Source organism: Mycobacterium gordonae, from assembly GCF_002101675.1.
Lineage (GTDB): Bacteria > Actinomycetota > Actinomycetes > Mycobacteriales > Mycobacteriaceae > Mycobacterium > Mycobacterium gordonae.
Window position 1 is genome coordinate 1 of record NZ_LQOY01000236.1, and the last position, 56,216, is coordinate 56,216.

56 protein-coding genes (1 of these 56 running past the window's edge) are annotated in these 56,216 nt (G+C 67.8%); 35 read left to right on the plus strand and 21 right to left on the minus strand.

Annotated elements, in window-relative coordinates; translation table 11 throughout:
* Both AWC08_RS29860 and AWC08_RS29865 read right to left on the minus strand, forming a co-directional pair.
* Nucleotides 1–756 (minus strand): PE family protein (locus tag AWC08_RS29860; RefSeq protein ID WP_142283899.1); only part of this gene is annotated, 756 nt, incomplete at its 3' end.
* Between the two features lie 119 nt (nt 757–875).
* A complete protein-coding gene (locus AWC08_RS29865) occupies nt 876–1,655 on the minus strand; it encodes a DUF3109 family protein (protein ID WP_069435647.1) in 780 nt (259 codons plus the stop codon).
* A 129-nt stretch (nt 1,656–1,784) separates the two neighbouring features.
* Between AWC08_RS29865 and AWC08_RS29870 the strand changes: the two genes are divergently transcribed.
* The 9 genes from AWC08_RS29870 to AWC08_RS29910 all read left to right on the plus strand — a co-directional run bounded on the left by AWC08_RS29870 (nt 1,785) and on the right by AWC08_RS29910 (nt 9,370).
* Nucleotides 1,785–2,804 (plus strand): Ppx/GppA family phosphatase, encoded by a 1,020-nt coding sequence (locus AWC08_RS29870; RefSeq protein ID WP_065132272.1) that lies wholly within the window; start codon nt 1,785–1,787, stop codon nt 2,802–2,804.
* Nucleotides 2,801–3,790 carry a hypothetical protein gene (locus AWC08_RS29875; protein WP_065132271.1) on the plus strand — a complete coding sequence of 330 codons (990 nt, stop codon included), beginning with the start codon at nt 2,801–2,803 and terminating at the stop codon, nt 3,788–3,790. The genes AWC08_RS29870 and AWC08_RS29875 overlap by 4 nt, the downstream gene beginning before the upstream one ends.
* 16 nt (nt 3,791–3,806) lie before the next feature.
* On the plus strand, nt 3,807–4,649 hold the full coding sequence (locus AWC08_RS29880; RefSeq protein ID WP_065132270.1) for a sugar phosphate isomerase/epimerase family protein: 843 nt from the start codon (nt 3,807–3,809) through the stop codon (nt 4,647–4,649).
* Between the two features lies 1 nt (nt 4,650).
* Nucleotides 4,651–5,484 carry a thioesterase family protein gene (locus AWC08_RS29885; protein ID WP_069434956.1) on the plus strand — a complete coding sequence of 278 codons (834 nt, stop codon included), beginning with the start codon at nt 4,651–4,653 and terminating at the stop codon, nt 5,482–5,484.
* Nucleotides 5,485–5,515: 31 nt separating this feature from the next.
* Entirely contained in the window at nt 5,516–6,394 is an 879-nt protein-coding gene (proC, locus tag AWC08_RS29890; protein WP_172835201.1) for a pyrroline-5-carboxylate reductase, read from the plus strand.
* Nucleotides 6,395–6,534: 140 nt separating this feature from the next.
* Nucleotides 6,535–6,786 (plus strand): cell division/environmental response transcriptional regulator, encoded by a 252-nt coding sequence (locus AWC08_RS29895; RefSeq protein WP_065044559.1) that lies wholly within the window; start codon nt 6,535–6,537, stop codon nt 6,784–6,786.
* A gap of 206 nt (nt 6,787–6,992) precedes the next feature.
* Nucleotides 6,993–7,094 (plus strand): 30S ribosomal protein bS22, encoded by a 102-nt coding sequence (locus AWC08_RS29900; RefSeq protein ID WP_003402602.1) that lies wholly within the window; start codon nt 6,993–6,995, stop codon nt 7,092–7,094.
* 67 nt (nt 7,095–7,161) lie between these two features.
* Nucleotides 7,162–8,283, plus strand: a complete 1,122-nt coding sequence (locus tag AWC08_RS29905) for an SDR family oxidoreductase (RefSeq protein WP_065135430.1) — start codon at nt 7,162–7,164, stop codon at nt 8,281–8,283.
* Between the two features lie 4 nt (nt 8,284–8,287).
* Nucleotides 8,288–9,370: a lysophospholipid acyltransferase family protein gene (locus AWC08_RS29910; protein WP_142283900.1), complete on the plus strand. Its 1,083-nt coding sequence runs from the start codon at nt 8,288–8,290 to the stop codon at nt 9,368–9,370.
* Nucleotides 9,371–9,482: 112 nt separating this feature from the next.
* On the opposite strand, the gene AWC08_RS29915 is transcribed toward AWC08_RS29910, so the two are convergent.
* Genes AWC08_RS29915 through AWC08_RS29925 form a run of 3 tightly spaced genes read right to left on the minus strand, consistent with a single transcriptional unit; the run spans nt 9,483 to nt 11,871 of the window.
* Nucleotides 9,483–10,409: a cyclopropane mycolic acid synthase family methyltransferase gene (locus AWC08_RS29915; protein ID WP_065135432.1), complete on the minus strand. Its 927-nt coding sequence runs from the start codon at nt 10,407–10,409 to the stop codon at nt 9,483–9,485.
* A 20-nt stretch (nt 10,410–10,429) separates the two neighbouring features.
* Nucleotides 10,430–10,933 (minus strand): FAS1-like dehydratase domain-containing protein, encoded by a 504-nt coding sequence (locus AWC08_RS29920; protein ID WP_065135433.1) that lies wholly within the window; start codon nt 10,931–10,933, stop codon nt 10,430–10,432.
* 44 nt (nt 10,934–10,977) lie between these two features.
* Nucleotides 10,978–11,871, minus strand: a complete 894-nt coding sequence (locus tag AWC08_RS29925; RefSeq protein WP_065135434.1) for an HAD family hydrolase — start codon at nt 11,869–11,871, stop codon at nt 10,978–10,980.
* Nucleotides 11,872–11,966: 95 nt separating this feature from the next.
* Here AWC08_RS29925 and AWC08_RS29930 point away from each other — a divergent pair, with 95 nt between their 5' ends.
* The 7 genes from AWC08_RS29930 to AWC08_RS29960 all read left to right on the plus strand — a co-directional run bounded on the left by AWC08_RS29930 (nt 11,967) and on the right by AWC08_RS29960 (nt 18,208).
* Nucleotides 11,967–12,245, plus strand: coding sequence for a glutaredoxin family protein (locus AWC08_RS29930; RefSeq protein ID WP_065135444.1), 279 nt, complete (start codon nt 11,967–11,969; stop codon nt 12,243–12,245).
* Nucleotides 12,246–12,339: 94 nt separating this feature from the next.
* Entirely contained in the window at nt 12,340–13,701 is a 1,362-nt protein-coding gene (locus AWC08_RS29935) for a glutamyl-tRNA reductase (protein ID WP_069434955.1), read from the plus strand.
* A gap of 13 nt (nt 13,702–13,714) precedes the next feature.
* A complete protein-coding gene (gene hemC, locus AWC08_RS29940) occupies nt 13,715–14,662 on the plus strand; it encodes a hydroxymethylbilane synthase (protein ID WP_065135436.1) in 948 nt (315 codons plus the stop codon).
* A gap of 22 nt (nt 14,663–14,684) precedes the next feature.
* Entirely contained in the window at nt 14,685–16,349 is a 1,665-nt protein-coding gene (locus tag AWC08_RS29945; RefSeq protein WP_065135437.1) for a bifunctional uroporphyrinogen-III C-methyltransferase/uroporphyrinogen-III synthase, read from the plus strand.
* Between the two features lie 79 nt (nt 16,350–16,428).
* Nucleotides 16,429–17,400: a porphobilinogen synthase gene (gene hemB, locus AWC08_RS29950; RefSeq protein WP_082986514.1), complete on the plus strand. Its 972-nt coding sequence runs from the start codon at nt 16,429–16,431 to the stop codon at nt 17,398–17,400.
* Between the two features lie 11 nt (nt 17,401–17,411).
* A complete protein-coding gene (locus tag AWC08_RS29955) occupies nt 17,412–17,969 on the plus strand; it encodes a DUF3093 domain-containing protein (protein ID WP_065135446.1) in 558 nt (185 codons plus the stop codon).
* On the plus strand, nt 17,966–18,208 hold the full coding sequence (locus AWC08_RS29960) for a hypothetical protein (protein ID WP_065135438.1): 243 nt from the start codon (nt 17,966–17,968) through the stop codon (nt 18,206–18,208). Before AWC08_RS29955 ends, AWC08_RS29960 begins: the two co-directional genes overlap by 4 nt.
* Here AWC08_RS29960 and AWC08_RS29965 read toward each other — a convergent pair.
* Nucleotides 18,192–18,623: an STAS domain-containing protein gene (locus AWC08_RS29965; protein ID WP_065135439.1), complete on the minus strand. Its 432-nt coding sequence runs from the start codon at nt 18,621–18,623 to the stop codon at nt 18,192–18,194. The two genes, AWC08_RS29960 and AWC08_RS29965, sit on opposite strands and share 17 nt — an antisense overlap.
* 229 nt (nt 18,624–18,852) lie before the next feature.
* On the opposite strand from AWC08_RS29965, the gene AWC08_RS29970 reads away from it, so the two are divergent.
* Complete coding sequence (locus tag AWC08_RS29970; protein ID WP_069433493.1) at nt 18,853–20,082, plus strand: acyltransferase family protein; 1,230 nt, start codon at nt 18,853–18,855, stop codon at nt 20,080–20,082.
* A gap of 38 nt (nt 20,083–20,120) precedes the next feature.
* Here AWC08_RS29970 and AWC08_RS29975 read toward each other — a convergent pair whose 3' ends face one another.
* Both AWC08_RS29975 and AWC08_RS29980 read right to left on the minus strand, forming a co-directional pair.
* Nucleotides 20,121–23,222: an ATP-binding protein gene (locus AWC08_RS29975; protein ID WP_069433476.1), complete on the minus strand. Its 3,102-nt coding sequence runs from the start codon at nt 23,220–23,222 to the stop codon at nt 20,121–20,123.
* Nucleotides 23,223–23,399: 177 nt separating this feature from the next.
* A complete protein-coding gene (locus tag AWC08_RS29980; RefSeq protein ID WP_069433477.1) occupies nt 23,400–24,713 on the minus strand; it encodes a DUF2252 domain-containing protein in 1,314 nt (437 codons plus the stop codon).
* Nucleotides 24,714–24,879: 166 nt separating this feature from the next.
* Between AWC08_RS29980 and AWC08_RS29985 the strand changes: the two genes are divergently transcribed.
* On the plus strand, nt 24,880–25,575 hold the full coding sequence (locus AWC08_RS29985) for an Rv0518 family GDSL lipase (protein WP_065135442.1): 696 nt from the start codon (nt 24,880–24,882) through the stop codon (nt 25,573–25,575).
* A gap of 256 nt (nt 25,576–25,831) precedes the next feature.
* On the opposite strand, the gene AWC08_RS29990 is transcribed toward AWC08_RS29985, so the two are convergent.
* Both AWC08_RS29990 and AWC08_RS35975 read right to left on the minus strand, forming a co-directional pair.
* Complete coding sequence (locus AWC08_RS29990; RefSeq protein ID WP_069433478.1) at nt 25,832–27,946, minus strand: acyltransferase family protein; 2,115 nt, start codon at nt 27,944–27,946, stop codon at nt 25,832–25,834.
* 3 nt (nt 27,947–27,949) lie between these two features.
* Nucleotides 27,950–28,819 carry an alpha/beta hydrolase gene (locus AWC08_RS35975; RefSeq protein WP_069433479.1) on the minus strand — a complete coding sequence of 290 codons (870 nt, stop codon included), beginning with the start codon at nt 28,817–28,819 and terminating at the stop codon, nt 27,950–27,952.
* A 103-nt stretch (nt 28,820–28,922) separates the two neighbouring features.
* Here AWC08_RS35975 and AWC08_RS30000 point away from each other — a divergent pair, with 103 nt between their 5' ends.
* The gene (locus AWC08_RS30000) at nt 28,923–30,308 is read left to right on the plus strand and encodes an amino acid permease (RefSeq protein ID WP_083271113.1); all 1,386 of its coding nucleotides are present in this window, start codon (nt 28,923–28,925) and stop codon (nt 30,306–30,308) included.
* Between the two features lie 80 nt (nt 30,309–30,388).
* On the plus strand, nt 30,389–31,282 hold the full coding sequence (locus AWC08_RS30005; protein ID WP_065134877.1) for a manganese catalase family protein: 894 nt from the start codon (nt 30,389–30,391) through the stop codon (nt 31,280–31,282).
* Between the two features lie 74 nt (nt 31,283–31,356).
* Here AWC08_RS30005 and AWC08_RS30010 read toward each other — a convergent pair whose 3' ends face one another.
* The gene (locus AWC08_RS30010; protein WP_065134878.1) at nt 31,357–31,941 is read right to left on the minus strand and encodes a hemerythrin domain-containing protein; all 585 of its coding nucleotides are present in this window, start codon (nt 31,939–31,941) and stop codon (nt 31,357–31,359) included.
* Nucleotides 31,942–32,102: 161 nt separating this feature from the next.
* Nucleotides 32,103–32,372, minus strand: coding sequence for a WGxxGxxG family protein (locus tag AWC08_RS30015; protein WP_065134879.1), 270 nt, complete (start codon nt 32,370–32,372; stop codon nt 32,103–32,105).
* Between the two features lie 287 nt (nt 32,373–32,659).
* Here AWC08_RS30015 and AWC08_RS30020 point away from each other — a divergent pair, with 287 nt between their 5' ends.
* Nucleotides 32,660–34,198: an FAD-dependent oxidoreductase gene (locus AWC08_RS30020; protein WP_069433480.1), complete on the plus strand. Its 1,539-nt coding sequence runs from the start codon at nt 32,660–32,662 to the stop codon at nt 34,196–34,198.
* A gap of 14 nt (nt 34,199–34,212) precedes the next feature.
* A complete protein-coding gene (locus AWC08_RS30025) occupies nt 34,213–35,052 on the plus strand; it encodes a glucose 1-dehydrogenase (RefSeq protein WP_065134881.1) in 840 nt (279 codons plus the stop codon).
* Here the strand turns inward: AWC08_RS30025 and AWC08_RS30030 are convergent, their stop codons facing one another.
* The 3 genes from AWC08_RS30030 to AWC08_RS30040 are packed head-to-tail and all read right to left on the minus strand — an operon-like array spanning nt 35,053 to nt 37,540.
* Nucleotides 35,053–35,976, minus strand: a complete 924-nt coding sequence (locus tag AWC08_RS30030) for a ketopantoate reductase family protein (protein ID WP_069433481.1) — start codon at nt 35,974–35,976, stop codon at nt 35,053–35,055. It lies immediately after the preceding gene.
* Between the two features lie 17 nt (nt 35,977–35,993).
* Nucleotides 35,994–37,151 carry an enolase C-terminal domain-like protein gene (locus AWC08_RS30035; RefSeq protein WP_069433482.1) on the minus strand — a complete coding sequence of 386 codons (1,158 nt, stop codon included), beginning with the start codon at nt 37,149–37,151 and terminating at the stop codon, nt 35,994–35,996.
* Nucleotides 37,148–37,540 (minus strand): nitroreductase family deazaflavin-dependent oxidoreductase, encoded by a 393-nt coding sequence (locus tag AWC08_RS30040; RefSeq protein WP_069433483.1) that lies wholly within the window; start codon nt 37,538–37,540, stop codon nt 37,148–37,150. Before AWC08_RS30040 ends, AWC08_RS30035 begins: the two co-directional genes overlap by 4 nt.
* Nucleotides 37,541–37,599: 59 nt before the next feature.
* Here AWC08_RS30040 and hemL point away from each other — a divergent pair, with 59 nt between their 5' ends.
* The 7 genes from hemL to AWC08_RS30075 all read left to right on the plus strand — a co-directional run bounded on the left by hemL (nt 37,600) and on the right by AWC08_RS30075 (nt 44,915).
* The gene (hemL, locus tag AWC08_RS30045; RefSeq protein WP_069433484.1) at nt 37,600–38,931 is read left to right on the plus strand and encodes a glutamate-1-semialdehyde 2,1-aminomutase; all 1,332 of its coding nucleotides are present in this window, start codon (nt 37,600–37,602) and stop codon (nt 38,929–38,931) included.
* Nucleotides 38,931–39,539: a histidine phosphatase family protein gene (locus AWC08_RS30050; RefSeq protein ID WP_065134886.1), complete on the plus strand. Its 609-nt coding sequence runs from the start codon at nt 38,931–38,933 to the stop codon at nt 39,537–39,539. Before hemL ends, AWC08_RS30050 begins: the two co-directional genes overlap by 1 nt.
* Nucleotides 39,536–40,147 carry a TlpA disulfide reductase family protein gene (locus AWC08_RS30055; protein WP_069433485.1) on the plus strand — a complete coding sequence of 204 codons (612 nt, stop codon included), beginning with the start codon at nt 39,536–39,538 and terminating at the stop codon, nt 40,145–40,147. The genes AWC08_RS30050 and AWC08_RS30055 overlap by 4 nt, the downstream gene beginning before the upstream one ends.
* Nucleotides 40,144–40,923, plus strand: a complete 780-nt coding sequence (locus AWC08_RS30060) for a cytochrome c biogenesis CcdA family protein (RefSeq protein WP_065134888.1) — start codon at nt 40,144–40,146, stop codon at nt 40,921–40,923. Before AWC08_RS30055 ends, AWC08_RS30060 begins: the two co-directional genes overlap by 4 nt.
* Nucleotides 40,924–41,024: 101 nt before the next feature.
* Nucleotides 41,025–42,581 (plus strand): cytochrome c biogenesis protein ResB, encoded by a 1,557-nt coding sequence (locus AWC08_RS30065; protein ID WP_065134889.1) that lies wholly within the window; start codon nt 41,025–41,027, stop codon nt 42,579–42,581.
* Nucleotides 42,578–43,552 (plus strand): c-type cytochrome biogenesis protein CcsB, encoded by a 975-nt coding sequence (gene ccsB, locus AWC08_RS30070; protein WP_065134890.1) that lies wholly within the window; start codon nt 42,578–42,580, stop codon nt 43,550–43,552. Before AWC08_RS30065 ends, ccsB begins: the two co-directional genes overlap by 4 nt.
* A gap of 43 nt (nt 43,553–43,595) precedes the next feature.
* Entirely contained in the window at nt 43,596–44,915 is a 1,320-nt protein-coding gene (locus AWC08_RS30075; protein WP_069433486.1) for a MinD/ParA family ATP-binding protein, read from the plus strand.
* On the opposite strand, the gene AWC08_RS35980 is transcribed toward AWC08_RS30075, so the two are convergent.
* Entirely contained in the window at nt 44,912–45,067 is a 156-nt protein-coding gene (locus AWC08_RS35980; protein ID WP_120791670.1) for a hypothetical protein, read from the minus strand. The two genes, AWC08_RS30075 and AWC08_RS35980, sit on opposite strands and share 4 nt — an antisense overlap.
* A gap of 46 nt (nt 45,068–45,113) precedes the next feature.
* On the opposite strand from AWC08_RS35980, the gene AWC08_RS30080 reads away from it, so the two are divergent.
* On the plus strand, nt 45,114–45,449 hold the full coding sequence (locus AWC08_RS30080; RefSeq protein ID WP_069433487.1) for a DUF4229 domain-containing protein: 336 nt from the start codon (nt 45,114–45,116) through the stop codon (nt 45,447–45,449).
* Between the two features lie 4 nt (nt 45,450–45,453).
* Here the strand turns inward: AWC08_RS30080 and fabH are convergent, their stop codons facing one another.
* Nucleotides 45,454–46,467 carry a beta-ketoacyl-ACP synthase III gene (gene fabH / locus AWC08_RS30085; protein WP_065134893.1) on the minus strand — a complete coding sequence of 338 codons (1,014 nt, stop codon included), beginning with the start codon at nt 46,465–46,467 and terminating at the stop codon, nt 45,454–45,456.
* A gap of 57 nt (nt 46,468–46,524) precedes the next feature.
* Nucleotides 46,525–47,403: a 1,4-dihydroxy-2-naphthoate polyprenyltransferase gene (locus AWC08_RS30090; protein WP_065134899.1), complete on the minus strand. Its 879-nt coding sequence runs from the start codon at nt 47,401–47,403 to the stop codon at nt 46,525–46,527.
* 16 nt (nt 47,404–47,419) lie between these two features.
* Here AWC08_RS30090 and AWC08_RS30095 point away from each other — a divergent pair, with 16 nt between their 5' ends.
* Both AWC08_RS30095 and AWC08_RS30100 read left to right on the plus strand, forming a co-directional pair.
* A complete protein-coding gene (locus AWC08_RS30095; protein ID WP_069433488.1) occupies nt 47,420–48,214 on the plus strand; it encodes an S-methyl-5'-thioadenosine phosphorylase in 795 nt (264 codons plus the stop codon).
* A complete protein-coding gene (locus AWC08_RS30100; protein WP_065134895.1) occupies nt 48,211–49,242 on the plus strand; it encodes an NAD-dependent epimerase/dehydratase family protein in 1,032 nt (343 codons plus the stop codon). Before AWC08_RS30095 ends, AWC08_RS30100 begins: the two co-directional genes overlap by 4 nt.
* 5 nt (nt 49,243–49,247) lie before the next feature.
* Here the strand turns inward: AWC08_RS30100 and AWC08_RS30105 are convergent, their stop codons facing one another.
* On the minus strand, nt 49,248–50,774 hold the full coding sequence (locus AWC08_RS30105) for a DUF7937 domain-containing protein (protein WP_232007840.1): 1,527 nt from the start codon (nt 50,772–50,774) through the stop codon (nt 49,248–49,250).
* 442 nt (nt 50,775–51,216) lie between these two features.
* Here AWC08_RS30105 and AWC08_RS38790 point away from each other — a divergent pair, with 442 nt between their 5' ends.
* From AWC08_RS38790 to AWC08_RS30120, 3 genes are read left to right on the plus strand one after another with little or no spacing between them, the layout of a single operon-like run.
* Nucleotides 51,217–53,313 carry a DUF7159 family protein gene (locus tag AWC08_RS38790; RefSeq protein ID WP_069433490.1) on the plus strand — a complete coding sequence of 699 codons (2,097 nt, stop codon included), beginning with the start codon at nt 51,217–51,219 and terminating at the stop codon, nt 53,311–53,313.
* A gap of 28 nt (nt 53,314–53,341) precedes the next feature.
* Complete coding sequence (locus AWC08_RS30115; RefSeq protein ID WP_069433491.1) at nt 53,342–53,992, plus strand: glycosyltransferase family 2 protein; 651 nt, start codon at nt 53,342–53,344, stop codon at nt 53,990–53,992.
* On the plus strand, nt 53,989–54,648 hold the full coding sequence (locus tag AWC08_RS30120) for a TIGR04282 family arsenosugar biosynthesis glycosyltransferase (protein ID WP_372513550.1): 660 nt from the start codon (nt 53,989–53,991) through the stop codon (nt 54,646–54,648). Before AWC08_RS30115 ends, AWC08_RS30120 begins: the two co-directional genes overlap by 4 nt.
* Before the next feature lie 4 nt (nt 54,649–54,652).
* Here the strand turns inward: AWC08_RS30120 and AWC08_RS30125 are convergent, their stop codons facing one another.
* On the minus strand, nt 54,653–56,005 hold the full coding sequence (locus tag AWC08_RS30125; RefSeq protein WP_065136496.1) for a hypothetical protein: 1,353 nt from the start codon (nt 56,003–56,005) through the stop codon (nt 54,653–54,655).
* 10 nt (nt 56,006–56,015) lie between these two features.
* Nucleotides 56,016–56,216, minus strand: the 3' portion of a protein-coding gene (menE, locus tag AWC08_RS30130; RefSeq protein WP_232008094.1) for an o-succinylbenzoate--CoA ligase. Its footprint extends 870 nt past the window's final position; 201 of the gene's 1,071 nt are visible here — the last part of the coding sequence; its start codon lies off the right edge, out of view; it ends in the stop codon at nt 56,016–56,018.

Consider the following 56,216-nt stretch of genomic DNA (forward strand, 5'->3'; position numbering starts at 1 on the left):
GCCGGATTTTTCGGCAACGGCGGCACCGGCACTGCCCCCGCCGCCTCCGCTGCCGCCGGTGCCGCCGTTGCCGAAAAATCCGGCGGCACCGCCCGCACCGCCGACGCCTCCGATGTCACCGGGGCCACCCCTGCCGCCCGCGCCACCATTACCGCCGCTGCCGAACAGTCCGCCGGCCGCGCCGTTGCCGCCGGCACCGCCGGGGGCCTGGTTCCCGCTGTTCGCGCCCGCCCCGCCGTTACCGCCTCGGCCCCACAGCAGCCCGGCGGCCCCACCGTTGCCGCCGGGGCCGGCGGCACCCTGGTTGAGGGTCCCGGAGCCGCCATTTCCGCCGTTGCCGATCAATATCCCGGCGTCTCCGCCGTTTTGCCCGCTGCCTGCCGGCGCTGCCGCGCCGTTACCGATCAGCGGGCGACCCAGCAGGGTCTGGGTAGGGGCGTTGATGGCGTCCAACAGAAGCTGCAGGGGTCCGGCGTTGGCCGTCTCGGCGGTGGCATATGACGCCGCGCTGCTCGTGATGGCCGCGACAAACTGCTCATGGAAAGCGGCAGCTCTCAGGCTCAGCGCCTGATAGCTCTGTGCCTGTTGACCGAATAGCGCCGCCACCGCCGTCGACACCTCGTCGGCCGCCGCCGGCAGCAACCGCGTTGTGGTTGCCGCCGCGGCGCTGTTGGCCGTCCGGATGGTTGAACCAAGTCGAGCCAGATCGCTCGCTGCCGACGCCACCACATCGGGGCTGGACACCACAAAAGACACGGTCGACTCCCTGTCCTGTCCAGGCGCAACCCGAATCGGCCCGGAACCAGTCGTGCGATATTAGCGCCGCCAGATCGGCCGGTGATTGGTTTCAGCAAGCCTGCTCGCGTTGCGGGGCGCTACTGCGCGGCGCGGGTGGCCGGATGCACCGCGACAAGCCCTAATTGACTGCGGCGCTTGCACATTGCGGCCAGCTCCGCGTACGCCTTTTTGCCCAGCAACTCGGTGAGTTCGTCGGCCAGGCTTTGCCACACCTGCTTGGGGCCGACGTGTGCGGCCGGATCGCCGGTGCAGTACCAGTGCAGATCTGCCCCGCCGGACCCCCAGCCGCGGCGGTCGTACTCGGTGACGGTGGTCTTGAGGATCTCCGTCCCGTCGGGTCGGGTCACCCAGTCCTGACTGCGCCGGATCGGCAACTGCCAGCACACGTCCGGCTTCATCGTCAGCGGCGGGACTTGCAGCTTGAGGGCCTTGCTGTGCAGCGCACACCCGACTCCGCCGGGAAACCCGGGGCGATTCAGGAAGATACAGGCGTTCTTGTGTTTGCGGGTGCGGTACTGCGGCTCGCCGTCGTTCTCGTCGAGCTCCAGGTAACCCTTGCGGCCCAGACCCTTGTCGCGGAACTGCCATTCGTCCTCGGTCAGCTTCTGCACGGCGTCGTCCAGCCGGGCACGGTCGTCGTCGTCTGAGAGGAACGCCCCGTGCGAGCAGCAACCGTCGTCCGGGCGCCCGGCGACAGTGCCCTGACAGGCCGGAGTGCCGAACACACACGTCCACCGGGACAGCAGCCAGGTCATGTCGGCCGCGATGAGGTGTTCGGGATTGTCGGGGTCGTAGAACTCCACCCATTCGCGGGTGAAATCCAGATCGACCTCTTGGCCGGGCCGCCAGTTCGCCACGGGTGCAACGTTAGTCCACGATCCCGGTGACCACCGGGCACGTCGGGCCACTCGCTTTGAAGCCGTCGGCAAGGCGCTGCGCAGCGGGTCGCGAGACGGGCGCGTCGTCACCCCGACTAGTTTGAATGCGTGCGATTGGGTGTGTTGGACGTGGGCAGTAACACCGTCCACTTGCTGGTGGTGGATGCGCACCGCGGCGGGCATCCGACGCCCATGAGTTCGACGAAAGCCACCCTGCGCCTGGCCGAGGCCACCGACAGCTCGGGCAAAATCACCAAGCGCGGTGCCGACAAGCTGGTGTCCACCATCGACGAGTTCGCCAAGATCGGGGTCAGCTCCGGCTGTGCCGAGTTGATGGCCTTCGCGACCTCCGCAGTTCGGGATGCGGAGAACTCCGACGACGTGCTGGCCCGGGTCCGCAAGGAAACCGGCGTCGAGCTGCAGGTGCTGCGCGGAGTCGACGAGTCGCGGCTGACCTTTCTGGCGGTGCGGCGCTGGTTCGGATGGAGTGCCGGACGCATCGTCAATCTCGACATCGGTGGCGGCTCGCTCGAGGTGTCCAGCGGGGTTGACGAGGAGCCCGAGGTCGCGATGTCGCTGCCGTTGGGCGCGGGCCGGTTGACCCGCGAATGGCTGCCCGACGACCCGCCGGGCCGGCGCCGGGTCGCGATGCTGCGTGACTGGCTGGACGCCGAGCTGTCCGAAGCCGGCGCGACCGTCCTTGACGCCGGCGTCCCCGACCTCGCCGTGGCGACATCTAAGACCTTCCGGTCGCTGGCGCGCCTCACCGGTGCCGCCCCGTCGGCTGCCGGCCCGCGGGTGAAGCGCACCCTCACAGCAAACGGCCTCAGACAACTCATATCTTTCATCTCTAGGATGACGACCGCTGACCGGGCAGAACTGGAAGGAGTCAGCGCCGAGCGGGCACCGCAGATCGTCGCCGGTGCTCTGGTGGCGGAGGCGAGTATGCGAGCGCTGTCGATCGAACAGGTTGATATCTGCCCGTGGGCGCTACGGGAGGGTCTCATCTTGCGCAAACTCGATGCCGAAGCCGACGGGACGGCACTGGTGGAGACGTCGGTGCGGGATGCTGGACGTCAGTTAGTTGATCGGAACTCGTCTAACCGATCGAGAGGCAACAAACCATGACCGAACCAGACTCCGAGGACACCAAGCAGATCTCGGTGGCCGAACTGCTGGCCAGGAATGGAACCATCGGCGCTCCGGCGGTGACGCGCCGGCGCCGGCGTCGCCGCGGTGACGACTCGGTTACCGTCGCCGAACTGACCGGCGAGATCCCCATCATCCGTGACGACCGTCCGGCGCCGACACCGCCGCCGGCTCCGGTTGCCGCGGCGGCAAGGCCCCCGGTTGCCCCGCCGGCCGAACCCGTCGTCGAGCAGGTGCCCGAACCGGCCGTCACCACCACCGCCGACGCCGAACCCGAGCCCACGACCGCGTACTGGGCCGAACCCGAGCCACGCTGGCCCAAGTCGGAACCGCTCGCTCCCCGCAGGTCCGGGCCCGAGCGCAGCGAATACCCGCGGCCCGTGCGCCATCTGGAGGAAGTAAGCGCCGCCGCCGGGCAGCAATCCGGCGCCGACAGTATGAGTCCGGATCCGGTCGGGCACTACACCGACGCCTCGGTGGACGTCCTGGACAGTGAGATCAGCGAGGCGGAGGTGCCGGTCGAGGACTCCGCGTACGTGCGCTCGTATCTGCAGGAGTCCGACGACGGCGCCGAACACACGTTGTTCGGCGGACAGTCAATCGCCGACGAGGTGGCCCGCCGGCGCAGCGAGCGCACGGCGGTGGACGAGGGTGAGCCCGACTCCGGCGTGCAAGCGCCGGCGCGCCGCTCCGGAAGCACGGCCGCGGCACTGGGACGTGCCGCCCTGACCGTGTTGCAGTCAATCCTGGCCGTTGCGTTCGGCGCCGGTCTGTTCATCGCGTTCGACCAGCTGTGGCGATGGAACTCCATCGTGGCCTTGGTGCTCTCGGTGCTGGTGATCCTCGGTCTGGTGGTCGGCGTCCGGGTGGTCCGCAAGACCGAGGACATCGCCAGCACTTTGATCGCGGTCGCTGTGGGTGCGCTGATCACCCTGGGACCGATGGCCCTGTTGCAAACCGGTTAGGCGCCTCAGACACACAGTGCGCCCAGCAATCAAAGTCGGCTTGTCGACGGCCTCGGTTTACCCCTTGCGAACCGAGGCCGCGTTCGAGTATGCGGCCAGACTCGGCTATGACGGCGTCGAGTTGATGGTGTGGGGAGAGTCGGTCAGCCAGGACATCGACGCCGTCGGGCGGCTGTCTCGGCGCTACGGCGTGCCGGTGCTGTCGGTGCATGCCCCCTGTTTGCTGATTTCGCAGCGGGTGTGGGGCGCGAACCCGATTGTGAAGCTGGACCGCAGTGTGCGCGCCGCCGAACAGCTGGGCGCCCAGACCGTCGTCGTGCATCCGCCGTTTCGGTGGCAACGGCGCTATGCCGAGGGATTCCGCGAACAGGTCAAGGCCCTGGAAGAGTCCAGCAGCGTCATGGTGGCGGTGGAGAACATGTTTCCGTTCCGCGCCGACCGGTTCTTCGGCAGTGATCAGAGCCGCGAACGGATGCGCCGGCGTGGAGGCGGACCCGGCCCGGCGATCTCCGCCTTCGCACCGTCCTACGACCCGCTGGACGGCAACCACGCGCACTACACGCTGGACCTCTCGCACACCTCTACCGCCGGCACCGACTCGTTGGAGATGGCGCGGCGGATGGGCTCGGGGTTGACCCATCTGCACCTGTGCGACGGCAGCGGCCTGCCCGCCGACGAGCATCTCGTGCCCGGCCGCGGCACCCAGCCGACGGCCGAGGTGTGTCAAATGCTGGCCGCGAGCGACTTCACCGGTCATGTGGTGCTGGAAGTGTCCACCTCGGGAGCGCGGTCGGCCTCTGAGCGTGAAGCGATGCTGGTCGAGTCGCTGCAATTCGCCCGCACCCACTTGTTGCGGTGATATGAGCGCACTGTTCACCGCGGCCATGGCGCTGCGCGAAGTCGACTCGGGCCCGGACGGCCCGGCATTCGTCGGCGAGCTGACCGAGCACTGGACGATCGGCACCAAGCTGCACGGCGGGGTGATGGTGGCATTGTGCGCCAAGGCGGCCCGGACGGCATTCGGCGGCGACACGTTGCAGCCGGTCGCGGTGTCGGTGAACTTCCTGTCCGCCCCCGACCCGGGACCGGTGCGGCTGGTGACCGCGATCCGCAAGCGCGGCCGCCGGATCAGCGTGGCCGACGTCGAGCTGGTCCAGGGCGACCGCACCGCGGTGCACGCGGTGGTCACGCTGGGTGAGCCCGAACACCATCTCCCGGGTCACAGCGAGCCGCTGCTGTCAGCGAATCCGGTGCTGGACCTGATGGCTCCGGAACCGCCGGACGATGTCCAGCCGATCGGGCCCGGGCACCGGCTGGCCGGACTGGTGCACCTGGGTGCCGGTTGCGATATCCGCCCGCTGGTGTCGACGATGCAGCCGTCGAACGATGGGCGTCCACCGCTGATGCAGATGTGGGTGCGTCCGCGAGGCGTCGCCCCGGACGGGCTGTTCGCGCTGCTGTGCGGCGACTTGTCGGCGCCGGTGACCTTCGCGGTGGACCGCACCGGCTGGGCGCCCACCGTCCAATACACGGCGTTTCTGCGCTCGCTGCCCGTCGACGGGTGGTTACGGGTGATCGCCAGCTGCGTCGAGATCGGGCAGGACTGGTTCGACGAGGACCACACCGTCGTCGACTCCGCGGGGCGCATCGTGGTCCAGTCCCGCCAACTCGCCCTGGTCCCTCCTGCCCGGTAACGCGGGCGCTGTGTCTGGAATGCTCTCCGGCATGGCAAGAATCGCGATCATCGGCGGCGGCAGCATCGGTGAGGCATTGTTGTCCGGCCTGCTGCGGGCCGGCCGGCAAGTCAAAGACCTGGTGGTGGCCGAACGGATGCCGGACCGGGCCAAATACCTCTCGGACACCTACGGCGTACTGGTGGTGACGTCGGTCAAGGACGCCACAGAGAATGCGACGTTCGTGGTAGTCGCGGTCAAGCCGGCCGACGTCGAGGCGGTGATCGACGACCTCGCCGCCGCGGCGACAGCGGCCGAGCACGACAGCGCCGAGCAGGTGTTCGTGACCGTGGCGGCGGGCATCACGATCACCTATTTCGAGTCAAAGCTGCCGGCCGGGACGCCGGTCGTCCGGGCGATGCCCAACGCGGCGGCGCTGGTGGGAGCCGGGGTGACGGCGCTGGCCAAGGGCCGGTTCGTCAGCCCGACGCAACTGGAAGAGGTGTCCGCACTGTTCGACGCGGTCGGCGTGGTGCTGACCGTCTCCGAGCAGCACATGGACGCGGTGACTGCGGTGTCCGGCTCCGGTCCGGCGTACTTCTTCCTGCTGGTCGAAGCCTTGGTGGATGCCGGTGTCGCGGTGGGGTTGAGCCGCCAGGTGGCCACGGATCTGGCGGCGCAGACCATGGCGGGATCGGCGGCGATGCTGCTGGAGCGGATGGATGAAGGTCGCGCGCCGGTCGACGGGGAGCCGATCGGTCTGCGGGTCGATACCTCGCCGGCACAGCTGCGGGCGTCGGTCACCTCACCCGGTGGCACCACCGCGGCCGGGCTGCGGGCCCTGGAACGAGGCGGATTTCGGGTGGCTGTCGACGCGGCGGTGCAGGCCGCGAAAAACCGCTCTGAGCAGCTGAGAATTACATCGGAATAATTCAAGAAATTTGGACTGATTGTCTCTCACCAGTACCAGTAACCCCACTAGTCCCGCTATTCTCCTCTTTGTATGCACGTGTGGGTGCCAGCGGAGGGGAAGCCGCTGGCATTGCGCGGGCCTGACACGATTGGGTTGCGATGACGTCAACGAATGGGCCGTCGGCACGGGACTCTGCAGGTAAGGCGGCCGGTTCGGCCGACGCCGCGCAATCCCGGACACAGTTCCTCACCGTCGCGGAGGTCGCGGCGCTGATGCGGGTGTCGAAGATGACGGTGTACCGGTTGGTGCACAACGGTGAGCTGCCCGCGGTTCGGGTCGGCCGGTCCTTCCGGGTTCACGCCAAGGCGGTCCACGACATGCTGGAGACGTCGTACTTCGACGCCGGCTAGACATCTGCGGGAGCTTGAGACTCGCTCAGCCTGAAGATCTGCAGGAAAAGTGCGAGACGAGCCCTGCAGAACTTCAGGCTCGATGAGGACGAGGATCCACACGGTCAACGCCGGCCATCCGGCCGGTTTGGTGTTGCGCCCCCCGGGTTCGGTAAGGTAGCTGGGTCCTTTTGGGGTCTTAGACGGCCGGTGAGATAGCGGAGTTCATGGGTTCAGTAATCAAGAAGCGGCGCAAGCGTATGTCGAAGAAGAAGCACCGCAAGCTGCTACGTCGCACTCGGGTGCAGCGCAGAAAACTTGGCAAGTAAGTTCTGCCCGCGGGTACCGTCACCCGTCCGTAACGCCTCCGTTCCCCCTCGTCGCTAGGCTGTCAAGGTGGATTCGTCGAACGGCCAGGACGGTGGGGGGATCAGCGGCAGCGACACGGTGCACTACCCGAAGGTGGTGCTGGTCACTGGTGCATGCCGGTTCCTGGGCGGTTACCTGACCGCTCGCCTTGTGCAGAACCCGCTCATCAACCGCGTCATCGCGGTGGATGCGATCGCGCCGAGCAAAGACATGCTGCGCCGGATGGGCCGCGCGGAGTTCGTCCGCGCCGATATCCGGAATCCGTTCATCGCGAAGGTGATTCGAAACGGCGACGTCGACACGGTGGTGCACGCGGCGGCCGCCTCGTACGCGCCGCGATCGGGCGGCACGGCAGCGTTGAAGGAACTCAACGTCATGGGCGCAATGCAGCTGTTCGCTGCTTGTCAGAAGGCGCCGTCGGTGCGCCGGGTGGTCTTGAAGTCGACGTCGGAGGTGTACGGGTCGAGCCCGCATGACCCGGTGATGTTCACCGAGGACAGCAGCAGCCGTCGGCCCTTCCGCGAAGGGTTTGCCAAGGACAGCCTCGACATCGAGGGCTACGTGCGCGGTCTGGGCCGGCGTCGCCCCGACATCGCGGTGACCATCCTGCGGTTGGCCAACATGATCGGCCCGGCCATGGACACCTCGCTGTCGCGTTATCTCGCGGGGCCTTTGGTGCCGACGATGTTCGGCCGTGACGCCCGGCTACAGCTGCTGCACGAGCAGGACGCGTTGGGCGCGCTGGAGCGTGCCGCGATGGCCGGTCGGGCCGGCACCTTCAATATCGGTGCCGACGGGATCATCATGTTGTCTCAGGCGATTCGTCGTGCGGGCCGAATTCCCTTGCCAGTACCGGGTTTTGGCGTGTGGGCTCTCGATTCGCTGCGGCGCGCGAATCGCTACAACGAGATCAGTCGCGAGCAATTCGCCTACCTGAGTTACGGCCGCGTGATGGACACCACCAGGATGCGTTCAGAACTCGGCTACCAGCCAAAATGGTCGACGGCAGAGGCATTCGACGACTACGTGCGCGGCCGCAGCTTGACTCCCATTATCGACCCGCATCGGGTACGCTCCTGGGAGGGTCGTGCCATAGCGGTGGCGCAGCGCTGGGGTAGCCGAAATCCCATTCCGTGGGCGGGGTCGTAGATAGATTTGGGTAGATAACGTGGCGGGTGAAACCAGAGCGAATGTTATTCCACTGCACAGTAATCGGGGTCGCGTAGCGGCGCGCCGCCGTGCCGATCAACGGACCGACCAATCGCGGCAACACCCGTCGCTGCTTTCCGACCCGACTGGCCGCGCATCGGCCGAAGAGATCGCCGCCGTCGTCCGTGAGATCGACGAGCACCGCCGCGCTGCCGGCGGGTCGTCTACCGGTGAACCGTCGCTCAACGATCTCGCTCAGCGCGTCGCCGCCGTAGCCGGATTCTTCCGGCAACGACTGCTCGGCGACTACAGCGTCGACGAATTCGGATTCGATCCGCACTTCAACGACGCGATCGTTCGGCCTTTGCTGAGGTTCTTCTTCAACTCGTGGTTCCGGGTCGAAGTCAGCGGCATCGAGAACATTCCCAGCGACGGGGCGGCGCTGGTCGTCGCCAATCACGCCGGGGTGCTGCCGTTCGACGGCCTGATGCTGTCGGTGGCGGTGCACGACGAACACCCGGCGCAGCGGGATCTGCGCCTACTGGCCGCCGACATGGTGTTCGACCTGCCGGTGATCTCGTCGACCGCGCGGAAAGCCGGTCACACCATGGCCTGTACTGCCGACGCGCACAGGTTGCTTGCTTCCGGCGAACTCACGGCGGTGTTCCCGGAGGGCTATAAGGGGCTGGGTAAGCGCTTCGAGGACCGTTATCGGTTACAGCGGTTCGGCCGCGGTGGCTTCGTCTCGGCGGCGCTGCGCACCAAGGCGCCGATTGTGCCGTGCTCGATCATCGGCTCCGAAGAGATCTACCCGATGCTGACCGACGTGAAGTTGCTGGCACGTTTGTTTGGCCTGCCGTACTTCCCGGTGACGCCGCTGTTCCCGCTGGCGGGCCCGGCTGGCCTGGTGCCGCTGCCGTCCAAGTGGCGGATCGCCTTCGGTGAGCCCATCCAGACCGCCGATTACGCCCCCAGCGACGCCGAGGACCCGATGGTCACCTTCGAGCTGACCGATCAGGTGCGCGAGACGATCCAGCAGACGCTGTACCGGCTGCTTGCCGGCCGCCGCAACATCTTCTTCGGCTGAGCCCGCCCAGCCCCGCGAGCAGTCCCCCGCAAGCGGGAGGTGCCCCCAGCAAAAAGCCCCGATTTCGTTCCGAAATCGGGGCTTTCGCGTCTGCTCGCGCAGAAAGTGCGGGCTACTTCACCAGGGTGAACTGACAGACGTTGGTGTAGCCGTCGCGGAACAGGTCCGAGCAGCCGCGCAGGTACTTCATGAAGGTCTCGTACTCCTGCTCGCCCTTGAGCTCGATGGCCTTTTCCTTGTTCGCTTCCAGCGCGTCGGCCCACGTGTTCAACGTCGGCACGTAGTTCTTGCCGATGAAGTGGTGGCGCTCGATCTTGAAGCCGGCCTCGGTCGAGTAGCGGTCGACCTGCTCCACCTGAGGCAACTTACCGCCGGGGTAGATCTCCCGCAGGATGAAGCTGATGAAGCGCAGCAGGCTCATCGTGGTCTTGAGCCCCATCGCCTTACCCTCTTCGGCGGTGGGCACCACGATGGAGTGCAGCAAGAAACGACCGTCATCGGGCAGCAAGCTGTAGTACTTCTTGAAGAAGGTGGCGTAGCGCTCGTAGCCCGCATCACCGGCCCCGTCGGCGAAGTGCTCGAATGCACCCAACGACACGATGCGGTCGACGGGCTCGTCGAACAGTTCCCAGCCCTGCAGGCGAACCTCTTTGCGGCGCGGGCTGTCCATCTCGTCGAACTTCTGCTGGCAGTGGGCGAGCTGGTTCTCGCTGAGTGTCAGGCCGATGACGTTGACGTCATAGTGCTCGACGGCGTGCCGCATGGTCGAACCCCAGCCGGACCCGATGTCGAGCAGCGTCATACCGGGCTCGAGGTTGAGCTTGTCCAGCGCGAGCTTGCGCTTGGCGAACTGTGCCTCTTCGAGAGTCTTGGTCTGCGGCGCGTCGATGTCCGGGTTCTCATCGAAGTAAGCGCAGCTGTACGTCATCGACGGGTCGAGCCACAGCTTGAAGAACTCGTTGGAACGGTCGTAATGCGATTGCACCGCCTCGACCGGCGGGTGCAGCTGGGTGCCCCCCGTTGTGCCTTCTGATGTCATTAAAGTGACGCTACCTGCCGCTATCCGATGGATGCAATTGCAGCGACGGTCGCCTCGGTGTCCGCGTCGTGCTGCGCCGCTTCGCCCAGCATGGTCACCACACTGGTGATCACCGGCTTGCCTTCGCCATCCGTCACTTCACTTCGTATCTCGGCGAGGACGGTGCCGTGGGACTGGATCACCGAGTCCAGGTAGGTGTCGAAGTGCAACTCGTCGCCGACCACGATCGGGCGGTGGAACTTGAACTTCTGGTCGCGGTGCATGACCCGGGCGATGTTGATCGGGATGCTGAATTTGGTGAAGATCTCGAGCTGAACGCGTCGACCGGCGATGGCCAGAAACGTCAGCGGCGCCGGCAGCGCGTCGTAGCCCGCTTCGGCGGCAACGGCCTCGTCGTGGTGGATCGGGTTTTCGTCCTTGACCGAAAGGGCGAACTCACGGATCTTTTCGCGCCCGACCACGAAGTAGTCTTCCTGCCGGTAGTGCTTACCGATGATTCCTTCGGCTCCCTGGGGAACAGTCATGCCGCCGCTTTCCGATCGAAGAGTTAGCTCAGCGGCGCAGCTTATCAGCGCGATTGCCGGCGGGATGCCAGAGCCGCCAGCGCGCCGCCCGCCGCGCCCAGCGCCAGGGCGGACGGCACCCCGATGCGCGCGGCCTTGCGGGCGGTGCGGAAGTCGCGGATTTCCCATCCCTTCTCGCGGGCCAGAGTGCGCAGGCGGGCGTCCGGGTTGATCGCGACCGCGGTGCCCACCAGGGACAGCATGGGAACGTCGTTGTAGCTGTCGGAGTACGCCGTGCAGCGCTTGAGGTTGAGCCCCTCGCGGATCGCCAGCGAACGCACCGCATGCGCCTTCCCGCTTCCGTGCAGGATGTCGCCTACCAGCCTGCCGGTGAAGATCCCGTCGACCGATTCGGCCACCGTGCCCAGGGCGCCGGTCAGGCCGAGCCGGCGAGCAATGGTCGCCGCCAGCTCGTAGGGGGTGGCGGTGATCAGCCAGACCTGTTGGCCGGCGTCGAGATGCATCTGGGTGAGTTCGCGGGTGCCGGGCCAGATCTTGTCGGCGATGATCTCGTCGTAGATTTCGTCGCCCAGCCGCACCAGCTCGTCGACCGAGCGGCCTTCGATGAAGGCGAGGGCCTTGCGCCGGCCGGCGGCCACGTCTTGGCTGTTCTCCTTGCCGAGCACCTGAAACTTGGCCTGCGCGTAGACGAATCCGAGGACGTCTCGGTAAGTGAAGTAGTCCCGAGCGGCCAGCCCGCGCCCAAAGTGCACCGCTGAGGAGCCCTGCACCAGCGTGTTGTCCACATCGAAGAAAGCCGCGGCGGTCAGATCGACGGGCGGCTGCGGACGCTCAGTTTCGGCATCTTCGCGCAGCCCTTCCAGCGCACGTTCGGCACTAGCGTTGGCGGCCAATGCCTCCAGGTCGACGCGGCCGCTCACGGGTTCAGAGGAAGCCATGGAAGACATGCGCCAAACCTCCCAAGTCGGTGCGAGCTGTCGAGCCGACACCAACCCTATCCGCCCAGGGCGGGGCGAATGCGACACTGGTGGCCATGGTCACGTCCGCCCGCCGACCGCAGGTACAACTGCTGACCCGCGCCGGCTGCCCGATCTGTGACCGGATGCACACGCAGTTGGCCGAACTGGCCCAAGAGCTCGACTTCGACCTCGCCAGCATTGACGTCGATGCCGCCGCGCAGGCCGGAAAGCCTGAGCTACGGGCCGAATTCGGCGATCGGCTGCCGGTGGTGCTGCTCGATGGTCGGGAGCACAGCTACTGGGAGGTCGACGAACCGCGGTTGCGGGCTGATCTCGCCGTCCCGCGACCGTGAGCGCTCGATATTTGGTAGCCCACCTGACAACCGTCTACCGTAGGTAGTAGTTCACTTTCCAAAGCTGCAAGGGAGCGGGCCAGGTGATGCTGCCGTGAGCATCCTGCTCTTCGGGGTTTCGCACCGCAGTGCGCCGGTCTCCGTGCTGGAACAACTCAGTATCGACGAGTCCGATCAGATCAAGATCGTCGACTCGGTGCTGCAGTCGCCGCTGGTGAGCGAGGCCATGGTGCTCTCGACGTGCAACCGCGTCGAGGTCTACGCCGTCGTCGAGGCGTTTCACGGCGGGCTGTCGGTGATCGGCCAGGTGCTGGCCGAATACTCCGGGTTGCCGATGGGCGACCTGACCAAGCACGCCTACGTCCGCTACAGCGAGGCCGCCGTCGAGCACCTGTTCGCGGTGGCCAGCGGTCTGGATTCGGCGGTGGTCGGCGAGCAGCAGGTATTGGGGCAGGTGCGCCGCGCCTATGCCAGCGCCGAGGCCAACAGCGCGGTCGGGCGGGTGCTGCACGAGCTGGCGCAGCGCGCGCTGTCGGTCGGTAAGCGGGTGCACTCCGAAACCGCGATCGACGCCGCCGGCGCCTCAGTGGTGTCGGTCGCCCTCGACATCGCCGAACACAAGCTGGGCACACTCGCCGGCAAGACCGCCGTGGTGGTCGGCGCCGGAGCGATGGGCGCCCTCGCGGCGGCCCACCTCACCCGGGCCGGCATCGGCCGGGTGCATGTGCTGAACAGGTCCTTGGCCCGGGCCACGCGGCTGGCGGACCGCATCGAGACCTCGGGCATACCGGCCGAGGCCCTGACGCTGGATCGGGTGGCCGACGCGCTGGCCGACGCCGATGTGGTGGTCAGCTGTACCGGGGCGGTCAGCCCGGTGGTGTCGCTGGCCGACGTTCACCACGCTCTCGTGAACGCACGCCGCGACGAGGCGGCGAAGCCCCTGGTCATCTGCGATCTCGGCATGCCCCGCGACGTCGACCCGGCCGTGGCCGGGCTACCCGGCGTCCTGGTCGTCGACGTGGATCGGGTGCAGCACGAACCGTCGGCGCACGCGGCGGCGGCCGACGTCGACGCCGCCCGCCACATCGTCGCCGCCGAAGTCGCGGCCTATCTGACCGGCCAGCGCATGGCCGAGGTCACCCCGACCGTCACCGCGCTGCGCCAGCGGGCCGCCGACGTCGTCGAGGCGGAGCTGCTGCGCCTGGACAACCGGCTGCCCGGCCTGGCCTCCGCCGAGCGGGAAGAGGTGGCCCGCACGGTCCGGCGGGTGGTGGACAAGCTGTTGCATGCGCCCACGGTGCGGATCAAGCAGCTGGCCAGTGCGCCGGGTGGCGACAGTTACGCCGAGGCGCTGCGCGAGCTTTTCGAACTGGAACAGACCGCTGTCGACGCCGTTGCCACAGCCGGTGAATTGCAAGTTCTGGCAACGGAATTCGAAAATCCTTCGGCCGAGTGACCGATTGACGCACGTGATCCGGATAGGCACTCGGGGCAGCCTGCTGGCCACCACTCAGGCCGCTACCGTCAGGGACGCTCTCATCGCCAATGGCCATTCCGCCGAGTTGGTGACGATCAGCACAGTCGGTGACCGGTCGTCGGCGCCGATCGAAGAGTTGGGTGTGGGCGTCTTCACCACCGCGCTGCGCGAGGCGATGGAGCAGGGCCGCGTCGACGTCGCGGTGCACTCGCACAAGGATTTGCCCACCGCGCCCGATCCTCGGTTCACCATCGCCGCCATACCGCCGCGCAACGACCCGCGCGACGCGCTGGTGGCCCGCGACGGGCTGGTGCTGGGGGAGTTGCCGGCCGGTTCGCTGGTGGGAACCTCCTCGCCGCGACGGGCCGCACAGCTTAGAGCATTGGGTCTCGGTTTGGAAATCCGCCCCCTACGAGGCAACCTAGATACCAGGTTGAACAGGGTGAGTAGTGGTGATCTTGACGCCGTCGTGGTGGCCCGGGCCGGGTTGGCCCGACTGGGTCGTCTCGACGACGTCACCGAGACGCTAGAGCCGGTGCAGATGTTGCCAGCACCTGCTCAGGGCGCTCTCGCCGTCGAATGCCGATCCGACGACAGTCGCTTGGCGGCTGTGTTGGCGGAACTGGACGACGCCGACACACGTGCGGCGGTCACCGCGGAGCGTGCTCTGCTCGCCGAACTGGAGGCCGGTTGCTCGGCACCGGTGGGCGCGATCGCGGAAGTGGTCGAGTCCATCGATGAGGAGGGGCGGGTCTTCGAAGAGCTGTCGCTGCGTGGCTGCGTGGCGGCACTCGACGGATCCGATGTGATCCGCGCGTCCGGAATCGGCACCTCCGATCGGGCACGGGAGTTGGGCCTCTCGGTCGCCGCGGAGTTGTTCGAACTGGGTGCCGCAGAGTTGATGTGGGGAGCGCGGGAAGACCCCGCGCGAGGAAGTTGAAAGAGACTTGGGAGCGACAACGATGACGCGAGGGCGTAAGCCGACACCGGGCCGCATCACTTTTGTGGGCTCCGGTCCAGGCGACCCCGGGCTACTGACCACCCGGGCTGCCACGGTGCTGGCCAATGCCGCCCTGGTCTTCACCGACCCCGATGTGCCGGAGGCGGTGCTGGCGCTGATCGGTAAGGATCTGCCACCGGTATCCGGCCCGGCTCCCGCCGAGACGGTGCCCGCCAGCTCCGATACCGCGGCCGGTTCGTCGAGTCCGGAAACCGCCGCCACGGTGATCTCGGAAGGCCCCGACATCCGTCCTGCGCTGGGTGACCCCGCCGAAGTCGCCAAGACCCTGACCGCAGAGGCCCGCTCGGGCGTCGACGTGGTCCGGTTGGTGGCCGGCGACCCGCTGTCGGTGGATGCGGTGATCACCGAGGTCAACGCCGTCGCCCGCGCCCACCTGCATGTCGAGATCGTCCCCGGCCTCGCCGCCACCAGTGCGGTACCGACCTACGCCGGGTTGCCACTGGGTTCTTCGCATACCGTCGCCGACGTGCGGGGCGACGTGGATTGGGAGGCTTTGGCCGCCGCCCCCGGCCCGCTGATTCTGCAGGCCACCGCGTCGCACCTGGCCGATGCCGCGCGCACCCTGATCGACCACGAGCTGTCCGACAGCACGCCCTGCGTGGTGACTGCGCAGGGCACCACCTGCCAGCAGCGTTCAGTAGAGACCACCCTGCAGGGCCTGACCGACCCCGCCGTCCTGGGCGGTGGGACCGACCCGGCCGGTCCGCTGACCGGGCCGCTGGTGGTGACCATCGGCAAGACGGTGGCCAGCCGGGCGAAGCTGAACTGGTGGGAGAGCCGGGCGCTGTACGGGTGGACCGTCCTGGTGCCCCGCACCAAGGACCAGGCCGGTGAGATGAGCGAGCGGCTGACGTCCTACGGCGCGCTGCCCATCGAGGTGCCGACCATCGCCGTCGAGCCGCCGCGCAGCCCCGCCCAGATGGAGCGCGCGGTCAAGGGCTTGGTGGACGGCCGCTTCCAGTGGGTGGTGTTCACCTCGACCAACGCGGTGCGTGCGGTGTGGGAGAAGTTCGGCGAGTTCGGTCTGGACGCGCGTGCGTTCTCCGGCGTGAAGATCGCCTGCGTCGGCGAGTCGACCGCTGACCGGGTGCGGGCATTCGGGATCAGCCCCGAACTAGTGCCCTCCGGCGAGCAGTCCTCGATGGGCCTGCTCGACGAATTCCCGCCCTACGACAGCATTTTCGACCCGGTGAACCGGGTGCTGCTGCCGCGCGCGGACATCGCCACCGAGACGCTGGCCGAGGGCCTGCGCGAGCGCGGCTGGGAGATCGAGGACGTCACCGCCTACCGGACCGTGCGGGCCGCCCCGCCGCCGGCGTCCACTCGGGAAATGATCAAGACGGGTGGCTTCGACGCGGTGTGCTTCACCTCCAGCTCCACCGTGCGCAACCTGGTCGGCATCGCCGGCAAGCCGCACGCGCGGACCATCATCGCCTGCATCGGACCCAAGACCGCCGAGACGGCGGCCGAGTTCGGCCTGCGGGTGGACGTCCAACCGGAAACCGCCGCGGTGGGCCCGCTGGTCGACGCGCTGGCCGAACACGCCGCCCGGTTGCGGGCCGAGGGCGCGCTGCCGCCGCCGCGCAAGAAGAGCCGCAGGCGGTGACTTACCTTGCGTTGACTCTGCATGAGTGGCGCAAACGTGCGAGTAACCTACGCCCTCGACGCAGAGTCACCGGACAAGAATGAGGCAGCGACCGCGCCGGCTCCGCTCCACCCCGGCCCTGCGCCGGTTGGTGGCGGAAACCTCCCTGGAGCCAAGGCATTTGGTGCTGCCGATGTTCGTCGCCGACGGTATCGACGAACCGAAGGGCATCTCGTCTATGCCCGGCGTGGTGCAACACACCCGCGACTCGCTGCGCAGCGCCGCCGCCGACGCGGTGGCCGCCGGGGTCGGGGGGCTGATGGTTTTTGGTGTGCCGCGTGAGCAGGACAAGGATCCGGCCGGTTCGGCCGGCACCGATTCCGACGGCATCCTCAACCTGGCATTGCGGGATCTGGCTAAGGATCTCGGCGACGCGACCGTCCTGATGGCCGACACCTGTCTGGACGAGTTCACCGACCACGGGCACTGCGGTGTGCTTGACGAGCGTGGCCGGGTGGACAACGACGCGACGTTGCATCGCTACGTGGATTTGGCTGTGGCGCAAGCGGAGTCGGGTGCGCACGTAGTGAGCCCGAGCGGCATGATGGACGGTCAGGTGGGCGCGATCCGGGATGGTCTGGACGAGGCAGGTTACTCCGACGTCGCGATCCTGGCGTATGCCGCCAAGTTCGCCTCGGCGTTCTACGGCCCGTTCCGGGAGGCGGTGGCCTCCAGCCTGTCCGGTGACCGGCGCACCTATCAGCAGGAGCCGGGCAACGCCCGTGAGGCGCTGCGTGAGGTCCAACTCGACCTGGATGAAGGCGCCGACATCGTGATGGTGAAGCCCGCGCTCGGGTATCTGGACGTGCTGGCGGCCGCGGCGGAGATCTCGCCGGTCCCGGTGGCCGCCTATCAAGTTTCGGGGGAGTACGCGATGATTTGTGCGGCGGCGGCTAATAATTGGATCGATGAACGTGCCGCGGCGCTGGAGTCGTTGACCAGTATTCGACGTGCGGGGGCAGATTTCGTGCTGACTTACTGGGCCGCCGAGGCCGCGGGGTGGCTGGCGTGACGGAGGCTCACATGGAATCAACACCCGAACGCCGCGATAAGCGGCTGTTCTACGAATCCGGGGCCAGCTGGTACTGGGTGCTGGCGGGGCCGCTGTCGGCGGCGTCGCTGATCTACATCCAGCACGTCAACCACGTCCCGATTTCCTTGCTGGTGCCGTCCGTCTTCCTGGTGCTGGTGTCGGCGTTCGTGGCGCTGCAGGTCAAGGCGGCCCGTATCCACACCTCGGTCGAGTTGACCGAGGACGCGTTGCGGCAGGGCACCGAGACCATCCTGGTGCGCGAAATCGTGAAGGTGTTTCCCGAAGCGGAGAACTCGGTGAAGTCCGACAAGCCCCTGGCCAAGTGGCAGTCGGCCCGGGCGTTGGGCGAACTGGTGGGGGTGCCGCGGGGCCGCTACGGCATTGGCCTGAAGTTGAGCGGTGGACGGACCGCCCAGGCCTGGGCGCGCCGTCACCGCCATCTGCGTGACGCGCTGACCCCACTGGTCGAGCAGCGGATGGGCCCTTACGTGGCCGAGGTCGCCGACGAACTGGACCCGCACGACGACGACAACGAGTCGATCCTGTGACCGCCCGCGCAGTCGTGGAGCTCGGGTTGGCCGCCGTTGCCCTGGTGGCGACGGGATTCAGCTGGTTGCAGACCCGTTCGACAGTCGCGGTGGCGCCGGTGGCCGACGGGCAGCCGGCCACCATGTCGGTCGTCTACGACCCCCAGCAACTGGTGCTGACGTTGTTGTTGGCGACGGTCGCCGGTGTTCTCGTGGTGGTCGGCGTGACGCGGCTGCGGCGGTCTACGCGGACTTCTTGACCAGCGGCAGGACCAGCTGGCGGCGCCAGTTGATGCCGTCGGCGAGATAGCGCAGCGCCTCGTGAACCGAACCGGTCACCGGATACGGCGCCTCGGCGGACTCGCCGAGCAGCATGCCGACAACGGGGTTGGTGACGATCATCCATTCCACACCGGCGCCGCGGCATTCCTCGTCGAGCACGCAGAACAGTGCCATTCCGGCCGACGAGAAATGGGTGACCGCACTCAGGTCGAGTACCACGGGATTGTCGCTCAGCACGAAACGACGAATGTGCTCGCCGATCTGGTCGACGTTGACGGCGTCGATCTCACCGCTGATGGTCACCACGGTGGCCAGGTGGCGGCAATGTGCTCGTATCTGGGCGCCGTTACACTCGGCGGTGCTCGAAACGCGTCCTGTGATCGCGGTAGTCATCAAAGAGCCCCATTCCCCGTCGGCGCGCCGTCCACACCCTGCTCTCTAAGGTGCCCCCGAAACCTAAGGGGACCGGTAGCCGCGACTAACTCTTTGCTAAGAAGCGGCTTGTCGACCGCCTCAGCGGCCCCGCTGTTAGGCTGCCGGTTGCTAGTCGGGGGGCAGGTTGACGCAACGAACACCAGATAGCAAGAGTCCAGGCGGAAAGAACCTCGTGCGCAGCAAAGAGATGAAGGCCGAGATCCGCGGGGAGATCAAGGCCCTGACCGGTCTGCGCATCGTGGCCGCGCTGTGGGTGGTGTTGTTCCATTTCCGGCCGATGCTGACCGACGTGTCGCCGGACTTTCGCGAGAATCTGGCACCGGTGCTCAATTGCGGCGCCCAGGGCGTGGACCTGTTCTTCATCCTCAGCGGTTTCGTGCTGACCTGGAATTACCTCGACCGCATGGGCGGGGAATGGTCGACGCGCGCCACCGTGCACTTCTTGTGGCTGCGGCTGGCCAGGGTGTGGCCGGTGTACCTGCTCACCATGCATCTGGCCGCTCTGATCGTCATCCTCAGCCTGCATGTCGGGCACGTGCCGTTACCCGAGGTCAGGGACCTCACCGCGATCAGCTACGTGCGACAGGTGCTGCTGGTCCAGTTGTGGTTCGAGCCGTACTTCGACAACACCTCCTGGGACGGGCCGGCCTGGTCGATCAGTGCGGAATGGTTGGCTTACCTGTTATTCGGGGTGATCGTGCTGGTGATTCTGCGGCTGGAGCGCACGACCCGGGCGCGCAGCCTGATGGTGCTGGCCTTCGCGGCATGTCTGCCGCCGGTGGTGTTGTTGTTGGCCAGCGGCTACTTCTACACGCCGTGGAGCTGGCTGCCACGCATCGTCACTCAGTTCGTCGCCGGCGCACTGGCGTGTGCGGCGGTGCGCAGGCTGCGGCTGAGTGCTCGCGCCCGGCATGTCGCCGGGTACCTGTCGCTGGTTCTCGTGGTCGTGATGGTGGGGATCCTCTACTGGTTCGACGCGCATCCGATCAGCGGTGTGGTGGACAGCGGCGGCGTGGTGGACGTGCTGTTCGTGCCGCTGGTGATCACGCTGGCGATCGGCCTGGGCAGCCTGCCCTGGGTGCTGTCGACCCGGCTGATGGTCTACGGCGGGGAGATCTCTTTCTGTCTGTACATGGTGCACGAATTGGTGCACACCGTCTGGGGCTGGGCGGTGCTGCAGTTCGAGCTGACCCCGCAGGACAACCCGTGGAAATGGAACGTCATCGCGCTGATCGTGATCGCGCTGCTGATATCCAGCCTGATGTACCACTTCGTCGAAGAGCCGGCCCGCCGGTGGATGCGCCGGATGATCGGCGCCAGGGCCGCGCCGGCGGGCACCCAGCCCGACGACTCGCCGATCACCAAGCGGCATCCGATCGACGGCGCGCTGTCCGAGGTTTCCTCGCGCGCGGGCTGAGGCCAGCTGACGGTGCCGGCCTCGACGGCGTCATTGAGTCAGGCCCGGCCCGCCGTAGCCGCGGGCGAGGTCTGGTCTGGGGGAATGCCTGGGGTCAATGACGTGTGGCGCAGGGCGTAGGCGATCGCCTCCTCGGTCGACAGGCCCCTGCCTTCGGTCCATGCGCGGTCGAATTCCTTGTCTCCCAGAGCTTCTCGCAGGGCCGACACCGCTGCTTGGTAGCCCTCGTCGTAGACCTTGAATCGCGCGGCGCCGATGCGCTGCCAGATGGCGTGTGCCGCGCCGAAGAGGCGGGCGGCTTCGTGGTGGTTGTCTTCCCTGACCGCCAGCGGTGCGAGGCACTCCAGAATGTTGGGGATGCCCAGGTGCGACCTTATTTCGGCGCCCAGGGTGAGCGCGCCGCGTGCATCACGGTGGGCCTGTCCATATTCACCCGTCGCGATCGCCACACGCGCGCGCAGTGTCAGCATCCAGACCGAATACCAGCCGGACAATGTCGGGACGGCCTCGTCGGCCAGGCTTCGGGCGACGGACAAGTCCCCGTCCACCAACGCGGACTCCACATTCCAAATGCGCTGTACCGCCACTGTCGTGCCGACGACGGTGGTGTGTTGGCGACCTGCCTCGCGCGTCTGGTGGACCGCTGCCGCGTCCCCGGCGGCGAGGCTGGCAAACCCCAGCACCACGTACCCGAACGCCGCGAACCGCCCGCCGAGTTCGAGACCACCGTCAAGTGTCTCCTCAGCCGCCGCGCGTGCTGCGGCGACTTCACCTTGGTAGGCCCGTGCGATGGCTTGAGTCCCCAGACTGACCACCCTGGAGATCTCGTCGTGTGCCGCTTCGGCCTCGACCACGACGCGGCCCAACTCTGTGATGGCTCCGGCCACATCGCCCTGGATCATCTGCGCATAGCCCAGCCAGTGGCGGCACTGACGAGAATGGAACTTGTCGCCGATCGAATCGGCGAGATCGCGTCCTTCTCGACCGGCCGCCTGTACTGCTGAGGGATCGCCCGCGATTGCTCCGGCTCCCGCCTCCCATGCGAGGACCTGGCTCAGTCGCCATCGGTCATCCAAGGTGCGAGCCAGCCCGATCGCCTCGGCGAAGTATTTCTGGGCCAGCGCAGTGTTGTAGCGCTGGCCGGCGCAGAAGCCGCAGGCGGTCAATGCCCGCGCGAGCAGTGCCGGTTCATCGAGTTCTCGGGCGATGGTCAAGGCCTGTTCGGCCTGATCCAAGCTGTCGACATCGCCCATCCAGGCATCGAGGACCGCCTTGTCGGCAAGCGCCCTCGATTGCACGGCGGGCGCTACCTGGGTGTGGTGCGCACCGAGGTCGGTCAGCGCCGCGTCGAACCATGCACGCCCTTCTCTCATGCGCCCGCGCGTGAACCACAGCGCCTGTAGCGATGAGACGATGCCGAGCGCGGACTCGATATCGGCGAACTCGCGGCTGCATCCGAACGCAGCGCGCAGGTTGTCGATCTCGATCTCGGCCTGCTCGAGTCGCCGCTCATAATCGCTGCCTGCCGGGGCGTCCAGCACCGCGACCAGCGCGGTGTAGTGATCACGGTGACGCGCGCGCGCCGCATCGGCCTCGCCACACTCGCTCAGCTTCTCGGCCGCGTACTGGCGTACGGTTTCCAGCAGCCGGTACCGTGTCCGCCCCCCGCTGTCGTTGGCCGCCACCAGCGATTTGTCGACCAGCAGACTCAGTTGATCGAGCACGTGATAATTTTCGGCGCCGCCTGCGACCGCCTGGGCTGCGGCCAGATCGAAGCCGCCCAGGAATACCGCCAGTTGTCGAAATAGCATCCGCTCGGACTCGGTCAACAACGCATGCGACCAGTCCACCGAGGCACGCAGAGTCTGCTGGCGTCGCACCGCTGATCGGGAACGACCCGTCAACAGCCGGAAGCGGTCGTGCAGGCTGTCCAGGATCTCTGCCAGAGACAGTGACCGTACCCGCGCTGCCGCGAGTTCGATCGCCAGCGGCAGCCCATCCAGCCGCTGACAGATCTCGCTCAGCACTCCGGCACTGGTATCAGTGACCGCGAAATCCGGCCGCACATGCCGAGCCCGGTCCGCGAACAACTCGATGGCTTCGTCGGCGAGTGCTAACGGGGGCACCCGCCAGTCCATTTCGCCGGCTACCGCTATCGGCTCTCGGCTGGTTGCCAACAATCTCAAGCTTGAAGACTCGGCCAGCAGGTCGACGATGAGCGCTGCGCTCGCGTCCAGCAGATGCTCGCAGTTGTCCACCACTAGGAGCATGTGGCGCCCGCTGACATACCGGGTCAGCGTGTCCATTGTGGACCGCCCGGGGTCGTCGGCCAGACCCAGTGCGCGGGCTACCGCGATCGGCACCACGTCCGCCTCGGTGATCGGTGCCAGATCCACGTACCACACCCCGTCGGCAAACTCGTCCGCGACCACGGCTGCGACCTGCACTGCCAATCGGGTCTTACCCACCCCACCGGCCCCCGTCAGCGTCACCAGCCGCTCGTCACTCAGCAACTGGCGCACCCGCGCCAGCTCTGCTTCGCGACCCACGAAACTGGTGAGTTGCATCGGAAGGTTGTGCGCCGAGACCGGTCTGGGCGTGCGCAGTGGCGGGAAGTCGTTGCGCAGCTCGGGGTGACACAACTGCACGATCCGCTCGGGGCGTGGCAAGTCCCGAAGCTGATGGGTGCCCAGATCCGTTGTCCATGCGCCCTCGGGCAGTCGGTCGATCACCAGATCGCTTGTGATTGCCGACAGCACCGTCTGACTACCGTGGGCCAGATCACGCAGCCGCGCCGTGCGGTTGATCGTCGTGCCGGCGTAGTTATCTGCGCCTCGCAGCTGGATCTCACCGGTGTGCAACCCGATTCGCAACCGGATTGGGGCCAGGACGGATCGCTGCAACTGGAGGGCGCACGCCACCGCGTCGGAAGCTCGCGCGAACGCGACCAGAAAACTGTCACCCTCACCCTGCTCGACCGGGCGCACCCCGTGGTGAGCGGTGATCACATCGGTGACGGTTTGGTTGAGCCGCGCTATGGCAGCGGTCATCCTTTCGGGTTGCGTCTCCCACAGCCGCGTCGAGCCCTCGACGTCGGCCAACAACAGCGTCACCGTGCCCGTCGGCAAGAGTTCACTCATGCCAAGATCGCTCCACTACACCGTCGGCGCTTCTGCGCAGGCGTCGATCTGCATCATGCTAACCAGCAGGCGGCCACAACGTGCGGCAATCGCCAGCGCGGAACCTCTGGAGCACTTCGGCGCCGGTGCGACGCGATGCGGGTTTCCTCCCGGGCCGTCGGAGTGGTCTGTCGACCTTCAGGTCGCCGAGACGCCGGGAATGCGGCCTTCCCGGAAGGCCTCGACGAAATGCCGGTGGTCCTCCCGCACGGTCGCGGCGTACTCGAGCCCGAACGACACCATGTCAGCGACGAAGTCGTCGAGGCGGTCGCCGACCGCTGCCACGATCGCGTCCTCGGTCTGGAAGTCGACCAGCGATTGGTCGCTGTCGGTGTCGCCGACGCAGTGCACCTTCGCAACCGCCTGCCCGAGTTGCTCGATGACCTCGGCAAGTTCGTCGGGCTCGGTCAGGTCGTCCCACTCCAGGTCGGATTCGTATGGCGAGAGCTCGTTGACCACAAAGCCGATGCCGTCGATCTCGGTGTAGCCGAGCAGTTGATCAGCGTGGGCCTGCAGGGCGCGCTGTGAGATCGCGGTGCGGTGCCCGTGATGCTGGAAGTAGTCCCGCACCTTCTGATCGCTGACCACCCGGCTCGGCGCGGCGACGTTGCCCTGCTTCATCGACAGCATGATGTCGTTGTCGAGCGCCTGATTGAAGCCCTCAATCAAGATCGTGTAATTGGGCAGGCCCGCGCTGCCGATGCCGAACCCGGTCTTGCCGACCACGTCCTTCACGTCGTAGGTAACTTCGCTGCGTCGCTTGGCCTTCGGGATCGTCTCCAGATAACGCTCAAAGGCGCCGACCACCTTGTCGCGTTCGGGGTCGTCGAGCCGGCGAACTCCCGGCGCGTCGCGAAACCGCCGGTCCCACTGGTCCACCCTGGTTATCCGGTCCAGCATCCCAGCGCGCGTCGACAGCCGTGCCGACTGCAGGGCCGAAAGCACCGCGCCACGCGCGGTCCGCAGGTTCAACGAGAAGGACGAGTCGTCCTCCACATCCACGAACCAGTGCACCTGCTTCATATACGACCGGACGAACGTCTCGATCAGCCGCGATATCTCGGCATCGGAGAGCGCCTTCTGCCAGCACATCAATGCCACGCTGGCGGCGAATCGCTGCAGATCCCAGGTGAAGTGGCCGATGTAGGCCTCGTCGAAGTCGTTCACGTCGAAGATCAGCACGCCCGAGCCGTCCATGTAGGTGCCGAAGTTCTCCGCATGCAGGTCGCCCTGAATCCACACCCGGCCGGTGCGCTCGTCGGCCCACCGGTCCTCCCGGTCGGCCATGTCGGCATAGAACAGACACGCGCTGCCCCGGTAGAACGCGAAGGGGTCGGCGGCCATCTTGCGGAACTTGGTGCGAAAGGCGTCCGGGTCGGCCTTCATCAGAGTCTCGAACGCCCCGACGAGGCAGTCGACGATGAACGACTCGCGGTCGTTGTTCTCGTGCATGACGTCGTTGTACCCCCCGCCGCGGCCGATGACGCCAGCGGTTTTTCCTCGGAAACGGGTGCGTCTCGAAGATGCGGGGACGCAAGCGAGTTGACCGATCCTTCGGCCCGCACGCTCGTACGATTTCAGGTAGATCCCGTTCCAGGCGTTCACCGTGGAGGTCGTAATGACTCGGCTGGCCACTTTCGCCATCAGTGTTGCCGTGCTGGTGGCCCTGGCTTCGCCATGTCTTGTCGATCCGGTGCAACAGCGGCCGTATCGGGCGCTGACGCTGGACTTGCGGCTCAAACCGGTTGCCGTGATCGGCGATTCGTACACCACCGGCACCAACGAAGGGGGGCTGGGGCCGAACTCGTGGACCGCGCGGACCTGGCGGACGCTCACCGCGCCGGGACTGCGTATCGGGAGTGACGTGGCCGCCGAGGGCAGAGCCGGTTACGGGGCGGTCGGCGATCACGGCAGTATCTTCCAGGACCTGACCGCCAAGGTCGTCAAGCCCGAGGACGTGCTGGTGGTGTTCTTCGGTTCCCGCAACGACCAGGACGTCGACCCCGTGTTACTGGCTCAGCGTGTGCACGCCACGTTCACCCTGGCGCGCCGGATGGCGCCTGCGGCGCGGTTGCTGGTGATCGGACCTCCGTGGCCGACGGCGGACGTGCCGGTGCCGGTGCTGGTGATTCGCGACGTGCTGGCCGGAGCGGCGTGGGCCGCCGGGGCCGATTTCGTCGACCCGATCGGGGATCGCTGGTTCGTGGACCGGCCGGAGCTGATCGGATCCGACGGGGTGCACCCCAACGACGCGGGGCATGAGTACCTGGCGGAGAAGATGGTGCCGCTCATTCGCTGGCAATTATCTAGGTAAGTCGAGGTGAGACGCCTGAGCGCCCGCGCTCGGATGTATTCAGTTGCCCCGCCGCAGCTTCAGTCTTCTGCGTGCCTCTCGTAATCCCAACGTTCAAGGCGCGCTTGCAATTGCACGAGACCAAGCCCGGCGACTGGCGCGGCTGCCGAGAGCAGCACCAACAGCATCGGACTCATTTCAGAACCTCCAAAACCCTTCTATTGGTATCACGTTCGGGGTCATCACATGGTTCATTCGCTGATAATCCGCCGTCGTGTCATTCATTTGTTATGGTCCGATCGGCCAGTGCGCCGAGTACGGGTGCCAGGAGCTGCGCATACTCGGTGGTGACGTGGTTGTCGTCGCGGAACACCAGGGTGTCCCCGACGACCAGCGGGCACCGCTCGGGGCTGCAGAACAGGTCGGTCAGGTCCGCATAGGAGCCGCCCGCGGCGGTGGTGGCCCGTTGTTCGACGTCGATGCCGTCACCGTTGACCGCCACCGACCGTGCCGGCGCGCAGGTGCCGGCGTCGTCGAGGTGTGCGGACAGGCAGGTTGGCGCCGATGATTGCGGATCGGCGACCGGCCCCAGCACCAGAACCTGCGAGCCCATGCCGCGCAGCTGCGCCACCACCGTGGCCAGTGCGTGGATCCAGGCCGGATCGTAGGAGGCGAAGCTGAAGTCGGCGTGGTAGCGCCGGCTCATGCTCAGCACCACCAGCCGCGGCCGTTCGGCGGCAAGGCGGCTTACGATCTCGCCGCGCCACTGCTCGCACTCGGTGTACTTGCGGCCCAGGTAGGGGCTGACGATCGGAATGTCCAGGAACGGGCAGGTGACCTTGGCCATGGTCTCCAGCCGCCAGTGCCGCTGCTCGGCGACCCGCTGTAGCGCCGGGTCCCACATCGCCGCGTGGGAGTCACCGATCAGCGCGACGGTGGTGCGGGTGTCCCCGTCGCCTTTCACCGAAGCGCACTCGCTCTGCCCGACGTCGCGCCAGGACCGCATGCAGCCGTTGACGAACACCGCCGCCTTGTCGGCCGGCGCCGCCGCCAGCGACGGAGTGAGATTGGACGGCACCGCGCGCTGGTCGGCTGCCGCGGCGAGCATCTCCCGCGCTTGGGCGAACGCCTGCCGGACGGCCGCTTCCTGCGGACTCAGGTGTGGGTCGGGTACGGGGGGCAGCGCAACGATCTTCGCCTGCGGGGCGGCGGCGCCGTGTCCAACCGGGGCCGGTACGGCCGTCAGCAAGACCGCGCACGCGCAGGCGGCGACCGCGCTGGCGGCCCCGGCCACGGCCAGGCTCGCCTTGGCCGAACGGCGCAGCGCCGTGGCGAAGCGACCGGGATTCTCCACCGCATGCATGGTGATGACAGCCAGTCCGGCCGACACCGTCGTTGCCGCCAGCCGGCCCGGCAACCCGCCCGGATCACCCAGCAGGGGAGGCAGCAGCAGCAGCACCGGCCAGTGCCAGAGGTACCAGGAGTAGGACACCCGGCCGATCGCCCGCATCACCGGTGGGCACAGTAGCCGGCCGACTCCCATGCCGCCGGTCACGCACCCGGCCCCGATCACCAGGGCGGTGCCGAGCACCGGAAGCAGCGCCGAGGTGCCGGGGTAGGGGGTGTGGGGGCCCAGCTGGGTGCAGGTCAGCAGGATCAGCGTCAGGCCGCCCCAACCCGCCACGGCCGCGGGCAGCAGGGGCAGTCGCTTCCACTGGTTGATCGTCAGCGCGACCAGCCCGCCGGCGGCCAGCTCCCACGCCCGGGTCGGCAGCGAGAAGAACGCCCAGGGTGGCGAGGTGCGCGTCCAAATCACCGCCGCCGCCAGTGATGCCGCGCCGACCACCGTCACAACCACCGCATAGGGCAGGGTGCGCGCCGTTGCGATGCGTCGTGCCAACCACGCCGTTCCGATGATCAGGGCCGGCCACACCAGGTAGAACTGTTCCTCCACGCCCAGCGACCAGTAGTGCTGGAACGGCGACGGGGGCAGGTCGGCGACCATGTAGTCGGTGTTCTGGGCGGCGAATCGGTAATTGCCGACGTACAGCATGCTGGCGATGCCGTCGGCGAACACCCGCCGGGCTTGCAACGGCGGCAGCACCACGGCCGCGACGACCGCGGTGACGATGCCGACGGTGGCCGCGGCCGGCAGCAGGCGCCGCGCGCGGGCTGCGTAGAAACGGCCCAGCGCAACGGTTTCGGTGGCACGGACCTCGCGCAGCAGCAGGCCCGTGATCAGGAAGCCGGAGATGACGAAGAAGACGTCCACGCCGATGTAACCGCCGGCGATTCCGGGGATACCGGCGTGATACAGCACGACGGCGATGACGGCGACGGCGCGCAGCCCCTCGATGTCCGGGCGAAACGGGGCGCGGTCCTGCTGGGTCACCGGTTAGGTCGCCATCCAAGCGAGTTCGGCGGGCAACTGCGCGCGCCAGTAGTCGACGTCGTGCCCGCCCGGGGAGAAGCTGCCCGCCGGTTTCTTCTTCAGCTGGCTGACGAATTGGCTGGAGGAGAAGAAGAAACGGTCACCGATGCCGCAGTCGACTCTGATGGGAATGGAGTTCAGCACCGGCAGGCCGAAGACGGTGTTGCGGTTCCAGTCGTCGATGCTGTCGAACGCCCCGGGCGCGCTGCCGATGTAGGACATGTACAGCGCCGGACTGATGGCGCAGATGCCGGCGGTGCGAGCCGGCCCCAGCCGGGCGCCCAGCAGCAGCGCGCCGTAGCCGCCCATCGACCAACCCAGGAACCCCACCCTGGAGGTGTCCATGCCCATCGACGTCAGCATCGGCAACAGCTCTTCGAGCACCATGGTGCCGGAGTCCTCGCCGTTGGCACGCCGGTGCCAGTAGCTGTTGGCACCGCCGTCCACGCCCACTACGGCGAACGGTGGCTTGCCCTCGTTGACCAGTTGCGCGAGCGCGTCCTCGACGCCGCAGTCGAGCATCTGGTTCGCGTCGCCGTCCTTGCCGTGCAGCGCGATCACCGGTCGCAGCATCTTGGTCTGGCCGGGTGGCATCGCAATGACCCAGTTGGTCTGAACGCCGCCGCGGGCGGCCGAGATGAAGGAGCCGGTGAGTTTGGTCGGCAGCGTCTTGCCGGCGGTCGGTGGGTCGAAGGGTGCCGGCGCCGTGGGTGCGGCCAGGGCGGTGAGCGGATCGGCCAGGGCACTGAGCGCCCAGGCGCCGGCCGCTGCGGCGCCCGCGCCGACACCCTTACGCAGCACTGAGCGTCGGGTCAGGTCGGCCACGATCGTCAATCATGCCGCGCCGAAGGCGCTTTGACGCCTCTGCCACGCCGTATTGCAAGGCACTCGTGACGACGGCGTGATACTGAGCCGGCTCAACTGCTAGCGTCCGGTGATGCGGGAGGACCTAGACGACCGTGCCACGCTGAAACAAGGACTTTCGCAGCGCCAGCTCAGCATGATCGCGATCGGCGGCGTGATCGGCGCCGGACTATTCGTCGGCTCCGGGGTGGTGATCTCCGAAACCGGCCCCGCCGCCTTTTTGACCTATGCGATCTGCGGGCTGCTGATCGTCCTGGTGATGCGGATGCTGGGTGAGATGGCGGCGGCGAACCCGTCGACGGGGTCGTTCGCCGACTACGCCGCAACGGCGCTGGGCGGGTGGGCCGGATTCTCCGTCGGCTGGCTCTATTGGTACTTCTGGGTCATCGTCGTCGGATTTGAAGCCGTCGCCGGCGGAAAGGTGCTCAACTACTGGTTTCCGGCTCCGCTGTGGCTGTCCGCGTTGTGCCTGATGCTGCTGATGACGGCCACTAACTTATTTTCGGTGTCGTCATTCGGAGAGTTCGAATTCTGGTTTGCCGGAATCAAAGTCGCGACCATTGTGATCTTCCTTGGCGTGGGAGCGGCGTTCGTGTTCGGGTTGCTGCCCGGTCGTCATCTGGATTTCTCCAACCTGACATCTCATGGGGGCTTTTTCCCCAAGGGAGTGGCGGCCGTCTTCGCCGCCATTGTGGTGGTGATCTTTTCGATGGTGGGAGCCGAAGTCGTCACCATCGCCGCGGCGGAAAGCCGCGATCCGGCGGGGGCGATCGCGCGGGCGACGAGGTCGGTGGTGGCCCGTATCGTCATCTTCTTCGTCGGTTCGGTCCTGCTGTTGGTGATCATCATGCCGTGGGACTCGGTGGAACTCGGCGCATCGCCGTACGTGGCGGCGCTGCGCCACATGGGTCTGCGCGGCGCCGATCAGATCATGAACGCGGTGGTGCTCACGGCGGTGCTGTCGTGTCTGAACTCGGGCCTGTACACGGCATCTCGGATGCTCTTTGTGCTTGCCGGGCGCGGTGAGGCACCGGCGCGATTGGTGCGACTCAGCGGTCGCGGCGTGCCCGCGACCGCAATCGGGTGTTCTTCGCTGGTGGGATTTCTGTGTGTGTTGATGGCCTGGCTGGCGCCCAATACGGTATTTCTCTTCCTGCTCAATTCCTCCGGTGCCGTCATCCTGTTCGTCTACCTGCTGATCGCCCTGTCGCAGATCGTGTTGCGGCGAAGGACATCTCAGCAGGACTTGCGGGTGAAGATGTGGTTGTTCCCGGTGCTGTCGATCCTGACGGCGGTGGGAATCGTTGCCGTGCTAGTCCAGATGGCGTTCGACCGCGGCACTCGAAGCCAGCTGTGGTTAAGCCTGCTCTCCTGGGTTGTGGTGCTGGCCGTGTACTTTGCTGCGCCGATAAGCAGGCGTAAACGGCTGGTGCGCAAGCAGATTAGCGAGAGTGGCTGACTCCGGCAGTTTGGACTGGCGTTGCGCGGGTAATCGGCGAGATCGGGTCGAGACACATACGCAACAGCCCTGGGAGAATTATGTTCATTCACAACAAAGACCTGCAGTTCGAGGTGCGGGTCAGCCAACCGGACCCGCGGTTCGCCTCGCTGCTGATGGAGCAGTTCGGCGGCGCCAACGGCGAGCTGACCGCCGCGCTGCAGTACTTCATTCAGGCTTTCGTGCTGCGGGAGAAGAACCCCAGGATGTATGACCTGTTCATGGATATCGCCACCGAGGAACTGAGCCACCTCGAGATGGTCGGGTCGATGATCACCATGCTGCTGGACGGTTTGAACGACGATCTCAAGCTGGCCAACGACCGCTGCGACTGGATGCCATTGGTGGGCAGCAGGGACGGCCGTGAGCAGGCCATCCATCAGGTCGCGGTCAATCCGATGTTCCTGGTGCTCAGCGGTGGCGGCCCCGACGCCAAGGATTCCGCCGGCAACAACTGGACCGGAGCGTTCATCGACGCCAACGGCGACCCGACGGTGGACCTGCGCAACAACCTCGCCGCGGAGTCGCGCGCGAAGATCGTCTATGAGTACCTCAAGCAGTTCACCGACGACCCGGGTGTTCAGGAGACGCTGACCTTCCTGATGACCCGGGAGGTCGCGCACTATCAGCAGTTCACCGCAGCCCTCAACGAGTTGCCGGTTAACTTCCCGCCGGGCACTCTGGCCGGCGACGAACGATTCCAGAACGTGGCCTTCAACATGTCCGACGGCGGAGGATCGGTGCGGGGGCCGTGGAATCAGGGACAGGGTCCGTGGCCCGAGGGCACCGAATGGCAGTACGTCAAAGAGCCGACCACGGAATGGCTGGGCAGCACCCTGCGGCAGAACACCGGGATGGACACCAACCCCGAAGGCTCACCCGCGGTCCCGAGCGACAAGCCGTTCACCCACGAACAGCGGACTCCGACCATGTAGGTTCCCCATCACGTAAGTTCCCAATGGGAAAGGCCTGGCGTCATCGGGGACGCCAGGCCTTTACGTGTTGTGGCTCAGTGTATCTGGGGATCCGGCGGGTTGTCGTTCGCGCGGCCGGTGACCGCGTCGCGGACGTGGTCCACCACCGCGGCGCCCATGCCCATTGTCTTCTGCGTCAACGAATCTGACGGCGTGTTCGGGTGCGGGCGGGTCACCGCAACCTTTTTCGCGGTTTCCAGTTTGCCGCCGAGTTGCTCGAGTTCTTGCTGATCGACCGCCGCCGAGAAACGGGGCCACACAACATCTTGTTCGAACATGATGTGCTCACGCCCGGCCTTGACGAATTCCTTGAGCGCTTCGTGATAATCCGGATTGCCCGGTGCGCTGTCTTCCAGGCGCTGCAGCAGCTTTTTACCCGCTTCTTCCTGGGCGATCGCCTGATCGGCCAGTTCGTCGCCGCCCTGCACGGCGCGCCGCACTGCAGGCCAGAAGAACTGCTCCTCGATCGCCTCGTGCTGTGACTCGGAGATGATCAGGTTGTTCACCATCGTCTCAAGACCACTGAGCTGCGCGCCGTCACCCTCCGGCGCCCCATCCAGTACTTCCAGCATGCCCAGCACGCTCTTGTGATCTTCACGAAGAAATGTCAATGCATCCATGTCATGGCCTTTCGTCTGTAGCGATCAGCTGCTAGTACCCGCGGTGGCTCTGGCGAAACGACGTCGTGAGGCAATGTCAAGCGCTACAGCATGATTGACACTCAGATCGCAAAACGCCCCCGTCAGCGGAGACCGCTGGCGGGGGCGTTTTGACGACAGTGCTAGACCGTGGGCCGGCGCGTAGCACCCGTCTGGAGAGTGGCGTCGTTGTGGTTCTTACGACGTGCCAGTCCGGCGAGACCGGCCAAGCCGAGCAGGCCGGTCAGGCCCCACAGGCCAGTGTTGTCACTTTCCTGCTGGTTGTGCTCGTCGGCCAGCGTGGTGGTCGTCGATGACGGGGCGGGGGCCTGCTCGACGGAGGCGTTTGCGATACCTGCTCCACCAAACAGAAGGGCCGTGGCGGCGCAGCCGGCAGCAATCATGTTACGCATGTTATTACTCCTTTCGGTCGCGAACGACCGCAAGCGGTTTCGAACCAGTTTGATCTAGTTCGTCGGACGAACGACGCGGAGGGAATTTCCATCGCCGCGCCGGAGTTGTACCCCGGCAACGTTGGACAAAACATTTGCCATTCGGCCGCTTTGGCTAAAGCAGACAAATAGCGAAGTCAAGGTTGTTACAAGCGAAGTCCGCGGCACCGCAATGATTTTCGGAACGCAGCTGTTGTGCCGGTCCCGTCGGCGTTTCGAATTGTCCAGCTTGGGTAACGAAAACGCCTATGGTGTCACTTTGGATGGAGGACCGCGACCGAACTGCGTGGGCCGGTAAAACCTCCCTAAACGACGGGTCGGGACCTGCCGACGTCGTCGTGGTCGGGGCCGGAATCACCGGGTTGATGACGGCGCTGCTGCTGGCTCGGGCGGGCAAAGACGTGCTGGTCCTCGAGGCAAGGACGGTCGGCGCGGGAACAACCGGCAACACGACCGCGAAGATCAGCCTGTTGCAGAGCAATCATCTGAGCAAAATCATTGCGCGCCACGGCAGGAGCACCGCCAAGGCATACGTCGAGGGAAATCGCGAGGGCATGGAGTGGATACTGCACCACTGCGACACCCACGGGATACCCGTGCAGCGCGAAGACGCGTACACCTACGCCCAATCGGCCAGGGGTGTGCCGTCCGCCCGCGCGGAATGGTTGGCTTGCAGCGCCGTCGGGCTACCCGTCACTTGGGACGACCACGCGGACGTCCCGTTCTCGTTCCACGGCGGTGTCCGCCTGCCCCGGCAAGCTCAATTCGACCCCATGCCATTCCTGGACAGTCTCGCGGGTGAGCTGCTCGATCACGGCGGGCGGATCGCCGAAGGGGTGCGGGTACGCCGGGTCTCTAGCGACGGCGACCGACTCCGCCTGCATGTCGATACCGGTGGTGGCCGGCAGACCGGCAAAGGGAAAGAGGAAGACACCCAGGTGGTCGCCAAGCAGTTGGTGCTCGCCACCGGCATTCCGATTCTGGACCGGGGTGGTTACTTCGCTAGGTTGAAGCCCAGCCGGTCCTACTGCATGGCGTACAAGGTGCCCGGGCCGCTCACGCGGCCGATGATGATCTCCACCGACTCACCTACGCGTTCGGTTCGTTATGCCCCTACGGCCGACGGCGACCTGCTGATCGTGGGCGGCGCCGGGCATCCGGTGGGCCGCCGCAAGAGTCCCACTGCGGCGCTCGCCGAATTGGACGACTGGACCCAGCGGCATTATCCGGGTGCGCAGCGCACCCACTACTGGTCGGCGCAGGACTACACTCCGATCGACCAGCTTCCCTACGTCGGCCCGATCCTGCCGAACAATGAAAAGATCTTCGTCGCAACTGGATTCAACAAGTGGGGGATGACTAACGGCCCGGCTGCGGCGCTGGCGCTGTCCTCCCGCATCCTCGGTGGGCGGATGGATTGGGCGGATGCGTTCGCCAGCTGGAGCCCGCACGAACTGTCCGGACTGACCACGGCCATGTCGGCCAATCTCGAGGTGGGATTCAACCTGGCTCGCGGATGGATCACTCCGGCAACCCGAATCACCCGCCGCGACCCCTCCGGTGACGAGGGCGGTGTGGTGAGCGGCCCGCCGTGGGACTTGCAGGCGCGATGTGTGGTCGACGGCGTCGAGCACACGGTTTCACCGGTCTGCACCCACCTGGGCGGCATTGTGAATTGGAACGACGCGGACAAGGCGTGGGAGTGCCCGCTGCACGGGTCGCGATTCGCGCCCGACGGCACCCTGCTGGAGGGACCGGCGACCCGGGACCTGACCCGGTCCCGCTGAGAGAGGAGCACTTCGTGGGATTTTCCGAGCAACAACAACCTGTGCCGGGCGTGCAAGCGAAGATGGATCCGGTTCCCGACTGCGGCGAGAACAGCTATGTCGGTTCCGGGAAGCTGACCGGCAAAAGCGCCATCATCACCGGAGGCGACAGCGGGATAGGTCGTGCCGTCGCGATCGCGTTCGCCCGTGAGGGTGCGGATGTGCTGTTGGCATATCTGAACGAAGACGACGACGCTCGCGATACGGCCCGTTACGTCGAGGACGCCGGACGCAAATGTGTGCTGATGCCCGGAGATCTTTCCGACCCGCAGCAGTGCCGCGCCGTGGTGGACCGCGCCGTGTCGGAATTCGGCCGCATCGATGTGCTGGTCAACAACGCCGCCTTCCAGATGACGCACGAGAGCCTCGACGAGATCTCGGACGAGGAATGGGACCACACCTTCCGGCTCAATGTCGGGGCGTATTTCTACCTCGCCAAAGCGGCCCTGCCGCACATGGGCTCCGGCGCCTCGATCATCGGCAGTTCGTCGGTCAACTCCGACTCGCCGAATCCGACCCTGGCGCCGTACGCGGCGACGAAGGCGGCCATCGCCAACCTTTCGGCCAGTCTCGCTCAGATGTTGGGGCCCAAGGGCATCCGAGTGAACAGCGTCGCACCCGGTCCCGTCTGGACACCGCTGATTCCCGCGACCATGCCGCCGGAAAAGGTGAAGTCCTTCGGGGACAACGTGCCACTCGGCCGCGCCGGGCAGCCGGCGGAGCTGGCACCGGTTTACGTGCTGCTGGCCTCCGACGACGCCAGCTACATCTCCGGTGCCCGGGTTGCTGTCACCGGAGGCCGGCCCATTCTGTGATCACGCTGTCTCCCAGCGTTTTTCGATCGTCTTGACCAACGCGGTGAGCGTGGCGTTCACCGGAGCGTCGACGCCTACCCGCGCTCCCTGGCGTGGCACCGCACCATTGATCACGTCGATCTCGCTGACCCGGCGGGCTTCGTGGTCCAGCAGCGCCGACGGTTTGGCGTCCGGCATGGCGGAGCCGAAAGTCCGCACGTGTTCCACGGGATCGGTGACGTTGATCTCGATGTCGGACGCGAAGGCCACCCGCCAGGCTTCCTTGGCCGCCGCCCGACTGATCGGGCCCATCTCCGGGTCGTCCATCACCTGGCCGACCGTCATTCCGGTGAGCGCACAGGGCGCACTGTAGGCGACGTTGCAGATCAGCTTCTCCCACTGCATGGCGGCGATGTCGGTGACCGCGGCGGCGTCGAAGCCGGCGTCGGCCCAGGTGCGGGCGATCGACTCGACCGTCGAAGGCGGCATCGAGGAGTAGGCTCCGAAACGCATGGCGCGCATGGCATTGTGCCGCACATGTCCGGGGGCAACCCGCGCGGCGCCGAACCCGCTGGCGATGCCGACCGCCAGGCGCTGGTCCCCGACGATGCCCGCGACGATTTCCGCAGAGCCCAGCCCATTCTGGATGGTCAGCACCGACGTGTCCTCGCCCAGCATCGGAAGGGCTTGATGCGCAGCCGTTGTCACGTCAGCGGCCTTGACGGCCAGCACGATCAGGTCCATGGACTCGGCAGGCGCGACGGTGCTGGCCCGCAGTTGCACCGTGTGGTCGTAACCCGGTCCGGTAATGCGCAGCCCGTGCCGCGCGATCTGGTCGATGCCGGGTTGGTACCGGTCCACCACCAGCACCTCGTTCCCCGCATCGGCTAGCTTCGCCGCGTATATGGAACCCATTGCACCGCAGCCGATTACCGCAACCTTCATCCTAAGCTCCTGTGCTCCTAAGCCGTCAGCTCGACGATCGCCTCGGCCAGGCCGCTCTTGCGCTCCAGCCCGAAGCCCGGTGCGTCCGTCGGCGTGATCCTGCCGTCGCGCACTTCACAGCCGTCGGAATAGCCTCCGAATGGCTGAAAGACACCGGGGTAGGACTCGCACCCTCCCAGGCCCAGCCCGGCCGCGATGTGCAGGTTGATCAGGTGGCCGCCGTGCGGGTAAGCGAAACTGCGGTCAAAGCCGTTTGCCTCGAGCACCGCGAGCATCCGCGCGTACTCAGTAAGGCCGTAGCTCAGGCCGGCGTCCATCTGGAAGACGTCTCGGCCGGCCCGCATGCCGCCGTAGCGGACGAGGTTGACCACGTCTTGCACCGAGAAGAGATTCTCGCCGGTGGCGAGCGGGCCGTCGTAGCAGTCCGCCACCGCGCGGTTGAGCTCGAAGTCCAGCGGATCGCCCGGTTCTTCGTACCAGCGCAGCCGATAGCCCGCCAATGCCGCGGCCCACTCGACGGCCGCGGATCGGTCGAACCTGCCGTTGGCGTCTACCGCGACGCGGCCGCCGTCACCGACGACGTCAAGGACAGCGTCGACCCGGGCCAGATCCTGCGGCATCGGCGCCCCGCCGATCTTCATCTTGACCGCGTCATAGCCGACGTCCAGGTAGCACCGCATCTCGTCGCGCAGGCTGTCCAGGCCGGCACCGGGGTAGTAGTACCCGCCGGCGGCATACACCGGGACCGAACCCACGGGCTCCCGCCCGAACCGGCGCGCGATGGTCACACAGGCGGGTTCGCCGTCGAGTTTGGCGTTCAAATCCCAGCACGCCAGTTCCAGGGCGGCGGCCGCGGCGGCCCGGTCTCCGTGTCCGCCCGGCTTCTCGTCGCGCAGGGCGCAGGCCAATACCGCCGCCGGGTCCAGACGTCCCGAGTCGTCGAGCAGGGTGTCCGGGGGCGCAGCGAGCAGCCGCGGAATCATCCTGTCCCGCAGAATTCCGCTCTGGGCGAACCGGCCGATCGAGTCGAACGCCAGGCCGGCGACCCGTTTGCCGCCGTGGACGCCGATCAGCGCCACCAGCGAGACGGTGTGCCCGGAAAAGTTGACCAGTGAGTTGGCCGGGCTGCCCCGGAGCGGGACCGTCAGCTCCCGAATCTCGGTGAGATTCGTCACTCGCTCTTGGTAAGCAGGACGGCCTCTTCGAACGGCAGCCGCGCGAATACCCGGCGAGCGCTGCGCACGAGTGGCGCCGCCTCCTCCTTGCTGACGACCCGCGGGTTGGTGACGCCGACCGTCTTGCCGTGCCGGCGTAACCGTCCACCTCCGGCGGCCTTGATGTTCTTCAGCCAGTCGCGGTTCGGGCCGTAGGTCAGCAGGATCGCGTAGCCGGGCTTACCGTCGACCTCAGCGTTGAACACCACCAGCGGGGTGCGGTACGCGGTGCCGGAACGGCGGCCCACGTGTTCGAGAATGCCGTGCAGCGGGATGCGGCCGGCCCACATTCGCTGGATGGGGTTGGTGACATGCCGGTTGAACCGGGCGAGTCTTTGAGGAAATTGCATGACCTCAACTCTTACACCCTGTAGTTGATCCTGTCGGCGCGACTGGGACACTGGTCGGCATGGGGTCCGAGCAGCTCACCGACCAGGCAACCGCCCAGGTGCGCGCCTCGGCGCAGCTGTTCGCCGATGCCTGCACCGTGATACCGGGTGGGGTGAACTCGCCGGTGCGGGCGTTCACGGCGGTGGGCGGCACTCCGCGGTTCATCACCGAGGCCCACGGCTGCCGGCTCACCGACGCCGACGGCAACAGCTACGTCGACCTGGTGTGCTCCTGGGGGCCGATGATCCTCGGCCATGCGCACCCCGCCGTGGTCGAAGCCGTCGTCAAGGCGGCCGCCGGGGGACTATCGTTCGGAGCTCCGACGCCCGCCGAGACCGAGCTGGCCGCCGAGATCATCGGACGGGTCGCCCCCGTCGAGCGGATTCGGTTGGTGAACTCGGGCACCGAGGCGACCATGAGCGCGATCAGGCTGGCGCGCGGATTCACCGGCCGGCCCAAGATCGTCAAGTTCTCGGGTTGCTACCACGGGCACGCGGATGCGTTGCTGGCCGATGCGGGCTCGGGCGTGGCCACCTTGGGGCTGCCGTCCTCGCCCGGGGTCACCGGTGCGGCAGCGGCCGACACGATCGTGTTGCCCTACAACGACATTGACGCTGTCCAGGAGACCTTTGCCCGGTTCGGCGAGCAGATCGCGGCGGTGATCACCGAGGCCAGCCCCGGCAACATGGGTGTCGTCCCGCCCGCCCCGGGTTACAACGCGGCGCTGCGTGCCGTCACCGCCGAACACGGCGCGCTGCTGATCTCCGACGAGGTGATGACCGGATTCCGGGTGAGCCGAAGTGGTTGGCACGGAATCGAACCCGTCGCCGCCGACCTGTTCACCTTCGGCAAGGTGATGAGCGGCGGCCTGCCCGCGGCGGCGTTCGGCGGCCGGGTGGAGGTGATGGAGCGGCTGGCCCCACTGGGGCCGGTGTATCAGGCCGGCACGCTGTCGGGCAATCCGGTGGCGATGGCGGCCGGGCTGGCCACCTTGCGACATGCCGACGACGCGGTATACGCCGCGCTGGACGCCAACGCCGACCGGCTGGCCGCGCTGCTGGCCGATGCGTTGACCGAAGCCGGTGTGTCGCATCAGATTCCGCGGGCAGGCAACATGCTCAGCGTGTTCTTCACCGATTCGCCGGTAACCGACTTCGCCTCCGCGCGGGCCAGCCAGACCTGGCGCTACCCGCCGTTCTTTCATGCCCTGCTCGACGCGGGCGTCTACCCGCCGTGCAGCGCCTTCGAAGCATGGTTCGTCTCGGCGGCTCTGGACGACAGCGCCTTCGAGCGGATCGCTGACGCGCTACCAGCTGCGGCCGCGGCCGCGGCGCAGGAGGAACAGCCCTGATGGCCGAACAGACCCGGGTGCACGTGATACGGCACGGCGAGGTGCACAACCCCAGCGGCATCCTCTACGGTCGGCTGCCCGGCTTCCGCCTGTCGGAGAACGGGGCCGCGCAGGCCGCCGCTGTCGCGGACTATCTGGCCGAGCGCGACATCGTCGCCGTGATCGCCTCGCCATTGCAGCGGGCGCAGGAGACGGCCGCCCCCATCGCCGCCCGGCACAACCTGCCGGTCGAAACCGACGCCGACCTGATCGAATCGGCCAATTTCTTCCAGGGCCGCAAGGTGAGCCCGGGCGACGGCGCGTGGCGCGACCCACGGGTGTGGTGGCAGCTGCGCAATCCGTTCACCCCGTCCTGGGGCGAGCCGTACGCCGAGATCGCCGCCCGGATGGCGGCCGCCGCGGACAAGGCGAGGGCCCGCGCCGCCGGACACGAGGTGGTGTGCGTCAGCCACCAGCTGCCGGTGTGGACGCTGCGCATGCACGTGACGGGCCGGCGACTCTGGCACGACCCGCGGCGCCGGGAGTGCGGGCTGGCGTCGGTGACATCGCTGGTCTACGAGGGCGACCGGTTGGTCGGCGTGGAGTACGCAGAACCGGCGGCCGGATGACGGTGCGGCGCTGGGTCATCGCGGCGACGGTGCTGGCGGGGCTGCTCACCGGCTGCTCCGGGCGGGATGCCGTCGCACAGGGCGGCACCTTCGAGTTCGTCTCGCCGGGCGGCAAGACCGACATCTTCTACGACCCGCCGGCCAGCCGCGGCCGCCCCGGCCCGCTGTCCGGGCCCAGCCTCACCGACCCCTCGCGGACCCTTTCGCTGAACGACTTCCCGGGCCAGGTCGTCGTCATCAATGTGTGGGGCCAGTGGTGTGGCCCGTGCCGGGCCGAAATCGGCCAGCTGCAGCGGGTTTACGACGCGACTCGTGCTATGGGCGTGTCGTTTCTCGGGATCGACGTCCGCGACAACAGCCGCGAGGCGGCCCAGGATTTCGTCAACGACCGGCACGTGACGTTCCCGTCGATCTACGACCCGCCGATGCGTACCCTGATCGCGTTCGGCGGCAAGTATCCGACCACTGTCATTCCGTCGACGCTGGTGCTGGACCGGCAACACCGGGTGGCCGCGGTGTTCCTCCGGGAGCTGCTCGCCGAGGACCTGCAGCCGGTGGTGCAGCGGGTGGCCGCCGAAGTCCCAGTACCCACGTCGGGCCCGCAGTGACCGGATTCGCCCACATCGCCTCCGCCGGGCCGCTGTTGCTGGCTCTGGGCGCGTGTCTGCTCGCCGGCCTGGTGTCCTTCGCGTCGCCGTGCGTGGTGCCGCTGGTGCCCGGCTATCTGTCGTATCTGGCGGCGGTCGTCGGTGTGGACGACGCCGACAGTCCGGGCACTCTCAAGGCCCCGCCCGCCGCGCGCTGGCGGGTCGCCGGATCGGCGGCGCTGTTCGTCGCGGGGTTCACCACGGTTTTCGTGCTGGGCACCGTCGTCGTGCTCGGCATGACGACGACATTGATCACCAATCAGCTGCTGCTGCAGCGGGTCGGTGGCGTGCTGACCATCGTGATGGGCCTGGCGTTCGTCGGGCTGATCCCGGCGCTGCAGCGTCAGGCCCGGTTCAGCCCGCGGCAGCTCACCACGGTGGCGGGAGCCCCGCTGCTCGGTGCGGTGTTCGCGCTGGGTTGGACCCCGTGCCTGGGGCCGACGCTGACCGGGGTGATCACCGTCGCCTCGGCCACCGACGGCGCCAACGTGGCCCGCGGGATCGTGCTGGTGATCGCCTACTGCCTGGGGCTGGGCATCCCGTTCGTGCTGTTGGCGTTCGGTTCGGCCAGCGCGATGGCCGGCCTGGGCTGGCTGCGCCGCCACGCCCGGGCGATCCAGGTGTTCGGCGGGGTGCTGTTGATCGCGGTGGGCGCGGCATTGGTCACCGGGGTGTGGAATGACTTCGTGTCGTGGCTGCGCGATGCCTTCGTCTCGGACGTCAGGCTGCCGATCTAATGGCGCGAGCAGACGTCAAAGCCCCTGGGAGCGTGCGCTCCAGGGGGCTTTTGCGTCTGCTCGCAGGGAGAGCGCGCAACACCTGGCGGTCGCTGACGTCGATGGGCACCGCACTGGTACTGCTGTTCCTGCTCGCGCTCGGCGCGATCCCGGGCGCGCTGCTGCCACAGCGCAGCCTCAACGCCGCCAAGGTCGAGGAATACCTCCACACGCACCCGATGATCGGGCCTTGGCTCAATGAGTTGCAGGCCTTCGACGTGTTCTCCAGCTTCTGGTTCACCGCCATCTATGTGCTGCTGTTCGTGTCGCTGGTCGGCTGCCTGACTCCGCGTATCTTCGAGCACGCCCGCAGCCTGCGGGCCACGCCGGTGGCCGCGCCGCGCAACCTGTCCCGGCTGCCCAAGCACGCCGAAGTCCAGGCCAAAGGCGACCCGGACGCCTTGGCCACCAACGTCACCGACCGGCTGCGCGGCTGGCGCACCACCACGCGGCGCAGCGGCGCAACGGTGGAGATCTCCGCCGAGAAGGGTTACCTGCGCGAGTTCGGCAACCTCGTCTTCCACTTCTCGTTGCTGGGGCTGCTGGTTGCCGTCGCTGCCGGCAAGCTGTTCGGTTACGAGGGCAACGTCATCGTCATCGCCGACGGTGGCCCGGGATTCTGTTCGGCCTCGCCGGCGGTGTTCGACTCATTCCGCGCCGGCAACACCGTCGACGGCACATCGCTGCATCCCATCTGCCTACGCGTCAACAACTTTCAGGCGAATTACCTGCCGTCCGGGCAGGCCACCTCGTTCGCCGCCGACATCGCCTACCAGGCCGGGGATGACCTGACGTCCAACACGTGGCGGCCTTACCGGCTCGAGGTGAACCATCCGCTGCGCATCGACGGCAATCGGGTCTACCTGCAGGGTCACGGCTACGCCCCCACCTTCACCGTGACGTTCCCCAACGGTCAGACCCGCACCTCGACCGTGCAGTGGCGGCCCGACAATCCACAGACCCTGCTGTCCTCCGGGGTGGCGCGCATCGATCCGCCGGCCGGCAGCTACCCCACCGCCGAGGAGCGCCGCCAGCACGAGATCGCCATCCAGGGTCTGCTGGCGCCTACCGAGCAGCTCGACGGCACCCTGCTGTCGTCGCGGTTCCCGGCGCTCAACGACCCGGCCGTGGCCATCGACATCTATCGCGGCGACACCGGCCTGGACACCGGGCGCCCCCAGTCGCTGTTCAACCTGGACCCGCGGCTGATCGAACAGGGCCGGTTGACCAAGGAGAAACGGGTCAATCTGCGCGTCGGCGACCAGGTACGCATCGACCAGGGGCCCGCCGCCGGCACGACGGTCCGCTTCGACGGCGCCGTGCCGTTCGTCAACCTGCAGGTCTCGCACGACCCCGGACAACTCTGGGTGCTGGTGTCCGCCATCGCCATGATGGCCGGGCTGCTTGTCTCGCTGCTGGTGCGCCGGCGCCGGGTCTGGGTTCGCATGACGCCCGTCAGCGGCACTCCAGATACGGTTGACGTCGAATTGGGCGGCCTGGCACGTACCGACAACTCCGGATGGGGCGACGAGTTCGAGCGGCTGACCGAGCGGTTGGTGGCCGGCTTCGGCGAAGTCCCCGACGCCGTGCGAGCCGAAACGAAAGTGGACGTCACATGAACACCCAGCACATCAACATCGGCCTGGCCCGGTATTCGGACTGGGCGTTCACCTCGGCAGTGGTGGCACTGGTAGTTGCGCTGCTGCTGCTGGCCTATGAGCTGGCCTACGTCCGCGCGCGCAAGCTCGAGCCGGTGGCTGTGCCGGCCGGGACGGTGGCCACCGACAGCGCCGCGCCCGGCATCGTGGCGGACGAGGCCCGGCGGCCACTGGACGAACGCGTCGGGCGCGCCGGCCTGGCGGTGCTCTACCTCGGCATCGGTCTGCTGTTCGCCTGCATCGTGCTGCGCGGGCTGGCCACCATGCGGGTGCCCTGGGGCAACATGTACGAGTTCATCAACCTGACCTGCATGTCCGGCCTGATAGCCGGTGCCGTGGTGCTGCGCCGCCCGCAGTACCGCCCGCTGTGGGTCTTCCTCCTGCTGCCGATCCTGATTCTGCTCACCGTGTCCGGACGCTGGCTCTATGCCAATGCCGCACCGGTGATGCCGGCGCTGCAGTCCTACTGGCTACCCATCCACGTGTCTGTGGTCAGCCTGGGCTCAGGGGTGTTCATGGTCGCCGGCATTGCCAGCATCCTGTTCCTGCTGCGCACCTCGCGGTTCGGCGACCCGGATGCCCAGGGCAGGCTACCGCGGCTGGTGCAGCGGTTCCCGGACGCCCAGACCCTGGATCGGATCGCCTACCGCACCACCATCTTCGCCTTCCCGGTGTTCGGCTTCGGGGTCATCTTCGGGGCGATCTGGGCGGAGGAAGCGTGGGGCCGCTACTGGGGATGGGACCCCAAGGAAACGGTGTCCTTCATCGCGTGGGTGGTGTACGCCGCCTACCTGCACGCCAGGTCAACCGCGGGTTGGCGGGATCGCAAGGCCGCCTGGATCAACGTCGCCGGGTTCGTCGCCATGGTCTTCAACCTGTTCTTCGTTAACCTGGTGACGGTCGGCCTGCACTCTTACGCGGGCGTGGGCTGACCCGAAGCACAAAGGTGCACCAGGGCACAAAGGGGGAGTCGGAGTGTCAGAGCATCCAACGCCGGGCGGGGGAACGCCGCGGGTTCACCCGGGCAATGGAGAAGGCGGCCCTAGCGTCAGCCCGGATCAGCCGACCGCGGAGTTCACACCGGCCGCCGACCCCGCCGGGGAGGCGCCGACCCGGGCGTTCAGCGGGTTCCGCACCGAGCGGCGGACGCCCGCCGCCGAGCCGAGCCGGGCGCCACACCAGACCGCCGAACTCGAGCGTCCCCAGTGGGATGCCGGTCCGACGACCGGGCCGGTGACAGGTGTCACGCGCGTGGACCCGACGGCCTACGGGGCCTACTACCCAGGACCCGCGGAGGCCCCCAGCACCCCGGAGCGGCCCCAGTTCCGCCCGGAGCCGCTGCCGCATGCGCCGTATCCGGAGCTGTCCACCACGATGCTGCTCCGGCCGGTCAAGCCGCCGCCGTCAGAGGGCTGGCGCCGCGCGCTCTACGTGATGTCGGGTCAGCTGATCAACCTCGGCGAGGGCCCGCGCGCAATGCGGCACAACAACCTCGTCGCCCAGATCAACCGGCCGCTGCGTGGCTGCTACCGCATCGCGGTGCTGTCGCTGAAGGGTGGCGTCGGCAAGACCACCATCACCGCTTCCCTCGGTTCCACCTTCGCCTCGGTGCGCGGGGACCGGGTGGTCGCGGTGGACGCGAACCCGGACCGCGGCACGCTCAGCCAGAAGGTTCCGCTCGAAACGCCCTTGACGGTGCGGCACCTGCTGCGGGACGCGGACAGCATCGACCGCTACAGCGACATCCGCGGCTACACCTCGCAGAACGCCGACGGCCTGGAAATCCTGGCCTCCGAAAGCGATCCGGCCGTATCGGAAGCCTTCAGCGGCGACGACTACACCCGCACCCTGGACATCCTGGAGCGCTTCTACGGCCTGGTCCTCACCGACTGCGGCACCGGGTTGCTGCATTCGACGATCCCGGCTGTGCTGGCCAAGGCCGACGTGCTGATTGTGGTCGCCTCCGGCTCCATCGACGGCGCCCGCCTGGCGTCGGCGACGCTGGACTGGCTGGAGGCGCACGGCCACGAAGATCTGGTGCGCAACTCCGTTGCGGTGATCAACGCGGTCCGGTCCCGCTCGGGCAAGGTCGACATGGACAAGGTGATCGACCACTTCGCGCGGCGGTGCCGCGCGGTGCGCGTGGTGCCGTTCGATCAACACCTCGAAGAAGGCGCCGAAATCAGCCTGGACCGGTTGAAGCGGGACACCCGCGAGGCGATCGCCGAGTTGGCTGCAGTGGTCGCCGAGGGGTTCCCGGCCGACCTCCGGCGCGCCAACCCGAACTTCGTCTAACGAGGCTTGTTGTCGCCCAATCGGCGCAAGAACTCCGGATCGTCGTCCGGCCCGATGACGCGGGTCTTCGGCGGGCTGGTCTGCGACCGCGCCGCGCGCCAGCCGAGATAGATCAACGTCCCCAGAACAAGGACGACGAGCAGGTAAAGCACTCGACACCTCCTTCGGGCAAATATACCCGCGTCGTAGGCTCAAGCTGTGCCAGAAGCGCCTAACGACAGTTCTGCCGCCGCGGGCCGGGGTGTCGTCGCAGTGCTGTTGTATGTGACGGCCCGGCTGTTGTTGTTCGTGGTGGTCACCGTGGGCATCTACGGGTGCGCCCGCCTGCTCGGCGTGGCTGACTTCCCACTTTTAGTGGCCGCGCTGGGCGGTCTGATCATCTCCATGCCGTTGGGCATGTGGGTTTTCAGCCCCCTGCGCCGGCGCGCCACCGCCACGCTGGCGGTGGCCGGTGAGCGTCGGCGCCGCGAACGCGAGCAGTTGCGGGCGCGGCTGCGTGGCGAGCCGGTAGCCGCGGAGCCGGACGAGGATTGACCGGTCAGTCGCTGTGCAGCGGCAACCGCACGACCTGCGCGGCGTAGGTGAGGCCCGCGCCGTAGCCGATCAGCAGGGCCAGGTCGCGGGGTTTGGCCGCCCCGCTGTCCATCAGTTCGGCAATCGCCAGCGGTATGGAAGCCGCCGAGGTGTTCCCGGCGTGCTCGATGTCATTGGCGACGACGGTGTCCGGCCGCAACTGCAGGTTCTTGACCAGTAGGTCGTTGATCCGGGTGTTGGCCTGGTGGGGTACGAACACATCGATCTGGTCAGGCCCGACTCCGGCGGCCTCCAGCGCGCGCCGGCCGACGTCGCCCATTTTGAACGCGGCCCAGCGAAACACCGCCGGCCCTTCCAGTCGCACGAACGGGCGCGGGCCGCTGGGGTTCTGCGCGAACGTGATCCAGTCGATGTCCTGCCTGATGGCACTGGACTGTTCGCCGTCGCTGCCCGCGATGGTCGGCCCGATGCCCTGGAACGGTGTCTCACCGACCACCACCGCCGCGGCGCCGTCGGCGAAGATGAAGCAGTTGCCGCGGTCGTACATGTCGATCGTGGGGGACAGCTTCTCGGTGCCGACAACGAGCATCTTGCGCGCGCCGCCGCTGCGGATCATGTTGGTCGCCGTGCTCAGTGCGTAACCGAACCCGGCACACCCCGCCGAGATGTCGAAGCCGAGGACGTCTTTGGCGCCGAGCGCCGCCGCGACCATCGGGGCGGCCGGCGGGGTCTGCAGGAAGTGGGTGTTGGTGGTGACGATCACGCCGTCGATGTCGGCCGCGGTCAGGTCGGCGTTCTTCAGCGCACGCCGGCACGCCTCGGCCGCCATCGAGGCGGCGGACTCGTCGTCGGCGGCGAACCGGCGAGTCTTGATTCCAGTGCGTGAGTAGATCCATTCGTCCGACGAGTCGATGTTCTCGCAGATCTCGTCGTTGGTGACGACCCGTTCGGGACGGTACGCCCCGACGCTGAGCAGTCCGATGTTCGTGGGGCCACTGGCCGTGGCGATCTCCGTCATTAACCGCGTCCTTCCCGCCGTCGCGACTTTCCTGATGCCGCCGGGGCGTGATCGACTCTAGGCGTGCCCGCTGTATGCGAGCGCAGCAGCCACCGCAACCGACCACACCACCATGGCCAGGCCGGTATCGCGCAACACCGGGATCAGCTGCGGCCCGACGCGGCCGGACCGGACCGGGCGATCGGCCCGCAGGGCCAGCGGCGCGGCCACCAGGCCTGCCGCGCACCACGGCGTCGCCAGCATCAGCACCAACGTCAGCAGAGCCGGAATGACCAGCAGCGTGTGGTAAAGCACGCGGGTACGGCCGTCGCCCAGGCGGACCGCGAGGGTGATCTTGCCGGACTGGGTGTCGGTGGGAATATCGCGCAGGTTGTTGGCCACCAACACCGACGACGAGAGCGCCCCGACGCCCACGGCCAGCGCCAGGCCCACCCAGTCGACCCGCAGGGCCTGCGTGTACTGCGTGCCCAGAACCGCGATCAGGCCGAAGAACACGAACACCGCGACCTCGCCCAGCCCCGAATAGCCATACGGCCGCGACCCCCCGGTGTAGAGCCAGGCCCCCAGTACCGACACCGCCCCCACTGCGATCAGCCATGGCGCGCTGACCACCGCCAGCGCCAGGCCGGCCACGCAGCCGACGAACAGGCTCACCAGCGCCGCGGTCAACACCGCCCGGGGGGCCGCCAGCCGCGAACCCACCAACCGCATCGGGCCGGCCCGCTCGTCGTCGGTACCGCGGATGCCGTCGGAGTAGTCATTGGCGTAGTTGACGCCGACGACGAACGACAGCGCCACGGCCAGCGCCAGCAGCGCCTTCCACCACACCGCGCCGTGCAGCCACGCCGCGGCGCCGGTGCCGGCGATCACGGGAGCCACCGCGTTCGGCAGCGTGCGCGGGCGCGCTCCAGAGACCCACTGCGCAAAACTGGCCACCACCGCATCCTGCCCTATGCATAAGATTGCGCGGGTGCTCGGAGTGATCGGCGGTACCGGCTTCTATACGTTCTTCGATTCAGACACCCGCACCGTCCATCAGGACACGCCGTGGGGCGAACCGAGTGCCCCGATCACGATCGGCGCGATCGGCGGGCATGACGTCGCCTTCCTGCCGCGCCACGGTGCCAAGCACGAGTATTCGGCACACACCGTCCCCTACCGGGCCAACATGTGGGCGCTGCGCGCGCTGGGTGTGCGACGGGTGTTCGCGCCCTGCGCGGTCGGGAGCCTGAACCCCGCGATCGACCGGGGCACCGTGGTGGTGCCCGATCAACTCGTCGACCGGACCAGCGGCCGGGCGGACACCTACTTCGACACCGGCGGTGTGCACACCAGCTTCGCCGACCCGTACTGCCCGACGCTGCGCACCGCGGTCACCGGTCTGCCCAACGTGGTGGACGGCGGCACCATGGTGGTGATCCAGGGTCCCCGGTTCTCCACTCGCGCGGAGAGCCAGTGGTTCGCCGCGGCCGGGTTCAGCCTGGTCAACATGACCGGCTACCCGGAGGCGATTCTCGCCAGAGAACTCGAATTATGTTATGCGGCAATCGCATTGATCACCGATGTGGATGCCGGGGTCGCCGTGGGTGAAGGCGTGAAAGGTGTCGACGTGTTCGCCGAGTTCGGGCAGAACATCGAGACGTTCAAGAAACTGGTGCGCACCGCCATCGGCGGCGTCGCGGCCGAGCGCACCTGCACGGACTGCCTGCAGCACGCCGGGGTGCCACTGCCTTTCGAGCTGCCATGAGGGTGCTGCTGACCGGCGCGGCCGGCTTCATCGGTTTGCGGGTGGATGCGGCGCTGACCGCGGCCGGTCACGAGGTGGTGGGTGTCGACGTGTTGCTGCCCGCCGCGCATGGCCCGGATGCCGTGCTGCCGGAGGGGTGTCACCGCGTCGACGTGCGTGACGGGGACGCCCTGGCGCCCCTGCTGGCCGGCGTCGACCTGGTGTGTCACCAGGCCGCGATGGTGGGCGCCGGGGTGAACGCGGCCGACGCGCCCGAGTACGGCGGCCACAACGATTTCGGCACGACGGTGCTGTTGGCGCAGATGTTCGCCGCCGGCGTCTCGCGGCTGGTACTGGCGTCGTCGATGGTGGTCTACGGACAGGGCCGCTACCGGTGCCGGGAGCACGAGGTGGTCGACCCTCAGCCGCGGCGTCGTAGCGATCTGGACGCCGGGATTTTCGAACACCGCTGTCCGCGCTGCAGCGAACCGGTCGGCTGGCAGCTGGTGGACGAGGACGCGGCGCTGCGGCCCCGCAGTCTGTACGCGGCCAGCAAGACCGCGCAGGAGCATTACGCGCTGGCGTGGGCCGAGGCCACCGGCGGGTCGGTGGTCGCGCTGCGCTACCACAACGTCTACGGTCCGGGCATGCCGCGCGACACGCCCTACTCCGGGGTGGCGGCCATCTTCCGCTCGTCGCTGGAAAAAGGAGAAGCGCCGCGGGTCTTCGAAGACGGCGGCCAGATGCGTGATTTCGTGCACGTCGACGACATCGCCGCGGCCAACCTGGCCGCGACGAACGCGGATCCGGGCGGCTTCGTCGCCGCCAACGTGTGCTCGGGGCACCCCATCGCCATCCGCGACGTGGCCGGCGCGTTGTGCCGGGCGCGCGGTGGCGAGCTGTCCCCGGTGGTCACCGGCCAGTACCGCAGCGGGGACGTACGACACATCGTCGCCGACCCCGGCCGCGCGGCCGAGGTACTGGGTTTCCGGGCGGCCGTCGAACCCGCGGAGGGATTGCGCGAATTCGCCTTCGCGCCGTTGCGGTAGTCGACCTACGGGCGGTTGTTGGGCGGCCGGAATATCCTCGGGCGCACCGGTCCGGTGGTCTCGCTGGAGCGGAAGATCCGGGGCGCGGGGCCCGGTGCGGACAGCACCGCAGTGGGCGCCTCGTGCTGGGTCCGCGGGGCGCCGAACTGCGTCGTCTTGGCCTCCGACGGCGGCGGGGGGCCACCCGGACGGGTGGGGACGGGTACCGGCGGCCGGGTCGTGGCGGCGGTCCGCCGTACCGGCCGCCGCCGGCGCCGCGGCTTGCGGATCTGTGCCGCGATGATCACCGCCGCGAAGATGAACAGGGCCAGACCGCACAGCGTCACATCGAAGGTACTGGTGATCTGTTGCGCAAGATCGTTGCCGTACACCGGACCGACGGAAACCCGTTCGAAGCGCGGGGCCAGCACGACACCGAGGATGACCCGGGAAATCGTCATCGTGACCACCAGGCCGCTCAGCGCGGTGATCAGCCGCGACCGCAGCGCCCCGGACGCCAATTTGACGCGCAGCCAGACGGCCAGCGTCGCGGTCGTCACATCAAAGGCGGCCAGCGTCAGGGAGTTGTACGGGAACGAGGGGTAGTCGAGCAGCGTCGCCACCACCAGGTCGGTGACCCGCATCAGTGCCGAACCGAAACACCAGACGACGATCAGCACCAGGCCCTTGCGGATCGCGTTGCGCCACACCTCACGGTCGTTGCGCACCTGCGGCGGGCTGAACAGGGTCAGGGGCACGAACAGGGCGGCCGCCGCGGTCCAGGCCAGGTAGCCCTCGTAGCCGACACCCGCGGTCGAGGTGTTCTGCGCGATGCCGTGGAACGCGTCGATCTCGCGCCCGCCCGGAACTACCCACACCAGCATCCCGGCGACCACCGACGAGACACCCAGGGCGAAGATGGCGAACCGGGATGCCGGGGTGTTGCGCAGGATCCAGCGCGAGGCCACCAGCACCGCCACCAGCGCCACCACGCCGTAGACCACCGCGCTGAGGATGACCGTGGTGTTGTGGGTGCCGAACGACTCCGAGCCGCCGGTGTGCTGCAGCGCGTAGCGCACCCGCCAGCACAGGTTGAATCCTGCGCTCAGGGAAGCGCCGAACATCGAGACATAGCCGAGCAGCCGGGCGCCGCGCAGCCACCTTTCGTATGCTCTTTCGTCGGTGGTGGGCTGTGTGAGCGCTGGCTGCGCGGCCAGCAGGGCGCCCGCGGCGCCCAGCCACGCGCCCGGCCCGACGCCGCCCGGCACCTGAGTCGTGCCACCCAACATGATCGATTCGACCGCGTCATAACCGACGAAGCCCGCGACCAGCAGCAGGTAGGGAATGTTGAGCAGGAGTCGGAGTTGCGCGTTGCCACCCGGATCGGTCGGTCTGCGCGGCACGACGAGAGAGACCGCCGAGAGCACCGTCACCAGCGCGAGCAGCCCCCACCACACCACGCTGGAACCGGGAATCATCAGCCCGAAGTACAGGTTCCAGGGGAACAGCACGGCAAGCAGCAGCAGGACGAACGCGGCCAGGTCGCGAAACATGTTGCGCCGCTGCGTCAGCGACCCTGCAGGCTGCGGCCCGTGGCCGGGCCGGCTCGCGCCGGGCGGGCCGGGCGGCGCGTGGCGCGTGCCCGCGATCGGGCCTGTCGGCGTGTCGTCGGTGTTCAGGCTCACGATGCCCCCCGGGGATCGAGGTCGGGTAGTGCTGAGACAGGTTTGGTGGTGCCGTAAGGGAACCCCCTGCCAGGCCCGCTGCGTTGTTCCCTTGCGAACATATTCTCCATTCGGATGTGCGGCAGTGGCTGTGAACTGGTTATGAACGTGGGCGGGATCGCTGGTGAGTGTCCCTGCGGGTGGGAATCCGATTACGCTGCGCTCATGGGGTTGCCTTAACGCCCGAATGACGAATATTGCCGACGGTACAAAGTGTAGTGATACCGGGACATTGCTGGTTGTGGGGTGGCCAGCCGAAGGGGAGCCGTAAATGGATGTCGTGTTGGGGGTGGCCGTCACGGGCCAAGTCGCGCGCCTGGCTCTGGTCGAGGCAGCCGCCCGCGGTAACCAGGTGCTCGACCAGTCGACGGTCGACCTGTCGGATGACCCTGTCGCGGACCTGACCGAAACCGTGGTCGGTACCAATCGTTCGCTGGCCGACGAAGGCCACCGGCTGGTCGCCACCCGACTGGTCTGGTCGGACCCGTACCGGGCCGACCAACTCCGCCAGGCGCTGGACTACGCCCGCGTCCCCAATGTCGAGGTTGTCTCGGAGTCGAAGGCGGCCAGTGCGCTGCTCGGACCCGGGCGCGCCGCCGCGGCGGTGCTGCTGATCGGCAACGAGACGGCGAGCCTGGCGGTGTCGGGGGATCCGGACGCGCCGCCGACGATCCTGGCCTCGACTCCGGTGGAAAACGATCCGGGGGCGACGTTCGACACGTTGATGGCCCAGATTCCCGGGCAGGCCGGTAGCCCGAACGACGTGCTCGTGGTCGGCAGCTCGGCGGAGCAGACCGCCATGTTCGCCGACCATCTGCAGTCCGCCTCGACGATGGCTGTGCAAATCCCGCCGGACGCCACCTTCGCGCTGGCTCAGGGTGCGGCGGCCGACGCCACGATGGCTGCCCCGGCGATACCGGCGGACGGGCCGGCGGGTGTCGCCGGTTCGTCTCTGGACGCGCCGATGGGGCAACAGGGATTTGGCGGCGGCGGTCCGGGTGGTGCCCCCACGTCGTCCCCTGACGCCTCTGGTTTGTCGGCCGGTGGGCCGGGTGGCGGTCCGACTTCGTCCCCGGATGCGTCGGGGTTAGGCGCGACGATGGCCCATCCGGCGTTTTCCGGCGGCGGGCCCGGGGGTCCGACCTCGTCCCCGGACGCATCGGGGCTGGGCGCGACGATGGCGCACCAGGGATTCGCCGGCGATGCGACGATGGCCGCACCGACCGCGTCCCCGGACGCCACGATGGCCGCGCAGGTCCCCGGTGACGCGACCGCATACGTGTCCTCGCCCGACGCCGGGCAACCCGGCACCGGTGGTGAGCAACTGGCCTATTCGGAGGCCAGTGAGTACGACATCCTGCCGATGGACACCGATGGTCTTGATGAATACGGCGGTGAATACGACGAATTCGACGACGGATTCGACGAAGACGACCCCGAGGCAGCCGAAGGAAAGCCGCACAATCTGAAGCGACTGCTGATCAGCAACGCGGTGATGGGATTCGCCGTGCTCGGCTTCGCTTCGCTGGCTGTGGCGGTGGCGGTCACCGTCCGCCCGACCGCGTCGACGCTGCCGGTCGAAGGCCACCAGAACGCCCAACCGGGCAAGTTCATGCCGCTGCTGCCCACCGAACAGCAGGCTCCGGTGCCGCCGCCACCACCGGATCTGCCCACCGCCGGTTTCCAGGGCGGAACGGTCCCCGCCGTCCAGAACATTCCTCGGCAGGCCCCGGTGCAGCAGGCGCCTGCGCCCGTGCCGGCTGAACCGGTGCCCGTCCCGGCGCCGCTACCGGTGCCGATCTTCATTCCGCCGTACCCGGGCTGGCAGCCGGGTATGCCGACCTGGCCGATCGTGACGCCGCCGACCACTCCGCCGACGACGGCGTACACCACGCCGCCGACGACGCCACCCACCACGCCGCCGACGACGCCACCCACCACGCCGCCGACGACGCCACCCACCACACCGCCGACGACGCCACCCACGACGCCGCCGACGACGCCGCCCACCACGGCGGTGACGACGCCGCCAACCACGCAGGCGCCGTACACCACCACCGTTGCGCCCACGACGGTGGCGCCGACGACCGTCGCGCCTCAACCGACGACGGTGGCGCCACAACCAACTCAGGCCCCGCAGACGCAGGCCCCGCAGACGCAGGCCCCGCAGACGCAGGCCCCGCAGACGCAGGCGCCGCAGACGCAGGCGCCGCAGACGCAGGCGCCGCAGACGCAGGCCCCGCAGCCCAGGACCCAGGCGCCGCAAACCCAGGCGCCGCAGACCGTGGCCCCCAAGCCGCCGACCGTACAAGTCCCGAAGGCGCCATCGGGCGGCAGCGGCGGCAGCGGCGGCAGCAATCCTCGGTGAGCTGGTTACGCGGCCTCAGGAACCACCCATGTCCGATGTGACCGTCGTGTTGCCCTGCCTGAACGAGGAAGAGTCGCTGCCGGCGGTGCTGGCCGCCATTCCGGCCGGCTACCAGGCGCTCGTCGTCGACAACAACAGCACCGACGCCACCGCCGCGGTGGCGGCCCGGCACGGTGCCCGGGTCGTCGCCGAGTCGAGACCGGGCTACGGCGCCGCGGTTCACGCGGGCGTGGTCGCCGCCACCACACCCATCGTGGCGGTGATCGACGCCGACGGCTCGATGGACCCCGGTGACCTGCCCAGGCTGGTCGCCGAACTGGACCGCGGCGCCGACATGGTGACGGGGCGGCGCCGGCCGGTGCCCGGCTTGCACTGGCCGTGGGTCGCCCGGGTAGGCACCGAGGTGATGAGCTGGCGGTTGCGTACCCGCCACCGGCTGCCGGTCCACGACATCGCACCCATGCGGGTGGCCCGGCGCCAGGCACTACTGGACCTGGGCGTCGCGGACCGGCGCTCGGGGTACCCGCTGGAACTTCTGGTGCGCGCGGCGGCCGCGGGCTGGCGGGTGGTCGAACTCGACGTCAGCTACGGCCCGCGAACGGGTGGTAAGTCCAAGGTCAGTGGCTCGCTGCGGGGCAGCGTTACCGCGATTCTGGACTTCTGGAAGGTGATCTCGTGACTCTGCCGGTGACGGTCCTGGTGGTCGCGAAGGCACCCGAGCCGGGGCGGGCCAAGACGCGGCTGGCAGCGACGCTCGGTGACCGCGTCGCCGCCGAGATCGCCGCGGCCGCGCTGCTCGACACGCTGGACGCGGTGGCCGCGGTGCCGGTGGCCGCGCGCGTGGTCGCACTCACCGGAACTCTGGACAACGCCGCCGGGTTCGCCGAGATCCGGGAGCGGCTCGCCGCGTTCACCGTCGTCGAGCAGCGCGGCGACGACTTCGCCGACCGCCTGGCCAATGCGCATGCCGACGCGGCGAGGGCCGGTTATCCGGTGCTGCAGATCGGCATGGACACTCCGCAAGTGAGCGCCGAGTTGCTGGCCGAGTGCGCACGCCGGTTGCTGGAGACGACGGCCGTCCTGGGAATGGCGCTCGACGGCGGCTGGTGGCTACTCGGTGTACACGATCCCGAGACCGCGCAGTGTCTACGCGGCGTGCCGATGTCGCAGTCTGACACCGGTGATCTCACCCGTAAAGCGTTGCACGACAACGGCATTGACGTTACATTGGTGCAGCCGCTGGCCGACATCGACGTCATCGAGGACGTCGCGGGGGTGCTTGAGGCCTGCGATCCGGCGAGCCGTTTTGCCCGGCTCACCCGCATGCTGGGCTGACTGGCTACCAGTTCGTGAAGATGACGCTGTTCAGCAGCAGCGCCCCGGCGGCGTTGACGGCCAGCCACGCCCGATGAGATCGCGCCGGCAGTAGCGCCGGAGCCGCGGTGAGCCACACCGTGAACGGCAGCCAGATCCGTTCCGTCTCAGCCTTGCTCAGCATGCTCAGGTCGGCGCAGACGATTGCGGCCACCGCGGCCAGCAACAGCAGGTGCAGTGCCGAGCGGCGGCGGACGGCAGCCCAGTCGAACGCCCGGCTGATGCCCGCGACCGAGCCCAAGCCGATCGAGCAGACCACGCACGCCAGGTTGGCCCAACTCCAGTACTGAAACGGCCGGTCCTTGGCGATGCCCTGCCAATAGCGTTGTTGCACCAAGGTATAGCCGTCGAACCAGTAGAACCCGGCGACCGCAAACGTCGCCGCGACCGCCACCGCGGCGAGCACCGCCGGTCCCAGAGCCCGCAACGCCGCCCGCCAGTCCGCAGCCGAGATCAGCACGGCCAGCGCGGGCAGCCCCATCAGCACCAGGCCGTAACTGAGGAAGACTCCCCAGCCCAGCACCAGCCCCGCGGCGGCACCGGCCAGCGCCGGGAACCGGACCCCGCCGCGCACCGCCACCGCCAGCAGTGCGATACCCCACGCCGCGACACCGGCGAAATATCCGTCGGCCGACACCGCGATCCAGATCGCCGTGGGAGCCACCGCGACGAACGGGGCCGCGCGTCGGGCCGTGTGCTCGCCTGCCAGCGCGCGGACGGTCACCAGCACGGCGGCGGCCGCACTGGAGCCGACCAGGAGGCACCACAGCCCGGCCCAGGCGCCGCCGTGCAGTCCGATCCGGTCCAGCCACACGAATGTCAGCAGGGCACCCGGCGGATGGCCCGACACGTGTGTGGTCCAGGAATGCGGCTGGAAGTCGACGATCCGGCCGGCGAAGGTGCGCAGTGTCGCGGGGATGTCGGTGATCCCGGGCACCTCCCACAGGTACTCGTCCCGGGTGGTCAAACGACCCGCGAAGCCGCGTTGCCAGCCGTCGATCATGGCCAGCGAAAAGGCCCAGGCTGCCGCCGTCGCCCAGCTGGCCAGCACCAGCACCCGCCAAGAAAGCCGTTGCGCCACAACGGGACCCCACAGGACCGCGGCGGCCGCGATGACGATGGCCGCCGCGGTGCCCCAGCTGAAGTGGATGTCCCAGTAGCCGAAGATCGGCGCCGCGCCGGCGCGCATGGCGAACCGCTCCAGCCCGATATCGGACCGCGGCTTGACGCCGAGGTTCATCCGGGGCAGCACGAACGCGGCCGCCACCAGGACGAGCGCGGTCGCAACGGCGAGGGTTTCCCGGCGCGCGATCTTCACGACAAGCAGCCTATTGACCGAACCGTCGCCCCAGCGCCTGGCGGTCGACCTTGCCGATGCCCCGGCGTGGCAGCTCCGCGACGAGATGCAGCTCCCGGGGTGCCGCGGTGATGTCCAAGGTGCGCGCGAGGTGGGCCCGCAGCTCGGGCAGCGTTGGCGCCGCCGAACCGGGCCGCACCACGACGGCGGCCACCACCCGCTGGCCGAGCCG

Excerpts from the sequence above, each read along its gene's own strand:
- AWC08_RS29875 (WP_065132271.1), top strand. The coding sequence starts at position 2,801 with ATGACCGAACCAGACTCCGAGGACACCAAGCAGATCTCGGTGGCCGAA.
- AWC08_RS29885 (WP_069434956.1), top strand. The coding sequence starts at position 4,651 with ATGAGCGCACTGTTCACCGCGGCCATGGCGCTGCGCGAAGTCGACTCG.
- proC (WP_172835201.1), top strand. The coding sequence starts at position 5,516 with ATGGCAAGAATCGCGATCATCGGCGGCGGCAGCATCGGTGAGGCATTG.
- AWC08_RS29895 (WP_065044559.1), top strand. The coding sequence starts at position 6,535 with ATGACGTCAACGAATGGGCCGTCGGCACGGGACTCTGCAGGTAAGGCG.
- AWC08_RS29900 (WP_003402602.1), top strand. The coding sequence starts at position 6,993 with ATGGGTTCAGTAATCAAGAAGCGGCGCAAGCGTATGTCGAAGAAGAAG.
- AWC08_RS29915 (WP_065135432.1), bottom strand. The coding sequence starts at position 10,409 with ATGACATCAGAAGGCACAACGGGGGGCACCCAGCTGCACCCGCCGGTC.
- AWC08_RS29920 (WP_065135433.1), bottom strand. The coding sequence starts at position 10,933 with ATGACTGTTCCCCAGGGAGCCGAAGGAATCATCGGTAAGCACTACCGG.
- AWC08_RS29925 (WP_065135434.1), bottom strand. The coding sequence starts at position 11,871 with ATGGCTTCCTCTGAACCCGTGAGCGGCCGCGTCGACCTGGAGGCATTG.
- AWC08_RS29930 (WP_065135444.1), top strand. The coding sequence starts at position 11,967 with ATGGTCACGTCCGCCCGCCGACCGCAGGTACAACTGCTGACCCGCGCC.
- AWC08_RS29945 (WP_065135437.1), top strand. The coding sequence starts at position 14,685 with ATGACGCGAGGGCGTAAGCCGACACCGGGCCGCATCACTTTTGTGGGC.
- hemB (WP_082986514.1), top strand. The coding sequence starts at position 16,429 with ATGAGGCAGCGACCGCGCCGGCTCCGCTCCACCCCGGCCCTGCGCCGG.
- AWC08_RS29955 (WP_065135446.1), top strand. The coding sequence starts at position 17,412 with ATGGAATCAACACCCGAACGCCGCGATAAGCGGCTGTTCTACGAATCC.
- AWC08_RS29965 (WP_065135439.1), bottom strand. The coding sequence starts at position 18,623 with ATGACTACCGCGATCACAGGACGCGTTTCGAGCACCGCCGAGTGTAAC.
- AWC08_RS29970 (WP_069433493.1), top strand. The coding sequence starts at position 18,853 with ATGAAGGCCGAGATCCGCGGGGAGATCAAGGCCCTGACCGGTCTGCGC.
- AWC08_RS29975 (WP_069433476.1), bottom strand. The coding sequence starts at position 23,222 with ATGAGTGAACTCTTGCCGACGGGCACGGTGACGCTGTTGTTGGCCGAC.
- AWC08_RS29980 (WP_069433477.1), bottom strand. The coding sequence starts at position 24,713 with ATGCACGAGAACAACGACCGCGAGTCGTTCATCGTCGACTGCCTCGTC.
- AWC08_RS29985 (WP_065135442.1), top strand. The coding sequence starts at position 24,880 with ATGACTCGGCTGGCCACTTTCGCCATCAGTGTTGCCGTGCTGGTGGCC.
- AWC08_RS30000 (WP_083271113.1), top strand. The coding sequence starts at position 28,923 with ATGCGGGAGGACCTAGACGACCGTGCCACGCTGAAACAAGGACTTTCG.
- AWC08_RS30005 (WP_065134877.1), top strand. The coding sequence starts at position 30,389 with ATGTTCATTCACAACAAAGACCTGCAGTTCGAGGTGCGGGTCAGCCAA.
- AWC08_RS30010 (WP_065134878.1), bottom strand. The coding sequence starts at position 31,941 with ATGGATGCATTGACATTTCTTCGTGAAGATCACAAGAGCGTGCTGGGC.
- AWC08_RS30015 (WP_065134879.1), bottom strand. The coding sequence starts at position 32,372 with ATGCGTAACATGATTGCTGCCGGCTGCGCCGCCACGGCCCTTCTGTTT.
- AWC08_RS30020 (WP_069433480.1), top strand. The coding sequence starts at position 32,660 with ATGGTGTCACTTTGGATGGAGGACCGCGACCGAACTGCGTGGGCCGGT.
- AWC08_RS30030 (WP_069433481.1), bottom strand. The coding sequence starts at position 35,976 with ATGAAGGTTGCGGTAATCGGCTGCGGTGCAATGGGTTCCATATACGCG.
- AWC08_RS30040 (WP_069433483.1), bottom strand. The coding sequence starts at position 37,540 with ATGCAATTTCCTCAAAGACTCGCCCGGTTCAACCGGCATGTCACCAAC.
- hemL (WP_069433484.1), top strand. The coding sequence starts at position 37,600 with ATGGGGTCCGAGCAGCTCACCGACCAGGCAACCGCCCAGGTGCGCGCC.
- AWC08_RS30050 (WP_065134886.1), top strand. The coding sequence starts at position 38,931 with ATGGCCGAACAGACCCGGGTGCACGTGATACGGCACGGCGAGGTGCAC.
- AWC08_RS30055 (WP_069433485.1), top strand. The coding sequence starts at position 39,536 with ATGACGGTGCGGCGCTGGGTCATCGCGGCGACGGTGCTGGCGGGGCTG.
- AWC08_RS30065 (WP_065134889.1), top strand. The coding sequence starts at position 41,025 with ATGGGCACCGCACTGGTACTGCTGTTCCTGCTCGCGCTCGGCGCGATC.
- ccsB (WP_065134890.1), top strand. The coding sequence starts at position 42,578 with ATGAACACCCAGCACATCAACATCGGCCTGGCCCGGTATTCGGACTGG.
- fabH (WP_065134893.1), bottom strand. The coding sequence starts at position 46,467 with ATGACGGAGATCGCCACGGCCAGTGGCCCCACGAACATCGGACTGCTC.
- AWC08_RS30095 (WP_069433488.1), top strand. The coding sequence starts at position 47,420 with ATGCATAAGATTGCGCGGGTGCTCGGAGTGATCGGCGGTACCGGCTTC.
- AWC08_RS30100 (WP_065134895.1), top strand. The coding sequence starts at position 48,211 with ATGAGGGTGCTGCTGACCGGCGCGGCCGGCTTCATCGGTTTGCGGGTG.
- AWC08_RS30105 (WP_232007840.1), bottom strand. The coding sequence starts at position 50,774 with ATGTTTCGCGACCTGGCCGCGTTCGTCCTGCTGCTGCTTGCCGTGCTG.
- AWC08_RS38790 (WP_069433490.1), top strand. The coding sequence starts at position 51,217 with ATGGATGTCGTGTTGGGGGTGGCCGTCACGGGCCAAGTCGCGCGCCTG.
- AWC08_RS30115 (WP_069433491.1), top strand. The coding sequence starts at position 53,342 with ATGTCCGATGTGACCGTCGTGTTGCCCTGCCTGAACGAGGAAGAGTCG.